The organism is Streptomyces pseudogriseolus (assembly GCA_002154585.1).
Taxonomy (GTDB): Bacteria; Actinomycetota; Actinomycetes; order Streptomycetales; family Streptomycetaceae; genus Streptomyces; species Streptomyces pseudogriseolus.
In genome coordinates this window covers 1-50040 of sequence record MUNG01000092.1, presented here as the reverse complement: position 1 = coordinate 50040, position 50040 = coordinate 1, and the positions used below count along the sequence as shown (strand labels likewise).

Sequence of the window (50040 nt, the reverse complement as noted above, 5' to 3'; positions counted from 1 at the left end):
CGAGATCATCCGCGAGTACGAGGGTCCGGACCCGGCGCGCCGGGTCCGGACCCTCGTACTCGCGGATGATCTCGTACCGTGTGTTCCGCTCCACCGGCCGGAACCCCGCGTCGCGGATGAGATCCAGCAGATCCTCTCGCGTCAGCTTGTTCGGCGTGCCGAAATTGTCCGCGTCATGCGTGATCTTGTACTCGACGACCGACCCGTCCATGTCGTCCGCCCCGTGCTGCAGCGCCAGCTGCGCCGTCTGCACGCCGTGCATGACCCAGAACACCTTCACGTGCGGCACGTTGTCGAACAACAGCCGCGACACCGCGAACGTCTTCAGCGCCTCCGCGCCGGTCGCCATCTGCGTCCGCGCCTGGAGCCGGTTGCGGACCTTGCCGTCCTTCATGTCGACGAAGTCGTGCTGGTACCGCAGCGGGATGAAGACCTGGAAACCGCCGGTCTCGTCCTGGAGTTCACGCAGCCGCAGCACGTGGTCGACCCGGTGACGAGGCTCCTCGATGTGGCCGTACAGCATGGTGCACGGGGTCTTCAGACCCTTCTCGTGCGCCAGGCGGTGGATGCGGGACCAGTCCTCCCAGTGGGTGCGGTGGTCCACGATGTGCTGCCGGACCTCCCAGTCGAAGATCTCCGCGCCGCCGCCCGTCAGGGACTCCAGCCCGGCGTCGATGAGCTCGTCGAGGATCTCGCTCGCGCTGAGTCCCGAGATCGTCTCGAAGTGGTGGATCTCGGTGGCGGTGAACGCCTTCAGCGAGACCTCCGGCAGCGCCGCCTTCAGCTCGCGCAGCGACCGCGGGTAGTAGCGCCACGGCAGGTTCGGGTGCAGGCCGTTGACGATGTGCAGCTCGGTGAGGTTCTCCGAGCGCATCTCCTCGGCGAGCTTCACCGCCTCCTCGATGCGCATCGTGTACGCGTCCTTCTCGCCCGGCTTGCGCTGGAAGGAGCAGTACGCGCACGACGCGGTGCACACGTTGGTCATGTTGAGGTGACGGTTGACGTTGAAGTGGACGACGTCGCCGTTGAGCCGCGTCCGCACCTCGTGGACGAGCCCGCCGAGCCACGCCAGGTCGTCCGACTCGTACAGCGCGATGCCGTCCTCGCGGGTCAGCCGCTCACCGGAGCGGACCTTCTCCTCCAGCTCGCGCTTGAGCCCGACGTCCATGCCGTTACCTCTTTCCCAGAAGACAGACCCGCTCCACCGTACGCCCCGGTCAGCCGACCTCTTCGGGCAGCTCACCGACGCGGTTCTCCCACTTGGTGGAGAGCACGATCGTGGTACGCGTACGGGAGACGCCCTTGGTGCCGGACAGCCGGCGGATGATCCTCTCCAGGCCGTCCACGTCGGTGGCGCGCACCTTGAGCATGAACGAGTCGTCGCCGGCGATGAACCAGCAGTCCTCGATCTCCTGGAGGTCCTTCAGCCGCTGCGCCACGTCCTCGTGGTCGGCGGCGTCGGAGAGGGAGATGCCGATGAGGGCGATGACGCCGAGGCCGAGCGAGGCGGAGTCCACCGTGGCGCGGTAGCCGGTGATGACGCCGGCCGCCTCCAGCCGGTTGATGCGGTCGGTGACGCTGGGTCCCGACAGACCGACGAGGCGCCCCAGCTCCGCGTAGGAGGCCCGGCCGTTCTCCCTCAGGGCCTGGATGAGCTGCCTGTCCACCGCGTCCATCGAATCGATGCCTTCCACTGAAGAGATCTGAAGTTCTGCACGTGCTGGAATGCGCCGAAGCGCTCAGTCGGGGCGGGATCCGCCGCCGAGTTCGCCCTTCCAGCGGCGGTAGAGCCGGTGCTCGACACCCGCCGCGTCGAGTACGCGTCCCGCGACGAAGTCCACCAGGTCCTGGATGTGCGTCGCGCCCGCGTAGAAGGCCGGCGAGGCGGGCACCACGGTCGCGCCCGCGTCGTCCAGCGTCACCAGGTGCCGCAGGGTCTGGCCGTTCAGCGGGGTCTCCCGTACGGCCACGACCAGCGTGCGCCCCTCCTTCAGGGTGACGCTCGCCGCCCGCTGCAACAGGTCCTTGGACAGCCCGAGCGCCACCCCGGCCACACAGGCCGTGGAGGCGGGCACGATCAGCATGCCCTTGCTCGGATACGACCCCGAGGACGGCCCGGCCGCGAGGTCACCGGCGGCCCAGTGCCGTACGCCGTCGAGGTCGACGGAGAAGGTGTCCGGCTTGCCGTCCGCCCCCCGGGACAGCCATTCCCGCAGGTCGTCGCGCCAGTGGGCGTCCCGGAAGGCGATGCCGGTCTCGTCCAGCAGGGTCAGCCGGGAGGCCCGGCTGACGACGAGGTCGACGCTCTCGCCCGCCGCCAGCAGCGCACGCAGCACAGCGGCTGCGTAGGGCGTCCCGGACGCCCCGGACACCCCCACGATCCAAGGCTTGCGCCGCGTTTCTCCTGCGTTCACAACTCGAGCCTACCGGCGGACGGCAGGCGTCCGCGCTCAGGACCGGCCGGAGGCCTTCGAACCCGGCGGCCGGGTGGCTAGAGTGCGGGGCGACACGGGACGAGGGGGGAACGGTGGCCAAGGTCAACATCAGTCTCGACGCCGAACTGGTGGTGGAAGTGATGGTCCTGGCGGGGGTCGGCTCGCCCCAGGACGCGATCGAGGTGGTCGTGCGGGACTACATCGCCCGCGGCCACCGCACCGAGGCCCGCACCGAACTCAAGGACCAGGGCCTTCGCGAGGTCGACGCCAAGCCGCAGGAGCCCCAGGGCTGAGCCCGCGGCCGGACCGGCGGTCGTCGCCTCCCGAGAGCCGCCTGAACGCTCCGTGGCCCGCCAGTAGCCGGCCGCTCGGCCGGGCGTCCCACATGCCTCCGGGGGCGAACACGTCACCGCCTTGGGCGTCCAGGCCGTTGCTCCCCGAGAGCGCCGTCTCCGTGCGGCGGACGGCATGTTCTCCCTTTTCCAGCGGCACGCTGCTTGGGAGACTCCCGCCGGTCCCGGTGCAACTCGGCCGGTACCCGTCGGTGCGCGGTGCTCGGCCCCGCCAGGCCAGGGCGACAGCCCGCAGCAACGTGGTCCTACCAAACCGTTCCGCCCCGCAAGCACCGTCCGGCCGGCGTGGGAACGACCTGACGTTCCGCACACGGATTCGGCCCACTCCCCGTGTCCGCGTCGCCGCGCACCGGCGCTCTTACACCGTCAGCCCGCGCACCAGCAGGTCGAGCAGCGCGCAGACGAACAGGGCGATGCCGATGAAGCCGTTGACGCTGAAGAACGCGCGGTTGAGGCGGGTCAGGTCGTTCGGGCGGACGATCGTGTGTTCGTAGACGAAGGCGGCGGCCACGATGAGCAGGCCGAGCCAGAAGAAGGCGCCGGCGTCGGTGAGGAGCGCGTACCAGGCGAACAGGGCCGTCGTGACGGCGTGGCAGGCGCGGGCGCCCCAGATCGCGGCCGGGATGCCGAAGCGGGCCGGGACGGACTTCACGCCGATCTCGCGGTCGGTCTCGACGTCCTGGCAGGCGTAGATCAGGTCGAAGCCGCCGATCCAGACGCCGACCGCGAGGCCGAGGACGACCGCCTCCCAGGACCAGGAGCCGGTGATCGCCAGCCAGCCGCCGACCGGGCCCATCGCCTGGGCGAGACCGAGGATGGCCTGCGGGAAGTCGGTGAACCGCTTGCCGTACGGATAGACCACCATCGGGATCACCGCGACGGGGGCCAGGGCCAGGCACAGAGGGTTCAGCAGGGCGGCCGCGCCGAGGAAGACGGCGAGGGCGATCAGCGCGCCGGTCCAGGCGTGCTTGACCGACATGGCGCCGGTGACCAGTTCGCGGTGCGCGGTGCGCGGGTTACGGGCGTCGATCTCGCGGTCGATGATGCGGTTGGCGGCCATCGCGAAGGTGCGCAGGCCGACCATGGCGACGGTCACCAGGAGCAGCCGGCCCCAGTGGATGTTCTCGTCCCACTCGTACATGGCCGTGAGCGCGGCGATGTAGGCGAAGGGCAGGGCGAAGACCGAGTGCTCGATCATCACCAGGCGCAGGAAGGCCTTGGTGCGTCCCGGCTGCTGCGGGAGGGCGGCGGAGGCCGAGGTCACAGTCCGTACTCCTTCCAGCGGCGGTCGACGAGCGCGGCCGTGTCCGGGTCGGACTCGACCATGTCGGGCCAGCCGCCGTCGCGCGTGTACCCCTCCTCGGGCCACTTCCGCGTCGCGTCGATGCCCGCCTTGCCGCCCCAGAACTGCTGGTAGGAGGCGTGGTCGAGGTGGTCGACGGGGCCTTCGACGACCGACAGGTCACGCGCGTAGTCGGTGTTGCCGAGGGCCCGCCAGGCGACCTCGTGCAGGTCGTGGACGTCGCAGTCGGAGTCGACGACCACGATCAGCTTGGTCAGCGACATCATGTGCGCGCCCCAGATGGCGTGCATGACCTTCTGCGCGTGCTTCGGGTACTTCTTGTCGATCGAGACGATCGCGCAGTTGTGGAAGCCGCCGGCCTCGGGGAGGTGGTAGTCCACGATGTCCGGGACGATGATCTTGAGGAGCGGGAGGAAGAAGCGTTCCGTCGCCCGGCCCAGCGGGCCGTCCTCGGTCGGCGGCCGGCCGACCACGATCGACTGGAGCAGCGGACGCTTCCGCATCGTCACGCAGTCGATCGTCAGGGCGGGGAACGGTTCCTGCGGCGTGTAGAAGCCGGTGTGGTCGCCGAACGGGCCCTCGGGGAGCATCTCGCCGGGCTCCAGCCAGCCCTCGATCACGACCTCCGCCTGCGCCGGCACCTGGAGCGGAACGGTCTTGCAGTCGACCATCTCGATCCGCTTGCCCTGGAGGAACCCGGCGAACAGGTACTCGTCGATGTCGCCCGGCAGCGGCGCGGTGGAGGCGTACGTCACGGCCGGCGGGCAGCCGAAGGCGATGGCGACCGGCAGGCGCTCACCGCGGCGGGCCGCCACCTGGTAGTGGTTGCGGCTGTCCTTGTGGATCTGCCAGTGCATGCCGATGGTGCGCCGGTCGTGGCGCTGGAGGCGGTACAGACCGAGGTTGCGGACGCCGCTGACCGGGTCCTTGGTGTGGGTGAGCCCCAGGTTGAAGAAGGAGCCGCCGTCCTTGGGCCAGGTGAACAGCGCCGGAAGCTGCTCCAGGTCCACGTCGTCGCCGGTGAGGACGACCTCGTGCACGGGCGCGTCGGAGGACTTCACCTTCTTCGGCGGCACGTGCGTCATCGCGCCGAGCTTCCCGAACGCCTCGCGCACCCCGACGAACCCGTGCGGCAGCTCCGGCTTCAGCAGCCCGCCGATCTTCTCGGAGATCTCCGCGTACGACTTCAGGCCCAGCGCCTTGAGCAGGCGGCGGTCGGTGCCGTACACGTTCATCGCGAGGGGCATGCTCGAGCCGCGCACGTTCTCGAAGAGCAGCGCCGGACCGCCGGCCTTGTTCACCCGGTCGACGATCTCACCGACCTCCAGATACGGGTCGACCTCGGCCTTGATGCGCTTGAGGTCGCCCTCGCGCTCCAGCGCCCTGAGCAGGGAGCGAAGATCGTCGTAAGCCATGGGGTCCAGTATCCCCGAGCGGCTACGCTGGACTCGTACCGCCCACCGCTTCCGCTGGAGAGGTCATGCTTCGGGTGCTGATGTTCCTCGTGCCACTGGCCCTCAGCGTCTACGCGTTCATCGACTGCATCAGCACCAAGGACGACGACATCCGGCACATGCCGAAGCCCCTGTGGGCGATCCTCGTCCTGCTCTTCCCGCTGGTCGGCTCGATCTCGTGGCTGATCGCCGGCAAGAAGCGGCAGCCCGCGGGCGGCTCCGCCTGGAGCCGGGGCGGCGGTCGGCAGCAGTGGGTCGCCCCGGACGACAACCCCGACTTCCTGAAGTCCCTCGACGAGGACACGAAGCGGGAGAAGGACCGCGACCCGGACGAGGACCCCAGGACCGACTGAGGCCGCCGGGCTCGCGACGCCGAGCTACGTCCGCGACCAGCTCTGGGACGCCGTGCCCTCGCACACCCGCTTCATGATCAGGCCGCTCGGCCTGGAGTGCTCCAGACACTGGCCGGACGCGGCGAGGATCACGGTGCCGCCGGAACCGAGACGCCATTCCTGGGCGCTGTCCGCGCCGCAGACGCCCGTGTGCATCGAGCCGTAGGCGCTCAGGCAGTTGCCGGTCTGCGTGTGGACGATCCGGTACGTCCCGCCCGAGGCGCCCTCCAGGCTCCACCGGGCCGCCGGGGAGGCGCAGTCGCCCGCGGAGACGCCGCCGTAGCCGGCGTTGCCGGACCCGACGAGACACCGTCCGCTGTAGCCGTTCCGCAGGGGCGCGCCGCCGCCTCCCGAGCCTCCGCCGCCCGGGGCGGAATCCCCGCCGCCGGATCCGCCGCCTTCGTCGCCGCCCCCGCCGGCGCCGGTGTCGCCGCCGCCCGGGCCGGGCCGCGTGTCCGCGCCGCCGTCCCCCGCGTCCGCACGGGAACCGGCGCCCGCGTTCGCGCCCCCGGAGTCCTTCTCCCCCTCCTTCGCGTCGTCCTTCGGCTCCTTCGAGGCGGACGGGCTGCCGGACGGGGACGGTTGCGCCCGCCCGGCGGTCGCGGACGGCGTGACGTCGGCGGAGACGGTCACGGACGCGGAGGGGGTGGGACCTCCCGCGGCGTCGCCCGAGTCGGTGACGTACGGGAGGAGCTGGAAGGCGAGGGTGCCGCCGGTCACGACGACCACGACCGGCACGACGACGGGCAGGATGCGCCGCCGGCGGTCCTTGCGAGCGGGCAGCTCCTTCTTCTCCCCACCGGCCTTCTCACCGGCCTTGTTGTCACCGTTCGGTTCCTCACCGGCGGGTTCCTCCCCCTCCTTCGTCTCGCCGACGGTCGGCGGGAGGTCCTGCGGATCCGGGGTGCGGGCGGCGAAGGCGGCGCGCTCGGCCAGCCGCTCACTGACGACCGACGGCCACAGGGGCGTTCCGGACGGGCCGCGTCCGGAGGCCGCCTCGACCAGTTCCGCGGCGGTGGGGCGGCCCTCGTGGTCCTTGTCGAGGCAGGACGCGACGACGTCGGCCAGCGTGGGGTCCAGCTCCCGCAGCGGGCCCAGGTCAGGCTCCTCGTGCACGATGCGGTAGAGCACGGCGTGCCCCGAGTCGTCGCCGAAGGGCGGCCGGCCGGAGGCGGCGTAGGCGATCACGGAGCCCAGCGCGAAGACGTCGACGACGCCGCTCGACGCCCGCTTGCCGGAGGCCTGTTCGGGCGACATGTAGGCGGGCGTGCCCACGACCATGCCGGTCCTGGTGAGCTGGCTCTGGTCGGCGGCGCGGGCCACGCCGAAGTCGATGAGGGTGAGGCCGTCCAGGGTCAGCATCACGTTGGACGGCTTCAGGTCGCGGTGCACCATGTCCAGCGCATGCACCGCCGCCAGCCCCGCGGCGGCTTCGCGCAGCAGCAGCCACAGCGCCTCGGGCGGCAGGGGGCCGTGCAGGTCGACGGCCTCGCGCAGGGTGATGCCGGGCACGTAGGCGGTGGCGAACCACGGCGGGCGGGCGTCCCGGTCACCGGCGAGCAGCGGGGCGGTGGCCTCGTCGGGGAGCCGGGAGAGGTTGTCCAGCTCGTGCCCGAAGCGGCGCAGGAAGTCCCGGTCCTCCCCGGCGACCGAGGGCAGCACCTGCTTGACCGCCGCGTAGCGGCCCTCGTGGACGCCGAGATACACCCGGCCCATGCCGCCGGCCCCGAGACGCCCGAGCAGCGGGATCGGCCCGATCCCGCGCGGGTCGTCGTCCTGCAACGGCTCGGCCCCGCTCCCCGTGAGGCCGGTCACGTCTTCCCCGCTCAACTCTGTCCCCGTTCCACCTGTCACCCCGACCACTCGCGGCCCGTCGTCGACCACGGACGGGACGCTACATCGTCACGCCCGGCAGCCCCAAGTGACGCTGTGTACACATATGGTGAAACACCGTCAGCCGAACGGACGGTGGTCCGCAACCGTGGAGAGGCAGCTCGCCCGGACCCCGGGCTGTGGGACGAGGACATCGGGGAGTGAACGCGGCGGAGGCCGCCCCGGGACCGGTGTCCGGGGCGGCCTCCGTGTGGTGTGTGGCGGGGGCGGTCAGAAGCCGGCCGACCGGAGCACGCCGAGGCCGACGTCGGCGTAGGAGTGCTTGCCGTTGACGAAGATGTTGACGCCGTAGTAGTTGAACAGCCAGCAGGCGAAGGCGAGCAGGGCCAGGTAGGCGGCCTTGCGGCCCTTCCAGCCGGCGGTGGCTCGGGCGTGCAGGTAGCCGGCGTAGGCGACCCAGGTGATGAAGGACCAGGTCTCCTTGGGGTCCCAGCCCCAGTAGCGGCCCCAGGCGTCGCCGGCCCAGATGGCGCCCGCGATGATCGTGAACGTCCACAGCGGGAACACGGCGGCGTTGACGCGGTAGGCGAACTTGTCCAGCGAGGCCGCCGAGGGCAGGCGCTCCAGGAAGGACGTCGCGAAGCTGCCGGGCTTGCCGCCGCCGGCCAGCTTGTTCTCGTACGAGTCCTTGAAGAGGTACATGACCGTCGTGAACGCGCCGACGTAGAACACCGCGCCGCACAGGATCGCCGTGGAGACGTGGATGTACAGCCAGTACGAGTGCAGGGCGGGAACCAGCTGGTCGCTGGCGGTGTACAGGACAGTGACGGCGAGACCGAGGTCGAGGAGGACCGACGTGGTGAGGAACAGGCCCAGCCAGCGCACGTTCTTCTTCAGCGCCAGCAGCAGGAGGTACACGCCCACCGCGGTGGTGGAGAAGGTGATGTTGAACTCGTACATGTTGCCCCACGGCGCCCGTTCCACGGACAGCGCGCGGGTCAGCACCCCGCCGAAGGACAGCGCGAACGCGAGCACGGTGAGCGAGATGGCGATACGCCCGTAGAGGTCGCCCTGCTCGTCGCCGCCGTGCGCCCCGGGCCCGTCGGGCACGTCACGCGAGCCGGACGCGGCGCGGACGGTGACCTTGGGCCGCTCCAGCACGGCGGTGCCGCCGCCCTGCCGCACGGTGACGGCGGGCGCCGTCCCCGCGGCGGCCGCCTTCGGGGTGAGCGCGGCCGCCGTGCGGGCGACCTTGCTGCGGCTGCCGAAGAGCCACTCGGCGATGTACGCGAAGAAAGCGAGGGTGTAGACCGCCATCGCGGAGTAGATCAGCACGTTGCTGATCTCCGCGAGGTTCTCGTTGGTCGCGGCGGCGAGAGTCACTGCTGCTCAGCCCCTTCGGCAGGCACGGCGTGAGGGTCGGGGTCGGTGGGGTCGGGGGTGTCGGAGGTGTCGCTGGTTCCGGGTCCGCTGGACGTTCCGGGGTCTTCGGGGGGCGTGCCCTCCGGCTTCGGTGTGCCGTCGGGCTCCGGTGCGCCGTCCGGGTCGGGCTCCGCCACGCCCGGCGCGCGCTCGTAGAGGATCCCGGCGAGGTCGCCGAGCTCCTCGGGCACCTTCGCGGACTCGCTGCGGCCGAGGCCCGCCATCTCCACGACGGTCACCCCGTCGTCACCGCGCACCGCGCGCACCCACACGCGGCGCCGCTGCACGAACAGGGAGGCGGCCAGGCCGCCGATCGCGGCGAGGGCGCCGCCGAGCGCCCAGCCGCCGCCCGGCTCCTGGACGACCTGGAAGCCGGCCCACTCCTTGACGTCCTTCTCGAAGGTGATCGAGCCGGCGCCGCCGGGGAGCTTCATGGTCTCGCCGGGGGTGAGCAGCTTCTTCAGCAGCTGTCCGTCGGCGTCCTTGAACTCCTTCATCTTCGACTTGTCCATCTGGTACACGCTCTGCGGAATGCCGGAGTCGGCCTTCAGGTCGCCGTGGTAGGCGTTGAGCGCGAGCACCGGATAGTCCAGCGCCGGGAACTGGGAGAGCATCGTGCCGCTCGCGGACCCGCCGAAGGTCGGCACGAAGAAGGCCTGGAAGCCGAGCTGCTCCTTCTTGCCCTGCGGGTTGCGGTAGCCGTCGAGGACCTTGACGACGCCGTTGGAGGTGACGTTGTTGTCCAGCGGCAGCAGCGGCACGGCGTCCCGGTAGACGATCCGGCCCTTGCCGTCGCGGACGGTCACCACGGGCGCGTAGCCGTGGCTGACGAGGTAGACCTTGGCGTCGCCGATCTCCAGCGGCTTGTTCACCTTGATGACGGTCCGCTTCTCCTCGCCGTCCGCGCCCTCGGTGTAGGTCACCTCGGTCTCGTACGTGCGGGGGGTGCCCCGGTTGGGGCCGGAGCGCTCGTAGGTGCCGGTGAACTCCTTGACGTCGAAGCTGAACGGCACCAGGTCGTCGTTGGTGAAGAGGTTGCCGGACTTGAAGTCGTCGTACTGGGTGAGCGTGTTGGAGAAGCCGTCGCCCTCGACGACGATCTTGTTGCCCTCGGACTTGAACAGCTGGCCCCAGGCGAACGCGATCAGCATCACGATCAGCGCGAGATGGAACGCCAGGTTGCCGAGCTCGCGCAGGTAGCCCTTCTCGGCGGCGACGGCGTTCCCGACGACATGGGCGCGGAAGCGGCGCTTCTTCAGCAGCGCGAGGGCGGCCTCGCGGACCTCCTCGGGGCCGGCCGAGGTGCGCCAGGTGGTGTGCGCGGGCAGCCGGGTCAGCCGGCGGGGCGCGCCCGGCGGGCGGCCGCGCAGCTGGCCGACGAACTGCCAGGTGCGGGGCACGATGCAGCCGATGAGGGAGACGAACAGCAGGATGTAGATCGCGGAGAACCACACCGAGCTGTACACGTGGAACAGCCCGAGCTTGTCGTAGACGGGCGCGAGGACGTCGTGCCGTTCGCGGAAGTCGGCGACCCGCGTCTCGTCGACGCCGGTCTGCGGGATGAGCGAGCCGGGGATCGCGGCGAGCGACAGCAGCAGCAGGAGCAGCAGCGCCACCCGCATGGAGGTGAGCTGCCGCCAGAACCAGCGGGCCCAGCCGATCACGCCGAGGGCGGGCAGGTTCGCCGTGGGGGCGTCCTCCACGGGGGCGGTGGACAGCTGGGAGCCGGCCGCGCCGAGGTCCTGGTCGTCGCCGGTCTTGGTGGTGTCGTCCGTCGTGGTGTCGCTCATCGGGTCAGATCCCCACCGTGAAGCCGTTGGACCAGGTCTGCATCTCCGCCACGAGGGTGTCCCACGCGCCGGTCAGCAGGAGCACGCCGGTCACGATCATCATCGTGCCGCCGATGCGCATCACCCAGGCGTAGTGCCGCTTGACCCAGCCGAAGGCGCCGAGCGCCTTGCGGAAGGCCACGGCGGCGAGCACGAAGGGCACGCCCAGTCCCAGACAGTACGCGACGGTCAGCACGGCGCCCCGTCCGGCGCTCTCCTGCTGCGCGGACAGGGTGAGGACGGAGGCGAGGGTGGGCCCGATGCAGGGGGTCCAGCCGATGCCGAAGAGGGCGCCGAGCACGGGCGCGCCGATCAGACCGGTCGCCGGCCGCTTGTGGAAGCGGAACTCCCGCTGGGTGAGCCAGGGCATCAGGCCCATGAAGAAGACGCCCATGAGGATCATGAAGACGCCGAGCACCTTCGACAGCACGCCCGACTGCTCCTGGAGCGTCTGCCCGAAGTAGCCGAAGAAGGCGCCGCCCGAGACGAACACGACGGTGAAACCGAGGACGAACAGGGAGGCGCCGGCGACCATGCGGCCGCGCCGGGCCTCGGCCAGGTCGGTGCCGGAGACGCCGGTGACGTAGGAGAGGTAGCCGGGGACGAGCGGCAGGACGCAGGGCGAGAAGAAGGAGACCAGCCCGCCGAGCACGGCGATGGGCAGGGCCACCAGCAGGGCGCCGTTGAGCACCGTGCCGTTGTAGCCCGTCTCCGCGGCGAGCGTGTGCAGGGCCGTCACGTCACTTCTCCGCGACGACCGGTTCGAGCATCTTGCGCAGCCGTTCCTCGTCGAGGGCGGTCAGCGAGCGGGCGGCGACCCGGCCCTCCCGGTCCAGCACCAGGGTGGAGGGGATGGCCTGCGGGTTGAGCGTGCCCTTCTCGAAGCGGAGCATCAGCTTGCCCGTGGGGTCGTACAGGCTCGGGTAGGTGATGCCGAAGTCCTTCTCGAAGGCGAGCGCGGCGGTGGTGCTGCCGTCGCGGGTGTTGATGCCGACGAACTGAACGTCCTTGCCCGCGTACTCCTGGGACACCTTGGCGAAGTACTTGGCCTCCGCGCGGCACGGGTTGCACCAGGAGCCCCAGACGTTGAGGACGACGACCTTGCCCTTGAAGTCGCCGACGTCGAGCTGCTCGCCCTCGAGGGTCTCGCCGGACAGGTCGGGCGCGGCGACGCGCTTGCCCGCGGGGACCGTGGAGATGCCGTCGGTGCCGGTGACGAAGCCGGTGTCGCCGCCACCGCCGGAGGTGCCCCCGGAACCGCACGCGGTCAGGAGCAGTGCGGCCGCGGCGGCGCCGGCGGCCAGGGCGGCACGGCGGCGGGCGCGCACGGCACGGGCGGCGCGGTACGGGCTCTGCGCGGCTCGGTTCGAGCGCTGGGGGGCGCGGCTGGCGGCACTCATGTGAAAAGTTTCGCATGCCCGTTCTGGGGATCTTGCGCACCCCCCCGTGGGCTCCGGCGCGGCCGGAGAACCGCATCTCAGGCGGGGTCGGCGGCCCCCGTGGGCGTGGCGCCGGCGAGGTCGCGGGTGAACGCCTGCCAGCCGCCGGTGGGTTCCTGGCCGACGTCCAGGGTGCGCAGCCGGTCGAGCATCTCGGGCTTCTGCACGTCGAGCCAGTCGCAGAACTGCCGGAAGGAGACGATCCTCACGTCCCCGCCCTTCTCCTTCTCGCGCGCGATGTGTGTGAGGGCCTGCTCCACGGCGTCCATGTAGATGCCGCCGTTCCACTGCTCGAAGTGGTTGCCGACGAAGAAGGGCGCCCGGTTCGTCTCGTATGCCCGCTGGAAGCCGGATATATATGCCTGTGCCGACTGCCGTCGCCAGCCCGGGTAGTTGTGCGCCGGGGCGTTGGTGGAGTTGACCGACTGGTTGGCGAGCATGTTGTAGTCCATCGAGAGGACCTCGAAGGAGTGTCCGGGGAACGGTATCTGCTGGAGCGGAAGGTCCCATATGCCCTGCTTCTTGGAGGGCCAGACCTGGCGCCCGCCGGGCGAGGACGCGTCGTAGCGCCAGCCCAGCTCACGGGCGGCCGGCAGCAGCTGGTCCTGCCCCAGCAGACAGGGCGTACGGCCGCCGGTCAGCTCCTTGTCGTAGTCGAACGGCAGGGACTCCACGTCGGTCCACCCGGAGTTGGTCCGCCACTCCTTCACGAACGACTTGGCCTGCTCGATCTCGCTGCGCCACTGCCGTGACGTCCAGTTGCCGACGCTGCCCGAACCGGCGCAGAAGTGCCCGTTGAAGTGGGTGCCGATCTCGTGGCCCTCGAGCCAGGCGCGGCGCAGGTTCTTCAGCGTGTCCTTGATGTGCGCGTCGGTGAGGTAGCCGATGTCGGAGGCGCCGCGCGGGTTGCCCGGCGGGTCGTAGAGCCGCTTCTTCGACTCCGGGAGCAGGTAGATGCCCGAGAGGAAGAACGTCATGGACGCGCCGTGCTCCTTGGCGAGGTCCAGGAAGCGCGGGAACAGCCCGTTGCCGACCTCGCCGGCGCCGTCCCAGGAGAACACCACGAACTGCGGGGGCGTCTGACCCGGCTCCAGCGGCACGGGACGCTCGGGCTGGTGGGGCTGCCGGCCGGTGAAGGAGGTGGAGCCGTCGCCGATCGGCCGGACCGTCGCGCTCGGCTTCGGCTCGGGCGACCCGGGACGGTCGCCGGCCCCGGGGCGGGAACCGCCGGAGGGGGTCGATCCGTCCGAGCCTGTGTGGCCGCCGCAGCCGGCCAGGGAGACTGCGGCCGCGGCCCCCGCGCCGAGCCCGAGCATTCCCCTGCGGGAGAGAGCGCGCATGGCGTCCCCCTTCGTCATGTCCCTGAGTGGTCACCCAGTCAGAGGACATGACGAAGCAGGAGGTTCCCGTTGAATGCGGAGGTTTCGCAAGGAATTTCGATGAGGGCGGCGCACCGCCCTCACGCGGGCGTCACGCGCCGTAGGCCTTGCCGCCGCCCTTCGCCGGCTTGGCGCCCGCCCGCAGATGCGCGGGCACCAGGTCGAGGGCGGGCTCGCTGTAGCCCACGGAGACGATGCTGTCGCCGCGGAACGTGAACGTGGTCAGCGAGGCCAGGGTGCACTGGCGGCGGCGCGGGTCGTGCCACAGCCGGCGCTTCTCCACGTACGACCGCACGATCCAGATCGGCAGCTGGTGGCTGACCAGCACCGCCTCGTGCCCGCGCGCCGCGTCCTTCGCCGCCTCCAGCGCGCCCATCATGCGCACCACCTGGTCGACGTACGGCTCGCCCCAGGACGGCTTGAACGGGTTGACGACGTGCTTCCAGTTGGCCGGGCGGCGCAGCGCGCCGTCGCCGATGCCGAAGGTCTTGCCCTGGAAGACGTTCTCCGCCTCGACGAGCCGCCGGTCGGTGGCGATGTCCAGGCCGTGCGCCTTGGCGATCGGCTCGGCCGTCTCCTGCGCCCGCTCCAGCGGGGAGGCGCCGACGTGCACGACGTCCCGGGACGCCAGGTGCTCGGCGACCCGGTCGGCCATACGGCGGCCCAGCTCGGAGAGGTGGTAGCCGGGGAGGCGGCCGTAGAGGACGCCGTCCGGGTTCTCCACCTCGCCGTGCCGCATCAGGTGGACGACGGTGACGTCCTCGGGGCTCCTGTCGTGCCCGGGCTTGTTCTCGACGCTCACGCGGTGGCCTCCGCCGCTGCTCGGGCCGCCGCCGGGAGGGCGTCGGCGATGCGCTGGACGGCCCGCTCGTCGTGGGCCGTGGACACGAACCAGGACTCGAAGGACGACGGCGGCAGGTAGACGCCGTTCGCCAGCATCGAGTGGAAGAACGCGGTGAAGCGGAAGGACTCCTGCTTCTTGGCGTCCTCGTAGTCACGCACCGGGTTCTCCGTGAAGAAGACGGAGAACATGTTGGAGGCGTTCTGCAGCGTGTGCGCGACGCCCTCCTTGGTCAGCGCCTCGGTGACGAGCGACCGGATCTGCGCGGAGACCGCGTCCACCGTCTCGTACGCGGCGTCGTCGAGCAGCCGCAGCTGGGCGAGCCCGGCGGCGGTGGCGACCGGGTTCCCGGAGAGGGTGCCCGCCTGGTAGACGGGGCCGGCCGGGGCGAGGTGCGCCATGACGTCGGCGCGCCCGCCGAACGCCGCGGCCGGGAAGCCGCCGCCCATCACCTTGCCGAAGGTCATCAGGTCGGGCCGGACGCCGTCGACGCCGTACCAGCCGGCGCGGCTCGTACGGAAGCCGGTCATCACCTCGTCGGAGATGTACAGCGCGCCGTTCGCCGCGCACGCGTCCTTCAGGCCCTGGTTGAAGCCGGGCAGCGGCGGGACGACGCCCATGTTGCCCGGGGACGCCTCGGTGATCACGCAGGCGATCTCGCCCGGGTGCGCGGCGAACGCGGCGTGCACGGCGTCCAGGTCGTTGTACGGCAGCACGATGGTGTCGCCGGCCTGCGCGCCGGTCACACCGGGGGTGTCCGGCAGCGCGAATGTGGCGACACCGGAGCCGGCGGAGGCGAGCAGCGAGTCGACGTGGCCGTGGTAGCAGCCGGCGAACTTGACCACCTTGGTGCGCTGCGTGAAGCCGCGGGCGAGCCGGATCGCCGACATGGTGGCCTCGGTGCCGCTGGACACCAGCCGCACCTGCTCCAGCGGCTCGATCCGGGCGGTCATCTCCTCGGCGAGCGCGACCTCGCCCTCACCGGGCGTGCCGAAGGAGGTGCCGCGCGCGACGGCCTCCTGCACGGCGGCGATCACCTCGGGGTGCGCGTGCCCGAGGATCATCGGCCCCCAGGAGCACACCAGGTCGACGTACTCGCGCCCGTCGGAGTCGGTCAGGTAGGGCCCGCTGCCGGAGACCATGAACCGGGGCGTGCCGCCGACGGCGCGGAAGGCACGCACCGGTGAGTTCACACCACCGGGAGTGACGGCCGCGGCACGATCGAACAGCGCCTGCGAGGCTGGGGCTTCGTACGAATATGGCAGTTCGCTCATGACCTGCGACTTCTCCGACCTTTTCCGACGTCCCGGGTTTTCTCGCCGGGCTGCGGCTGCTGTGACTCGTTTCAGGGTAGGCCAGGGGCGCGCCGCGGCATCCCCGCCCCGATCAGGGCCGTGATCCGGGTCCCGGAGCGGCCGTGATCTGCGAAACTGACCCGTGGTGCACACATCCCGTACGGCCGGGGCGGCCGCGGGCCGCGAAGATGTCGCGGACGGATGTTTCACCGCACGTTTCGGCGGGCGGCCGTGGGGGAGGTCACTGTCACGATGATCGGGTTGCGCGGCGGGGGCCACGCGTCCTAGAAAAGCAGTCGGGTGGAGATATGCATCGCGGTGGCGGACTGGGCGAGGGGACCGATGACCTGGGTCCTCGACGTGCCCGGCGGGGAAGGCACCGACGCGAAGCGGAGGAATCGGATCAGATACGTCGTGCGCACGGCGAGCCGGAGCGGATCGGCCCGCTGAGCGGGGCGGGGAGCAGGAATGGTGGTCGGGTGGGGGTGACGTACAAGTACTTCGGTGCGCCGGACGGCGCCACCGCGGCCCGCGTCCCGATCTCCATGCGCCCCGAGGAGCTCGGCGGGGACGAGCTGGGCATGGGCGGCATGTTCACCAAGATCAAGCCCGAGACCATGGCCGCGATGGTCCTCACGGGCATCGAGGGCGTGCCCCTGCACAAGGTCCCGCCGCTCGAACTGGTCGTCCTGCACCCGGACTACGCGGTCGTGAAGCTGCCCATGACGGTGGTGGATCCGCTCCGCGACATAGGCGAGGAGGCGGTCGGCGCGGCGGCCTTCATCTGGTCGACGGTCCCGGACCGCGGCGGCCCGCGCGACGCGTTCAACGTGTACCAACTGCTGCACGAGTGGCAGGACTTCTCGCACCGGCTGCATGAGGCGGGGCATCAGCCGTATTGCTTGGTGTGGCCCTGAGCTGGGGTTTTGTAGGAGTCGGGCGGGGTCTTCGGGCCTCGCCCTTCTGCGTGCCGGGGAGTGGCCGTCAGGCGGCCAGGGCACATTGAGGGCACATTGGTTTTGCTGGGGGTGGTGATGTGCCCTGGGGCTCTCCGGTTTCCGACGGCTCCGCGCCGGTGAAGGCGTCGTCTATCGCCTTGCGGGTCCGGCTCTCGCTGGACGGCAGCAGGTGTGTGTACGTCCGCAGCGTGAAGCCCGGGTCCGAGTGGCCAAGGTACTCGGAGAGCGCCTTGATGCTCTCCCCCGCGTCCAAGAGCACGGAGGCATACGCGTGACGGAGGGCGTGCATGCCGTCCTCAGGAGCCGCCTGAAGGTACCTAGCCCCGCGCTCGCGGGGAGGGATCACGCCGGCGGCGACCAGGGCTCGCTTCCAGGCGCCCATGTTGAAGACGCTGCGGTTGTACGCTCGGCCCTTCTCGTCGACGAAAAGCAGCCGGAAGCTCTTGGGCTCGCCGTCGGGCTTCGCCCAGGGCAGCGTGACCGCCGTGGGCGGGAATCGCCTCATGTGGCCCTTGAGGGCAGTGGCCAGCTGCGCCGACAGCGGCACTGACCGGATCCGGTTGCCCTTGGGCAGAGCGAAAACCGGCTTCGTGCCGACGAGCCGCACCTGGCGGTTGACGTGGATCCAGCCGCCCCTGAAGTCGATGTCCTCGACGGCGCATCCGAAGACCTCCCCCTGGCGCAGGCCGCACCCGAAGGCGAGCTTGCCGCCTGCCTGGAAGCGCTCGGGCAGCCCGGCGATGACGGCACGCACACGCTCCAGGGACCAAGGGACGATCTTCTTCTTGGTCGCGGTCGGCAGCTTGACCGACTTCGACTTGCACGGGTTCTTCGGCAGCAGCCCGTCCTCCACGGCCATGCCCAGGATGCTGGAGAGGATGTCGAAGATGCCCTCGATCGTCGACACCTCGAAGCCGCCGTCCTGCAGCGCGCGAATCCAGCCCTGAATGACCGAAGGCTTGTTCAAGGACCGCAGCTCGCGCCGGCCGAGGTGGGCGACGATGTGGTTGCGGACGGTGGCCTCGTAGCGGAGGGCCGTGGTCGGGCCTACCGAGTTCGCGTCGAGCCACTTCTGGGCGTAGGCGCCGAGCGTCTGCTTCGTCTCTGCGGGAACGACGTAGCTGCCGGACTCCTGTCCAGGCTGAGGAAGGGGTGGGGCGGGGCGTGCGGTGAGGGAGGCGGCGGCCTGTACCGGCCGCCACGAGCCGGCGTGTCCGTCAGGCGTTGAGGACGCCCGTGGACAGGAGGCCGAACAGGAGGACGCCGATGATAATCCGGTAGAGGACGAAGGCGTTGAAGGAGTGCTTGGCGACGAACTTCAGAAGCCAGGCGATCGAGGCGTAGGCGACGACGAACGAGACGACGGTGCCGACGAGCAGCGGCGCGGTGGCCACGCCGGCACCGAGGGCGTCCTTGAGCTCGTACAGCCCCGCACCGGTCAGGGCGGGGATGCCGAGGAAGAACGAGAGCCGGGTGGCGGCCACACGGTCGAGATCGAGGATGAGCCCGGTGGACATGGTCGCGCCGGAGCGGGAGAAGCCGGGAAAGAGCAGGGCCAGGATCTGCGAGGAGCCCACCAGCATGGCGTCCTTGAAACCGGTGTCGTCCATACCACGCTTGTGACGGCCCATCTGGTCGGCCGCCCACATCAGCCCACTGCCGACGATCAGTGATCCGGCCACCACCCACAAGGAGGCCAGCGGCCCCTCGATCAACGGCTTCGCCGCGAGACCCACCACCACGATGGGGACGGTGGCGCAGATGACCCACCAGGCGAACTTGTAATCATGGTGGTAGCGCTCCTCCCGGTCGGCCAGCCCCCGGAACCAGGCGGAGACGATCCGCACGATGTCCTTGAAGAAGTAGACGAGGACTGCGGCGATGGCTCCGACCTGAATGACCGCGGTGAAGGCGACGACGGACTTGTCGTCCACCTCGATGCCCATCAGCCCCTCGGTGATCTTGAGATGGCCGGTGGAGGAAACCGGCAGGAACTCGGTCACCCCTTCCACCACGCCCAGGATCGCGGCCTGTCCCACACTGATCGCACTCACGTACTGTCACCTTCACTTGCTTGGATTGCGCCGGCCTCCCGGCGGCGGCAAAGGACGAGGAACACCCCGGCGAGCCCGGCCCACGCGGCGGCGAGCAGCCACCCGGCCAGCACGTCCGTGGGCCAGTGCATGCCGAGACAGACACGGCTGAGACCCACCGCCACCGCCCACACCACCGGCACCGCCGACAGCACGGGACGCCACCGGCCCGGGGCGCCACGGCGCACGGCGACGGTGAGCAGGACGGCGACGGCCATCGACGTGGTGGTGTGGCCGGAGGGCATCGCGTACCCGCTCGCCGACCACGCCCAGTCCCTGGCCGGCGGCCTCGGCCGCGCCACCAGTTCGGCCAGAAGGATGCGCGGCAGCTGCGCCGACACCAGCGCCAGCGTCCCGAACAGCGCCCCGCGCCACCGGCCGGGGCCGAACGCCCAAGCCCCGGCCAGCGCCGCCAGGGCGTAGGCCGGCACCCCGCTGCCGGCCACGGTGACACCCACCGCCACATGAACCGCCCACGGCGGGCGGCTGCCCAGCGCCCAGTCGTGCATGGCCCAATCCACGCCGACCGGCGCCCCGTGCGCCGAGGCGGTGACCGCGACGAGCGCCACGAGCAGCGCCGTACACATCAGCGCCACCCCGGCGGCCGGCCACCACGGCGGATCCGTGGTGCGGGCGTCCATCGCACCGGGAGAAGACATGAGGCATCCTGTCTGCACAGGCCACCGCGGCAACCCTGCCAAGGGTCATGGGACGATGGACGGACACTGTATCTTCTATTCGCGAATAGAAGATACAGTGTCGACTGTAGAGGACGCGCAAGGAAGGACGTCCGTGGGCGCTGACGAACGAGTGCCGGGCCTCGGCGGAAAGCGACGGGCCAACGGAGTCCTGGAGGCTGAGATCCTCGCCCTGCTGCAAACCTCCGGATCGGCCCTCACCCCGGGTGAGGTGGCCGAACGCCTGGCCGCATCCCTGGCCCACACCACGGTGGCCACCACCCTTGCCCGGCTCCACGGCCGCGGCGTGCTGGAACGCACCCCCCGGGGCCGCAGCTACGCGTACACGCCCGTCACGGACGAGCCCGGACTCACCGCCAGGCACATGCACCAGGTCCTGGAGGGCGGCAGCGACCGTAAGTCGGTGCTGACCCGCTTCGTGAACGAGCTGTCCGACGACGACGAGGACCTGCTGCGCCGTCTGCTGGACTCCGACGAGTAGAAGGCCGGTCCCAGCGATGCATCTGGCCGTCTACCTGCCGCTGCTCTTCCCCGTCCTGGCCGGCCTGAGCGCGGGCCCGCTGGCCCGCCGCCTGGAGCCGAGGCTGGCGACCTGGCTGCTCACCACCGCAGGACTCGTCCTGGCCGCCTCCAGCACCGTCGTGCTGGGGCTGCTTGCTCTGGCAGGACTGGTCCGCATCCCGCTCGTCGTCTCCCTCAAGGGCTACTCACCCGACGTGATCGCCCGCCAGGATCCAGCAGCGTGGCCGGCCGCCCTCGCCGGTGCCGTCCTACTCGCCCTCGCGGTCGTCGCCGCCGTCCGGCTGGCCACACGCAGAGCCGGAGCCCTGTGGGCCGCGGCCCTGGAAGCCGCCTGCCTGCCCGGACCCGACCCCGTCGTCATCACCGACGACCCGGGCGCCGACGCCTACGCGATGCCGGGCCTGCCCGGCCGCATTGTCATCTCGCACGGCATGCTCGACGCCCTCGACCCCACCGGGCACGACATCCTCCTCGCCCACGAACACGCCCACCTGCGTCACCACCACTACGCGTTCGTCTTCCTCGCCCAGCTCTCCGCCGCCGCCAACCCCCTGCTGCGCCCCCTGGCCACCGCCGTCGCCTACTGCGTCGAACGCTGGGCCGACGAACACGCCGCCGCCCGCACCGGCAACCGACGCGCCGTCGCCGAAACCGTCGCCAAAGCCGCCGTCGCCGCCAAACGCAGCCGTACCCGGCGCCGCACCCCCACCGCCGCACTCGGCATCCTGAACCGGCGCACCAGCCCCGGCATCGTGCCCCGCCGCGTGGCCGCCCTCCTCGCACCGCCACCCCAGAGCCCGCCCCTGCTGCTCATCGCCGCCACCGCACTCCTCGCGGCCACCAGCCTCTGCGCACTGGAAGCTGCCCACGACCTCCACGAGTTCCTCGAACTCGCCCACCGTCACTGACACCCCAGACGCAAGCGGCCCCGTCCGGGGCACATGGTCGCAGGGGATCTGACCGTGATCATCGCGGACCTTCTGGTCTTGCCAGCTCGACGGCGTGCCGTACTTCACGACAGCAGCGGGCCCTCGGCAACGGTGAGAACGGCTTGGCCGGCAATGCCGAGCGTGAGGGAGAGGACGCCTGCCAGGTGAGCGGTGACGGCAGACCAGCCTCCCCAGCCCTCAGGCGAGTCGACGGCTGCCGTGTCGGTGGTGAGGAACAGCGGGCCGAGCCAGCGCAGGTAGTAGAAGAGCGACGCTACGGTGTTGGCGACCGCCAGGGCGGCGAGCCAGGTGTAGCCGCCGTCGATGGTCGCGCTGAAGATCTCCAGCTTGCCGAGGAAGACGCCGGTGGGCGGCGTGCCGACCAGGCCCAGCAGACAGACGACTAGCACGGCCGCGAGGCCGGGGTGGCGGCGGGCGAGGCCACGGTAGTCATCCAGAGCGCGGGCCTGAGGGAGTGCCGTGACTACGGCGAAGGCGCCGAGGTTGGTGAGGGAGTAGGCGGCCAGGTAGAGCAGCAGACTCCGCTGGGCGAGGTCGCTGCGGGTGGTGACGGCCAACGCCATCAGGAGGTACCCGACCTGGCTGATCGTGGAGTAGGCGAGCAGGCGTTTGACCGAGGTCTGGAAGAACGCCCCGAGGTTCCCCAAGGTCATGGTGACCGCGGCAAGGATCGCGATCAGTAGCGACCAGTTGACGTCGCTGTCGGCGAGTGCCTGGTGCAGCAGTCGGTAACCGGCGATCAGACCGCCGACTTTGGGCAGCGTGGTGACGTACGCGGCGACGGGTGCCGGAGCTCCGTCGGTGACGTCGGGCACCCAGAAGTGGGCCGGCACCCCGCCGATCTTGAAGAGTAGGCCGGCCAGGACACCGACGAGTCCGACGGCTACGAGTCCGTAGGGGGCGGAGGGCAGGGTCGTGGCGAGCCTGCCGTAGTGGGTGGCGTGACCGGCGGCGTACAGGAGCCCGGTGCCGGCGAGCATGGTGATGCCCAGCAGGGCGCCCATCAGGTAGTACTTCAGGGCCGCTTCGGTGCCGAGGGCGTCCTTCGCAAAACCGGCGAGTGCGTAGGCAGGAACGCTGGCCAGTAGGTAGGCGGCGAACAGCATCAGCAGGTCGTTCGCGCCGACGAGGGCGAGTGTGCCCGCGCCGGTCATCAGGAGCAGTACCCAGTACTCGGCCTCGCGTGCGTGATTCCTCACGGTTTCCACGGACATGCCGATGACCAGCAGCAGGGCTGTGAGGACGATGAGCCGGCCGACGCCGGTCGCGGTGTCGACGGCGAACGCGGCGGAGAAGACGGTCTGTTCCCGGTCCGTCGCCATGGTGACAGCGGTGGCCACCAGTCCCGTCGCACAAGCTACGGCTGCGAGGGCGGCGACGATCCACTGACGGCGTCGGGGGAGCCATGAGCCGGCGAGAAGGCCGATGACGGCGGCGCCGAGGAGAGCGAGTTCGGGGACGAGTGCGGCCAGGTTCTCGTTCACCGTGCCACCAGGCCGGTCAGGGTGCGCCCGGCCGGCTCGATCACGTCCAGCAGCCAGCGCGGTGCGACACCGATCACCAGGGCGACCGCCAGCAGCGGCACCGTGGACAGCGCCTCGGTGGTTCTGAGGTCCCGGATGCCGCCGGCGGGAATGGTCTCGGGCAGGCGCGCGGGGCCGAGGAACATGCGCCGCAGTGCGATCAGGAAGAGGGCCGCGGTGATCAGGATGCCGGTCACGGCGAGGGCGGTGGCGACGGCCTGGGAGGCCAGGCTGCCGGTGAAGATCTGGAACTCGGCGATGAAGCCGGAGAAGCCGGGAATGCCGAGACTGGCGAACGCGGCGACAGCGGTGACTGCCGCGAACCGCGGAGTGTGGGCCGCCAGACCGGAGTAGGCGTCCATCTCGTACGTCCGGCCTCGGTCGTAGAGCACGCCGCTGAGCAGGAACAGGGCTCCGGTGATCAGGCCATGGCTGACCATCTGGGTGACCGCTCCGGTCACCGCGAGGGAGCGGGCCTGGGCGTCGGTACCGGCGAGCGTCCCGGCGGCGCCGACCGCGAGGACGATGTACCCCATGTGGTTGACCGACGTGTAGGCGATCATGCGTTTGAAGTCCGTCTGCGCCAGCGCCACCAGCGCTCCGTAGACGACGGACACGGCGCCGACGACCACGATGACGAGGGCGTAGTGGCGCCAACTGCCGGGCAACAGCGGCATGGCGATGCGTACGAAACCGTATGTGCCCATCTTCAGCAGGACTCCGGCGAGGATCGCCGAGCCGGCGGCCGGTGCGTCGGTGTGCGCGGGCGGCAGCCAGGTGTGGAACGGCACGGTCGGGGTCTTGACCGCCAGTCCTACCCCAATGGCCAGGAGTACCAGACCGGCGTACAACCCGTGTCCGGCCAGTGGGTTGACACGGGTGAGGTCGACGATGTCGAAGGTGTGCGGTTCGGCTGCCAGGCAGAGCCCGATGAAGCCGAGCAGGAGGGCGAGGGAGCCGATGAAGGTGTAGAGGAAGAACCTCAGCGCCGCGGCGCGGGCGCGTTCGCCGTGTCCCCAGCCCGCGATGACGAAGAACATGCCGACGATGGAGAGGTCGAAGAAGACGAAGAAGAGGATGAGGTCAAGGGCGACGAACAGGCCGATGCTGACGGACTGGAGGAAAAGAAAGAGACAGACGTAGGAGCGCACCCGCCGCTTCTCGCGCAGGGAGTGGACGGCGACGGCCAGGAAGAGCAGGCAGGTCAGGGCGACCAGGGGGAGGGACAGGCCGTCGACGCCCACGTGATAGCCGACGCCGGCACTCGGGATCCAGCGCGCCCGCTGCTCGTACTGCATCCCGCCACGGGTGTCGTAACCGACCCACAGGGCGATGACCAGGGCAAGGTCGGCGGCGGACGTGGCGATCCACAGCCAGACGTACGCCCGGTCGGGGAGCGTGCGCGGCAGGAGCGGAAGCACCGCGCACGCCAGCAGCGGCAAGAACGTGACGACGCTCAGCACAGGGGTTACCTCACCAACAGGATGATCAGGACGAACACGAGGAAGCCGACGACGGCCTGGGCGTAGTACTGATGCAGCAGTCCGGTCTGCGGGCGGCGCGCCCAGTGGCCCAGGCGCCGCGCACTCGCGGCGACCGCCCGGACGGCGCCGTCGATTCCGCCGTCGTCCAGGCGGCGCGCGAGCCGGGCCGTCACAAGGCCGCCGCGGGCGGTCTGCCGTACGGCGCCGTCGACGACGCGGTCGTCGAAGGCGGCCAGCGTCCGGGCCAGGCCCAGCACCGGACGCGCCACGACGGTTCGCGCGGCCTGCTCCAGGTACAGCCACCCGTGAGCCGCACGTGCGGCGGCGCGCGGTACGGGCGCCGGGCGGGACGCGCACCACCAGGCCAGGCCGGCGGAGGCGAACGCCACGCCGGCGGACAGCCCGAGCTCCCACGGGGCGGGGGATGGCTCGCCCCGGGCGCCGACCAGCCCCCTCAGCCAGGACGCCGGTCCCGGCAGGGCCAGCACGCCCAGCACCGCCGCGGCAAGGGTGAGGGCGAGGAGGGGAGCCGATGCCGTACGGGCGACGCCGCGGGTGCCGCGCTGCTCGGTGTCATATCGGGCCTGCGGACTCTCCGGGAGGGGACGGGTGACGTACCAGACGGCTTTGATGCTGTAGACGGCGGCGACGGCGGCTGCCGCGAGGCCCACCGCGTACAGCCCGGTTCCCCCGGTGCGGGCGGCGGCAAGGACCTCGTCCTTGGCCGCCCACAGGGACAGGGGCGGCAGCCCGGCCAGAGTGAGCGCGCCAGCAGTGAAGGCCGCACCGACCAGCCGGTGAGTGCGGGCCGCACCGCGCAGCGCCGGGAGTTGTTTGGTGCCCAGCGCTGTCAGCCACGCCCCGGCGGCGAGGAACAGACCCGACTTGGTGGCGGCGTGTGCGACCAGTTGCGTGGTGCCCGCGGCGACGCCGCCGCTGCCCGCGGCCAGCACCATGAAGCCGATCTGAGCAGAGGTGGAGGCCGCGAGGAGCTGCTTGAGGTCGGTCTGGGCGACCGCGACCAGGCCCAGGGCCAGGGCGGTGACCGCGCCGGCCCAGGCGACCACCGGACCGGCCCATTCCGTGGTGTCCAGCAGCGGGACCAGCCGCAGCAGCAGGTAGGCGCCGGCTGCGACCATGGTCGCCGAGTGGAGCAGTGCGGACACCGGGCTCGGGCCCTGCATGGCACGCGAAAGCCAGAAGGAGAAAGGAAGTTGTGCGGATTTCCCCAGGGCGGCCACGACGATGCCCGCGGATACGACGTGCAGCCACGGCGACGCGGCGTGCGGCAGGGCGTCGAGGCGCAGGGAGCCGACCCCGCCGGCCACGGCGGCGCCGGCCGCCAGGTACAGGCCGAGGTCGGCGGCGCGGGTGGTGAGGAACGCGACGTCGGCGGCTTCCGCACGTTCGGGCCGCTGCCACCAGTAGCCGATCAGGGCCCAGCTGGCGGCGCCCATCACCTCCCAGGCCATCAGCAGGAGCGGCAGGGTGGTCGCGGTGACGGTCACGAGCACGGCGCCGGCAAAGAGCAGCATCAGCCCGAAGAACCGTCCCCGGTTCTCGTCTGCGGCGAACTCTCCCGTCGCGAAGACCAGGACGGCGAGGGTGACCGCGGCGACGGTCACCACCATCACGGCGGACAGGCCGTCCACCGCCAGCCCCGCCTCCATCCCGGCGAACAGCGGCGCGCTCGCGGCCGGACGGGTCACCGCGGCGGCGATCGCGGCACCGAGCGTGACCGCGGCGACCGTAGCAGCGCCGGCGGGGACCAGTCGGTTGCGGCGGGGTCCCGTCAGGGCGAGCACCGCTCCCGCCCCGATGGGGAGAGCGATCAGCAGCCAGAGCACCGTGCTCATCCCTTCAGGTCCTCGGCCATGTCGGTCATGTCGACCTGCCGGGCGCGGTAGATCGCGGTGGTGACGGCGAAGCCCATGGCCATCTCCACGGCCATCGCCACCACAGCCGTCACGATCACCACCTGGCCACTGCCGGCAGCGGGGGCGAGGAAGTACCAGAAGTCGGCGGCGGCGACGATGACCCCGCCGATCATCAGCTCGACGCCCATCATGATCATCACGATGGACTGCTGGGAGAGGGCACCGAACAGGCCGGTGGAGAACAGACCGGCGGCGAGGACCAGGAGGAGTTCGAACGTCATCGGCCCACTCCCCCGTCGGCCGGGTCGTTCGCGGGCCGCTGGTCGAGGTCGTCGCCGAAGCGGTCGTACCGTCCGCGGTGGGTGGCGAGGACGGTGGCGCCCACCATGGTGGCCAGGAGAACGAATCCAAGGGTGACCATGGTCAGCATCTGGTCGCCCATCAACGACATGCCGACCTGGAACGTGGTGTCCCTGGGCCGCGCTCCCGTGCGATCGGGCCACGGAACCAGGAAGATCCCTGCGACCAGAGCGGCGAACACGAGACCGCTGACGACCAGTGAGCCGCGTTTGTTGTGCAGCATCGACATCGGCATCAGACCGGCCGGGTTCATCATGTACGCGATCATGAACACCGCCATGATCACCATCTCCATGACCATCATCAGCACGATCACCACGCCGAGATACGGCAGCCGTAGCACGGCCACGACCCCGCCGACGCACACCAGGGAGCCCAGGAGCGCGAAGGTGACCCGGGCCATGGAGTTCAGGGTGAACACCAGGACACCGCCGACGAGGGCAAGCACGCCCAGTACCCACAGCAGCACCATGCCCGTCGTGTCCATGCCGCGCTCCTTTCCTAGAGGCTGAGATCGGTCAAGGCCGGGACCAGGGTCTGAAGGACGGACAGGGGGAGGAGCACCACCCAGGCCAGTTCCACGTACCGGTCGGCGCGCACCATGGGCAGCCGCCGCAGCGTCCACACCAGAGCCGCCAGTACGAGCAGCGTCTTGACCAATGACCACGCCCACGGCGGCAGCCCCGGCCCGGCGCCGCCGCCCAGGAACAGCGGCACCGCCATCGCCGCCCCCGCCGCCAGCCACAGCCACCGTCCGGCCTCCAGCAGCAGCCGGTCCACCCCGCTCGTCTCCCCCAGTACGCCCTCGGCGACGTCGCGTCCGGCCGGATACGCGAACGGGCCCAGAAAGCTGAAGGCCAGCACGCCCGCCAGATAGACGACGAAGGCGAACGGCATCCACACCGCGTACCACAGGCCGTGCTGGGCGCCGGCGATGTCGGTCACCCGCAGGGACTGGGCGCCCGTGGCCGCCGAGATCAGCGCGAACATCAGCGGCAGCTCGTAGGCCAGGCCCTGGGCGAGGAAGCGGTAGCCGCCGACCAGGGAGAACGCGGCGTTCGGACCCCAGCCGGCCAACCACAGCCCGGCCCAGGTCAGCACCTCCATGGCGTTGAACCACACCACTCCGACCGACAGGTCGGCGACAACGTGGTCCCCGAAGGGGATGACCAGCGTGGACAGCACCGCGGCCACCGGCACGGTGATCACGCCCGCCCGCCACAGCAACCGGTCCGACGCAGGCAACCGCCGGGGCTGCGCCAACACCGCACGCGGCACGGCGAGAAACGGCCGAACGACGGTGCTGACGGTGATCGGGCGGCCCGCGTTCCGGGCATCCAGTGCCGCGTCGGCTGCCAAGGCCGCCGCCGCGAAGCCGAGCAGCATCGCCGGCGCGACCAGCAGCGCCCACCACGTCCCCGTCTCAGCCACCGGCCGCCTCCAGCCGGCCGACGGCGAGTTCGTCCGGGTCCGGGTCGAGGCTGGCGACGACGAGACGGGCCGCGCCCAACTCGGCTCCCACCAGCAGGCGGGGAAGCAGCGTCGCCAGGGCGGCCGACGGCGGGCGTTCGGCGTCCCACCGGCCGCGCGGGCTCTCCTGCGCCACCGGATCGAGGCGGGCAGTCGCGTTCATCCGCCGTACGTCGCCCACGGCATCGGTGAGCCACTGTCGGTAGCGGGCCGGTACGTCTCCGCCTGCCGCCCGTACGGCGGGGCCGGTGACACCGGCGGCCCGGGCGTCGACCGCGCTGAGCGGGCCGATGCCTCGCGTCAGCCAGTACAGGGTCCGTGACCGACCGACCCGCCGGGCGAAGCGCTCCACGCGTGGCAGGACCGCGGAGGCGGGCGCCCCGTCCAGCAGATCGTCGCGCAGTCGCCGGGCCGTCACCGCCTCGGCGGGCCAGCCCGCCACCGACAGCAGTCGGCCCAGACTGTCCAGGTGCGCCGCCGCCCGCAGCCGAGCGGCCTCCCCCACGCCCACCGGCTCACCCGAGGCGGCTCGGATCCACGGCCGGCTCCAGAAGGGGTCGCCCGGCCTGCCGACCGCCGGCTCGTCGAGGTCGGCCCGTTGGATGACGTCGCCCTGAAGCACCACACGGATGGTCAGCCCGGCGGGCCAGTCGGCCAGAAACGGGCCCAACGCCACGTGCAGGCGGTCCAGCGTCAGACCGTCGCGGTCCTCCCCCGGCTCAGCCATGGCCAGTCCGCCCGGCATCTCCATGTCGCCATGACCGTGACCGGGATGACCGTCATGGTCGTGCTCGCCTTCCTCGTGACCCGTGACGCCGCGAACGTCGTGCTCTCCCTCTGTCTGCTCCTCCCGATGGGCCCGCGCGGGTTCTCCGTCCGGCCTTCCCGCTGACTCTGGCTCAGCGGATCCGTGCCCGTTCATCCCCACGCTGCCGTCGGGCTCGCCGGGCTCTCCGCCCGGTGCACCGAGCCGGGTGCGACCGGCGTCGAGAACCGGCGCCACTTCGTCCGCCGTCACCGCCCGCACGCGCACACACGGCCGGGGCATGTCCTGCCACAGCCTGTCCAGCGCCGGGCCGAGCCGGGAGCAGTCCGGACCTGCCACCAGCATCAGGTCGGCTCCAGCCGGGGTCGGCGCCGACGGCCAGTCCCGCGACCGCAGCTCCGTCTCGGCGGCGAGGCGCACCCCGGTACCGCCCGGCATGGTCACCAGCAGGACCCGTGGCCGCAGGGCCGCCGCGCGGATCAGTACGGCGGTCAGGCCCACCGCAGCGCTCCTTCCCGCCATGCGTAGACCACACCGGTGAGCAGGACGGCAAGGAAGACGAACATCTCGATCACCGCGCTGGGCCCCATCGCGGAGATCACGAGCGTCCACGGGTACATGAAGACCATCTCCATGTCGAAGGCGAGGAAGAGCATCGTCACCGTGTACCAGCGCACGTGGAAACGGCTGACCGCGTGTTCCGCCGGCTCCAGTCCCGACCCGAACGGCTGAGCGGGCAGCGGATCGGAGGAGATCCGCAGCGCCCAGGCCGCTCCGTACGCTCCGGCCACCGCCAGAAGAGCCAGGCCCAGCAAGGACAGTGCGGCAGTGAAGCCGCTCACCGGATGCCACCACCCGGGAGGCCCGTCTCACGCCCCGTCATCCGCGCGCCGGGACGCCCGTTGGCAGGCGCTCTCCCGCGCGCACTCGGCGTCGTACACATCTGCCGCTCCGTTCCCGCCCGTGCCGGAAGCGTGGGGGTACCCCGGGGAGGCATACGCAGTCCCGAGGGGCACGAGTCGCAACAGGGCGTAGACCCGGAGACGGCAGTCGGCACGCCCAGTCACCCGGTGTCGAGTGCTACAGCCACGGTGCCCGACGCGCGCACGCCCCGCGAGGCGACCGAGTCCATCGGTGCCCCGCGGGTGTGCCGGCGCGTCATGCGGGGGCAAGCGGCGCCTCCGCTGTCCGCGCGATCAGGCGCCCGCTACGTTCCAGGGCGGCGACGGACGCCGCGCAGGCCAGTCCGGTCGCGGCCAGGAAACACCACGTCAGCCAGAAGGCGTCCGCGCGGGCGGCGAAGTCCCACAAGACTCCGGTGACGAGGTTGCCGAGGGTGATGCCGAGGCCCGAAACGGTGTTGTACAGCCCGTAGTGGGTTGCCACGAGCCGGTTGCCCGAGAGCGTGACGACGGTGTCCATTTCGAACGGATAAACGATGACGCCGCCGACGGCCAGGAGAGCCACGGCCAGGACCAGTGCGGTGAGTACGGCGGCGGGAGCTTCGGGTGGTGCGAGTGCGAGCGGCACGAAGGCCATTCCCATGGCGGTGAGTCCGCGGACGAGGGCCTGAGCGGGGGTCCAGCGTCGCTTCGCCCAGCCAGTGAGCCGGAGTTGCCCGATCACGGCGACCGCGGCGGAGATGACGAAGAGTCCGCTGGTCGCCCAGGTGCCCTGCGCACCGAGGACGTCGGCCGCAGCCAGAGGCAGCGCCAGGTAGACCTGGAAGGTGAGGACGTAGGAGCCGATCATCGCGAGGGCGAAGAGGAGAAAGGGCCGGTTGGCCACGACCGTGCGCCACTGCGTCAGGACGTTGCCCGGCGTGGCGCCGGGGACGTCGCCACGGCGGGCGGGCAGGGCACACCACTGCAGGACGGTCAGCAGGGTGAAGATCGCGGCTGCGACCGTGCAGACGAGCCGGAAGTCGGCGGCCAGCAGAGCCAGGCCCACCAGGGGGCCGAGAAGCATGCCGGCCTGGTAGTAGACGTTGAAGGTCGCGAAGGCGTCCACCCGCCGCTCGCCGGCCTCGGCCGCGAGGTAGGCGCGTACGGCGGGATTGAACAGGGCACCTGCGAAGCCGGTGGCCGCCGAAGCAGCGAAAAGGGCGGGCAGGTTGTCGACCCAGCCGAGCATGCCGAAGCCGACGGTGCGGAGCAGGCAGCCCGCCATGATCGGGGCCTTGTAGCCGTAACGGTCGGCGATCGTGCCTCCGATGAGGAACATGCCCTGCTGGGAGAAGTTGCGGACGCCCAGGACGAGTCCGACGGCCCAGGCCGCCAGCCCGAGCCCGCCGGCCAGGTGAGCCGCCAGGTAGGGCATCAGCATGTAGAAGGCGAGGTTGATGGCGAACTGGTTGGCCATCAAGAGCCGGATCGGGGCGGGGAACGAGCGGGACTGCTGCCACAGGTGCTTCATCGCGCGACTCCTACCGTCCTGTCTCCCACATCCTGTGCGCCGGCGGGAGCCAGGGGATCGGTGACGTGGGTGCAGCGCGTCCAGCGGGTCACCACCCGGTCCTCCGGACGGACGACTTCCTCGGGTTCGCCGGCGGATGGGTCGTCGAGCAGGCCGTGCTCACGGCAGTAGGCGTCGTCGAAGACCGTGCCGACGTAGCGCTGCGGGCCGTCGGGGAAGATCGCGACGATCCGGTTCTCGGCCGGCAGGGTGTGCGCCGCCCACCGGGCGACGAGCGCGACCGCGCCGACGCTCCAGCCCCCGGTGGCGTAGTGGTCACGGGCCAGCCTGCGTGCCGACCACACCGCTTCCGGCGCGGCGACCCAGTGGACCTCGTCGAACAGGTCGTAGGCGACGTTGCGCGGATGGATGCTGCTGCCCAGACCCCGCATCAGACGGGGTGCCGCGGGCTGTCCGAAGATGGTCGAGCCGCAGGTGTCCACCCCCACGACCCGCAGGCGGGGGAAGAACCCACGCAGTACGGAGGCGATCCCGGCGGAGTGGCCGCCCGTGCCGACGGACACGACAAGCGTGTCGATCCGGGCGAGCTGGGCGACGAGTTCGTGGGCGAGCGGAGCATACGCGGCCACGTTCTCCGGGTTGTTGTACTGATCAGGGCACCAGGCGTCGGGATGGACAGCGAGGAGTTCTTCGACGCGCTGACGACGTGCGCCCTGCCAGCCTCCACAGGCGAGCGGGGTGTCGACGACGTCCACGACGGCCCCGTATGCCGTGAGGAGTCCCGTCATCAAGGGCTCCATGCCCGGATCGGTGACGACGGTGACCGGATGACCGTAGGTCGCGCCGGCGAGAGCCAGGCCGAGACCGAGCGTGCCGGAGGAGGACTCGACGATGCGGGCGCCGGGCAGGAGCTGTCCGCGCTCGCGGGCGGCTCGCACCATGTGCAGTGCGGTGCGGTCCTTGATGCCGCCCGGGTTGTGGCCCTCGATCTTGGCCCAGAAGCCGCGCCCCGGGGTGGTGAAGGGAGCTCCGATGTGGAGGACGGGTGTGTTGCCGACCAGGCCGGCGGGAGTGTACGTCGGGCGCTTGGCTTCGGGGAGCGGCTGCGTCGGCGCAGCCAGGACAGACGTGCAGGTCAGGTGTTTCATGGCGTGGTTCTCCGGCGGCCGGCGCCGTGAATAGCGACAGGCCGCTTGTAGAGGGAGGTGGAGGTGATCGACTGGTGGGCCGCAGCCGGGCGAAGGGCCGCGGGACTTGGTCGATCAGGTCCGCCACACGCCGAGACGGGACCGCGTATGCCCCGTGGACGAGCTACTTGGCCGGCGGGCCGATGGGTGCTCGCCGGCCCGTGGGGCCGACGGCTGGGTGCAGGGGTGTTCAACGCGGAGGACATGGAGGGCTGGGCCATCGGCAAGGGGAATGTCGCGCGAGGGCTGCACCGTGGGTTCGTCCAGATCACAACACTGCGGCTGGTGATCATGCGTCGGCGCGCTCTGCAGCAGTGCGGTCTCCGCGTCGGCCGGTTCCGGTGCGTGCCCACGGAACGCTCCTGCGCTGTGAGCGGTTTCTGCCCGTGCCATCCCGGTCGTGGCCGGTCCATGCGCGCAGGCCAGCAGATGCACCAGCACAGCAAGCAGCACGACCAGCGGCGCCGCGGTGCGCGCCACGGGCCGAGTACACGGCAGTACCGACCAGACAGACATCAATACGGAATGTAACGGCTTGTGTGCGTGCGGTCGTTGCATGCCGACCGGCCACACTGAGGTCCTGGTGACGCGCTCTCCAGGTCTGGCGCGGCTGGGACGTCTGCATATGTGGCTCAAGGCGGCCTCGGCTTCACGGCACATACGAGTGCTGCCGATCACCGGATCGGGTGAGTCCCCTCGCCACCTGGGCGAGGGGCGTGCCCGGAGACGCCGGCAGGGACAGCCCCCCGATCGCGCCGTCACACCTGCCGCTTACACGAGGGGCCCGTACGATGGGTGCCGTGACCAGGAGCCCCCAATCAAGCAGCCGCCCTGCCGGGCGGCTGTTCGTGCTGCTGGTGATGGCGGTGCTGGCCGGCGTGCTGGGCATGCATGGCCTCGCCCCCGGGGCGGCGTCGGCTGCGCAGAAGGGCGCAGGCCACGACATGGTGATGGCCGCGGCGGACGGCGTTCCGCACGCGGACGGGGGATGTACGCACAGGGATGGCGGGTCGAGCCATCTCGATCACGCCGACGGGACATGTGCGGCTGCCGGCACGGGTTCGGCGTACACGCCGCCCGCTCTGACCGGCGCCCTGCCGGACGCGGCGCCCGCCCCTGCGCCCGCTGCGACGTTCTCCAGGTCACCGCATGACGGCCGGGCCCCACCCGATCTTTCCGAACTGCAACTCCTGCGGATATAGAGCGGCTCGCTCGGTACTCCTGTAGCCGGTGTCTTCCGGTGACGGGTGCCGTGCTTCAGCACGCCCTGACATCTCTTCCCACCGCGCGCCGACGACGGCGCGCCAAGGAGTTGCACCACCATGATCCGCAAGCGTTCCCTCGTCCGCCGTACCGCCGCCGTTGCTGCCGCGGGTGCGGCAGCACTCGTCCTGGCCGCCTGCGGCGGCAACGGCGACGGCGACAGCCCGGCCGGACACAACGGCCACAACGCCACCACCTCCTCGTCCGCCCCGGCGTCGGCATCGTCGTCGCAGGGGCAGCACAACGCCGCCGACGTCGCCTTCGCGAAGGGGATGATCCCCCACCACCGCCAGGCCGTCGAAATGGCCGACCTCGCGCCCGACCGCGCGCAGTCGGCCGAGGTGAAAAAGCTCGCCGCAGACATCAAGAAGGCCCAGGACCCGGAGATCAAGACGCTCTCCGGGTGGCTGACCTCCTGGGGCGAGGAAGTGCCCGCCGAGGGTGCCATGGACCACTCCATGCATGACATGGGCGGCATGATGACGGCCGAGGAGATGACCGAACTCGAGAACACCTCGGGCAAGGCGTTCGACACCGCCTTCATGCAGATGATGATCAAGCATCACGAGGGCGCGGTCGAGATGGCGAAGACCGAGCAGGCCGATGGCGCCTACGGACCGGCCACCAAGATGGCCGGCGAGATCATCAGTTCACAGAGCGCGGAGATCGAGCAGATGAACGGACTGCTCGGCAAGGGCTGATCGCTCACGTCGGTGCGGGGCGGACGCCGAGGCGTCCACCCGCACCGCCCCCCACCCTCACGTCCTTCCGGCCTCACCGGCCGGCCGTACAGGCGGGCGTTGGCCTGATCACCAGTGACGGCAGTGGGTGCCGCGGGGACCTTGCCCGGTCGGGGTTGTCCCTTCTGTAAGATACCCAAGGGGGTATCTCGAAGGAGTGTGGGTTGTGGAACTGGCGATGGCGGCTGAGGAACTGAAGACGGTGGTCAACCGGCTGCGCCGGGCACAGGGCCAGATCGCCGGTGTGATCAAGATGATCGAGGAGGGACGGGACTGCGAGGACGTCGTCACCCAGCTCGCCGCGGCGTCCCGGGCTCTGGACAAGGCCGGTTTCGCGATCATCGCCACCGGTCTGCAGCACTGCCTGACCGACGCGGACATGGCCGCTTCCGGCGATCGGGAGCAGATGCGTACCCGACTGGAGAAGTTGTTCCTCTCTCTGGCCTGAGCTTGGGTAGCGCGGCATCCGGCTCACCCGCCTGAGTCTCCGCCCGCCCGGCCCGGCGAGGGTACGGAGCCGTGCGGGTGTCCTATGGTGGCTGAGTCTCCGAGCGGACGCGGGATCGATGATGAAGCGAGCAGTGGCACCGAGGCCGACACACGTCGGCTTCCGCGGTGTGCTGGCTCTGCTCGTAGCCGTGGTGGCGCTGTTGTGCGTCTTTGGACACGCGGAGCGTGGCGGGCCCGGCACGCCCCCGTCCGCCGCGCAGCATGTGCATGCACCTACCGCCTCTGAGGGGTCCGGCGGGACGGCGGCGCCATGCGGCAAGAAGGTGCTCGTCGATCACAGCGCGCAGCGAGCAGAAAGTGTGGCGCCGACGGTTTCGTGCCCCGGTCCCGCAGCCCTTCATACTGCCTCTACGCCATCCCATTCACAGCTCTCCGGGATGCTGTCGGGCGGCCCGGCTCCACCGCCGCCAACGACACTTCACTCCGTTCTGCGGATTTAGACCGGCCTGTTGGTCGTGTCCCTGAATCCTTGGAAACGGAGCTTTTCAGCATGCCTTCTTCCCCGCGCTCATGGAGTCGGGCGGGTGCAGCACTGCGTGGTTGGCGGACCCGGCAGTGGACTGTGGCGGGCCTCGGTGCCCTGGCCACAGCGATCCTGGTCGGCGCCCCCACCGACGTGGTGCCCAATCCGCTGTTCGGCCGGTCGGTCCCCGTGCAGTGGTGGAACTACCCGGCTCTCGCCGTCACGGCCGTACTGGCAGGCATCGTCCTGACCACCTATGTGCGTCAACCCGCTGCCCCCTCGGGGCCCAAGACCCACAACGGCGGCCGTCTGGGAGTGGTCGGCGGCGCGCTGTCCTTCTTCGCCGTCGGCTGCCCGGTCTGCAACAAGCTTGTCCTCTTGCTCCTCGGAGCTTCCGGAGCCTTGAGCTACTGGGCTCCCCTGCAGCCACTGCTGGCTGTCGTGTCGGCGGGACTGCTGGCGGAAGCCGCGCTGCGCCGCCTGTCCTCCCAGACCGCGTGCCCGGTCACGGCTTCTGCCTGATCTGCGGCCCGGTTCTGCCCCTTCTCCCTCACATCTGAGGTGTTCCATGACTGCATCCACACCGTCTTCGTCCCGCCGCACCCGCAGGCGCGCCATCGCGGCCGCCGCGGTCCTCGCCACCGCCGCGGTGGCCGGGGCCTTCGCCCTCACGCTGGACGGCTCCGGGGGCCGCAACGAGGCAGCGGGCGAATCCGCCGTCGTCAGCGAGTCCGCCGCCCCGGCGCCCGCCGACGAGAGCCTGCACGCTCTTGCTCGCCGCGATCCCTCCGATGCCATGGCCGTCGGACGGGCGGACGCCCCGGTGGTGATGATCGAGTACTCCGACTTCCAGTGCCCGTTCTGTGGCCGGTTCGCCCGCAAGACCGAACCCGAACTGCTGCGCTCGTACGTCGACAAGGGCGTCCTGCGCATCGAATGGCGCAACTTTCCCGTCTTCGGCGAGGAGTCGGAACAGGCCGCGCTCGCCGGCTGGGCGGCCGGGCAGCAGAAGAAGTTCTGGGAGTTCCACGACGTCGCCTACAGCAAGCCGCGCGAACGCAACGCCGGTGAGTTCAGCGCCGAGAACCTCATCGACATGGCCCGTGAGGCCGGAATCACCGACATCGAACGGTTCCAGGCGGACATGGCATCCGGCAAGGCCCGCAGCGCCGTGCAGAAGGACCAGGAGGAGGGCTACAACCTCGGTGTGACCAGCACTCCGGCGTTTCTGGTCAACGGCCGGCCGATCCTGGGGGCCCAGCCCACGGCCACCTTCAAGGAAGCCGTCGAGGCCGCGGCGAAGGCGGCCGGGCGATGAGCGAGGCCGGACTGGCGGTGGCGTTCCTCGGCGGTCTGCTCGCTCTGCTCAGCCCGTGCAGCGCACTGTTGCTGCCTGCCTTCTTCGCCTACTCCTTCACCAGTCGCACCCGACTGGTGGCGTGCACCGGCCTTTTCTACCTCGGTCTGTGCACGACACTCGTGCCGCTCGGCGTGGCCGGCTCGTTCGCCAGCCGGCTCTTCTATGGACATCGGGACACCCTGGTGACAGCGGGCGGATGGACGGTCATTGCGCTGGGCGTGGCCCAGATCGCCGGGTTGGGCTTCGGCTCCCGCCGGATGGCGCAGGCCGCGGGCGGACGCCGTTCGGGCTCGGTGCTGTCGGTGTTCGCGCTGGGCGCGGTGTACGGGCTGGCGGGGTTCTGTGCGGGGCCGATCCTCGGAGGCATCCTGACCGTGGCGGCCGTGGACGGCGACCCTCTGCACGGCGGGATGCTGCTCGCCGTCTACGCCTTGGGGATGGCGGTTCCGATGTTCGTGCTGGCGTTGTTGTGGGACCGTTTCGATCTGGGCCGCAAGCGCTGGCTGCGAGGGCGGGTCTTCCGGGTGGGTCCGGTGGCCCTGCACAGCACCTCGGTCGTCGGCGGCGTGCTGTTCATCGCGCTCGGTGCGGCTTTCCTCGCCTTCGACGGCACGTCCGCGCTGCCGTCGGTGTTGAGCACCGATACCGAGTTCGCCCTGGAAGAGCGGTTGTCCGACCTCGGCGCAGCGGTGTCCGACCGGCTGATTGTGCTGATCACGGCCGCTGTGGCGGCGCTGGCGGCACTGGTGGTGCTGCTTCGCACGTTGAGAAGGGGGGATCCGCAGCCGTCACCGGAAGAGGAGACGTCCGCGCACGGGTAGCGCGCTTTGGCCGCATGCCTGGCAGGCAAAAAGGGAGGGGTCCGGTTCAGGATCCCTCCCCTTTCTCGCGTGGCTCATCGGTTGCGCAGTGCGGCCAGCGTGTTGTCGAGGTCGGCGGCGCGGGGACGGTTGTGGGGCAGCTTGGCGAGCAGGGCGGCCATGCCGCAGGTGTTGGTCAGGGCGGAGAAGACCAGACCGCCCGCGATGCCGGCGGAGAGCAGCTGGAAGGCGGGGTGGACGACGAGCCCGAGCAGCAGGCCGAGCAGCACGATCGCTCCTGCCGTGAGCCTCACCTGCCGTTCCATGCCCCAGGTGGCACGTGAGGCGCCCTGCGGGCGGTGCAGCTCGTGGCCGTCGGCCGCCCAGGCGCCGGTGCCTCCTGACAAGGTGGCGGCCCGGACGCCGTTCTCGGCGAGGATCCTGCCGGCGTTCTCGGAGCGGGCGCCCGAGGCGCAGACGACCAGGACGTCACCGCGGTCGGCGGCGTGCCGGATGTCGGGCAGCGCGCGCTGGATCTGGTCGAGGGGGATGTTGAGCGCGCCGGGGAGGTGACCGCCGGCGTATTCGCCGGGGGTACGCACGTCGATGACGGTCAGTTCGTGCAGTCGGGTGCGCGCCTCGTCGGTGGCGAGGGCCGTGGGTGTGGTCATGGCAGATGTCCTTACGGGTGCGGAAGTTGTGGTGGAGCTTGATCTGACGGGAGCCGGGCCGCAGGCGGTCCTGAGATGCGCGCCGACCGGAGAAGCCCTCCCGGTCCCTGCTTCTGGGCTGTTGACGGCCTTCGTGTTCAGACGATCACGTCGACGAGCATGAATGCCGCCACCGCCAGCAGTACGCCGGCGAAGATTTTCTGAAGGGTGGTGCCGGAGATCTTCGTCGCGAGGCGTTTGCCGTCCCAGGCGCCGAGGATCGCGGCTCCGGTGAAGGGCCCGATGATCTCCCAGTGGAGCCCGCCACCGGTGCCGGTGCGAGCGGCGAGCGCGGCGAGTGAGTTGACCGTGATGACGAGCAGGCTGGTGCCCACCGCCCGCCGCATGGCCAGTCCCAGGACGCTCACCAGGGCGGGCACGGCGAGGAATCCCCCGCCGACTCCCAGGAAGCCCGTCACGGCACCGAGTCCGGCACCGGCGCCGGCCGCCTTGCCGGGACGGATCCGGTCCAGCGGCTCGGACGCGGACGGGCGCAGCATGCGCAGGGCCGCCAGCGCGGCGATGACCGCGAACGCCGACGTCAGTACCGCTTCGGGCAGGCTCCCGGCGACGGCCCCCGCGAGGAAGGCGGGGACGATGCCCGCCGCGGCGAACAGCGCCCCTGTCTTCCATGCCACGTTCCCGTCGCGGGTGTGGGCGTACAGGGCCGTGACGGAGGTGGCGGTGACGATGATCAGACTGGCGGTGGTGGCGGCGGCCGGTGTGAAGCCGAGCAGGTAGATCAGCGCCGGCACGGCAAGAACGCTGCCGCCACCGCCGAGGGCTCCAAGGGCCAGGCCGACGACGGCCCCGGCGATGAGGGCGAGAACAAGTACGGTCACGCTATCCGGCCGCTGTTCCCGCGTTCGTCGACGACCGGGTGCCCGGCAGCGGCCCACGCGTTCATGCCGCCTTCAACGTCCACCGCCTGCGCTCCGCGTTCGGCGAGGAGCTTGGCCGCCTGCTGGGAGCGGTGCCCGCTGCGGCAGATCACCACCAGCGGTCGCCCCTGCGCCTGGGCGGGCAGGGTGGCGCCTGCGATCAGTTTCGTCAACGGTACGTGCACGGCGCCCGGAGCGTGGCCCGCGGTCCATTCGGGCTTCTCACGCACGTCCAGCAGGACGGCGTCGGGCTGATCGCCGCTGGTGCGGCTGCGCGCCTCGTCGACCGTGACGCGTGCCCCGGCTCGGCGAAAGAGGAACATCACGCGCTTCCTTCCTTGCTAGGGAACGGTCTGTATCAGCCGGAGACCAGGCACAGCCCGACATCCGTCGCCGCGTCGAAGCCGTCGTCGACGGCGACCACCTCGCGTCCGACGGCATCCAGCAGGGAGGCGGCGATCGCCGCGCGCATCCCGCCGGCGCAGTGCACCCACACCGTCCCCTCCGGCACCTCGCCGATACGGCCGTGCAGCTCGTGGATCGGGATGTGGACCGAGCCCTCGATGTAGCCGCCCGCACACTCCGAGTCCCGGCGCACGTCCAGCACGACCACCTCGTCGCCGCGCTCACGGACCTCGGCGAGATCGGCGAAACGGGCACGCGGGAAGGAAGCGAGCTGCTCACCCTCACGGACCCAGCCGGCCGGGTCGCCGGTGGCGGCGGCGGCCGGACGGTCGATGCCCACCCGCGCAAGCTCCCGCTGCGCATCGGCGATCTGCTCCGGGCTCTCGGCCAGCAGGCTGACCGGCTTGCCCCACGGGATCAGCCAGGCCAGGTAGGTGGCGAGCTTGCCCGCACCCTCGAAGTTGAACGACCCGGCCACGTGCCCCTCGGCGAAGGCCATACGGCTGCGCAGGTCCACCACCCACTCGCCCGCCGCCAGCCGGGAGGCGATCTCCTCCGCGTCCGCACGCGCGGGCGGGGTGAGGTCGACCGGTGCGGGGCCCGCGGCGTTGGCCGGGCCCATGTGCGCGTAGTAGGCGGGTACGTCGTCCAGGCCGTCGAGCATCCGGGCGACAAAGGTGTCCACGTCCAGGGTCAGCGCGTCGTTCGTCTCGCGCTCCTTGCCGATCGTGGTCGCGTCCCCTTCGGCCTGGGATGAGGAACAGAAGCTGCCGAACCCGTGGGTGGGCAGCACCGGCACCTCGTCGTCCAGCTCGTCGGCCAGGCGGTGGGCGGAGGCGTACTGGGCTCGGGCCAGTCGCTCGGTCAGTCGCGGCTCGACCAGATCGGGGCGACCGACGGTGCCGATGAGCAGCGACCCTCCGGTGAACGCCGCCACACCGCGTCCGTCCTCGGTGAGGGCGTAGGAGGTGTGGTGCGGGGTGTGCCCGGGAGTGGCGATCGCCCTCAGCACCAAGCCCTCGTCCACCGTCACGGTGTCGCCGTCGGCAACAGGGGTGCGGTCGAAGGACACCTGTGCCCCGGCCGGAACCAGGTACTGGGCGCCGGTGACGCGGGCCAGCTCCAGGCCGCCGGTGACGTAGTCGTTGTGTACGTGGGTCTCGGCCACGAAGGCGATACGCACCCCGCGGTGGGCCGCCGCGGCGATGACCTGGTCGATGTCGCGCGGCGGGTCGACGACCACCGCGGCATGGGGCCCCCCGGCCAGGTAGCTCCGGTTGCCCAGACCCTCGAACTCCAGGGTGTCAACGAAGAACACGGCTCACGACTCCTCTCAGACGGTTTACCCCGGGGGGTATCTGACGCTCACCATAACAGCTATACCTGGGGGGGTATTTCATGCATGGAAACCACCCCGCTCAAGGCGTCGTCTCGCGCCCGGCGGGTACCCGCCGGGGTATAGAGGAATCAATCGTTCCGCACCATCCGGGAGTGTCCGTGTCCTACGACCGCACCGTCCGCCTGGCCGCCACCGACTTCGACACCGCCGTCACTGCCGTACGCAAGGCCCTGGCCGACCAGGGATTCGGCATCCTCACGGAGATCGACGTGGCGGCCACCCTCAAGGCGAAGCTCGACCACGACATGGAGGACTACCTGATCCTGGGCGCCTGCAACCCGCCGCTCGCGCACCGGGCCCTGGAGGCCGACCGCTCCATCGGCCTACTGCTTCCCTGCAACGTGGTCGTACGCCGCGACGGTGACCAGATGCTCGTCCAGGCTCTCGACCCGGGCACCATGGTCACCCTCACCGGTCTGGACACCCTCAAGCCCGTCGCCGACGAAGCCACTGCCCGACTCGACGCCGCACTCAACGCCCTGGCCGCCCTCTGACCTCTCCCTGTCCGGCGGCCGGGAGGCGGTCCGATCGGCGTTCGTGCCGGGCAGCACGTCGTGTCGGCGCAGCAGCCGGTGCACCAGGATCCCGTCGACGCAGCCATCCAGCCCCACGAGGTCGTCGGGGACCTCGATCCGCGGCGAGCACACGGGCCAGCCGGTCCAGCCCGAGGGCACATCCAGGGCACATGAGCCTGGGAAACGGCGTTGACCCGTGAGAAGTGCCGAAGGCAGTTTTCGCAGGTCAACGCACACTTTCCCCAGAAGTGCCAGGTCAGCGCACCGCCGCGTTCAATCGCTGCACGAGTGGCAGGACTTCTCGCACCGGCTGCATGAGGCGGGGCATCAGCCGTACTGCTTGGTGTGGCCGTGAGCTGAGGTTCCCTGAGCGGGGCGGGGTCTCAGGGCCTCGCCCTTCTCCCTCCCACCACCAACTCCCCTACGCCTCCGCGGAAATCCGGTCGTTCCGCTCCTGCGTCTCCGCCCAGGTGGTCGCCCATGCGTCGAGCGGTTGCAGGGCGTCGCGGAGTGCCGCGCCCAGGGGCGTGAGCTCGTAGCCGTCGGCCGAGGCGGCGATGATCCCGTTGGCCGTGAGTTCGCGGAGCCGCTGGTAGAGGACGCTGGAGGACAGTCCTTCGCACCGGGCCAGCAGGGCGCGGGCACCGAGCGGTCCGGAACGCAGCTCCCAGAGAATGCGCAGCGCCCACCGGCGGCCGAAGAGGTCCATCGCGGCCATGATCGGACGGCCGGTCGTCGATCCACGGACCGGTGTTCCTGGGCGCGGTGTCGGCATGACCCTCCTTGTGTTTCGTTATCCGAAACACTAGCATCCGGCATGCGCGTTTCGTTTTCCGAAACAACCTCGACGGGAGCTCCGATGCCGCGCATAGCTCTGCTCCAACCGCCGTACACCGACGAGGCCCGCACGCTCCTCGCGCGCATGATGCCCGGGGACGCGCCGCCGATCGGTCTGTTCCGGATGTTCGCCAGGAACCTCCCGATGGCCGGCGCGATGCACGGGTGGGGGCGCTACGAGCTGGGCCGCCGGCTGACCCTGTCCCTGAGGGAGCGCGAGATCGTCATCGACCGGACGTGCGCGCTGTGCGGCTGCGAGTACGAGTGGGGTGTGCACATGATGACGTTCGCGGAGCGGGTCGAGCTCACGCGCGAGCAGGCGGCGTCCCTGGTGCACGGCGGCCCCGCCGACGCGTGCTGGACGGCCGAGCGGGAGCGGCTGCTCATCCTCGCCGTGGACGCGCTGCACGAGCGTTCCGACATCGACGACGCGCTGTGGACACGACTCGCGTCGGTCTTCGACGAGCTCCAGCTGCTCGATCTGCTGCTGCTGTGCGGCTGGTACCACGCCGTCAGCTTCGCCGCGCGCGCCACGCGCCTGCCGTACGAGCCCGGCGCGCCTCGCTTCGCCGGCCTCCTTCCCGCGACGACCACGACCGACCGGTGAGCAGCGCCCGGGAGCGCTCCGAGGCGCGGCTGCTGGTCCCCTCGCTGATGTGCATCGCTCTGGTCGTGGCGGCGGTCGGCAGCATCGGGGCACCGCTCATCACCAGCGTGGCGACCACGTTCCACGTCTCGCTGGGCAGCGCGCAGTGGACACTGACCGTCGCGCTGCTCAGCGGTGCCGTCGCCACGCCGGTCCTGGGCCGGCTCGGCGCCGGCCCCCACCGGCGGGCCACGATCCTCGTCACGCTGGCGGTCGTCGTCGCGGGCAGCGCGCTCACCGTGCTGCCGCTGCCGTTCGCGTGGCTGCTTGCCGGCAGGGCGGCCCAGGGCGTCGGGCTGGGACTGACGGCGCTGATGATGGGCGTGGCCCGGGACCATCTCCCCGAGGAGCGCGGCGCGGCCGTGATCGCCCTGATCTCGGTGGTCTCCATCATGGGGGTCGGCGTCGGTTACCCACTGGCCGCACTGCTCGCCGAACTCGGCGGGGTACGGGCCGCGTACGGCCTCGGCCTGGTCGTCACCGCCGCCGCCCTCCTGACCGCGTGGCGCTCCATACCCGAAGCTCCCGAAGGCCGCTCCGCCCGCGTGGACGTGGCAGGCGCGGCCGTCCTGGCCGCCGCGCTGTTCCTGGTGCTGTTCCTCGCCGGCGAACGGAGTCTGTGGAGCCGGCACCTCGCCGTGGCGGCGGGCCTGGCCGTCGTCGCGGGGGTACTGCTCCGCGTCTGGGCCGTGGTCGAGCTGCGCAGCACGACGCCCCTGGTGGACGTACGGGCGGTGCGGCACCCGGCGGTCGCCGGGGCGAACCTCGCCACGTTCGTCGGCGGTGTCGGCATGTACCTCCTGCTCACGCTCATCACCCGGTACGCGCAGACGCCGCAGGGCGCCGGCTACGGCTTCGGGCTGACGACCTTCGTCGCCGGGCTGGTCCTCATCCCCTTCTCGGTGCTCGGGTTCGTCGCCGGCAAGCTCACACCCCGGGTTCGGAAACGGATCGCCGACCCCCTGCTCCTCGCCGGCAGCGCGGTCGTGGTCGGCGGCGGGTTCGCCCTGTTCGCGGCGGCCCGGTCGGACCTGGCCGAACTGTTCGTGGCGATGGGCGTGCTCGGCTTCGGCGTCGGCGGCTTCTCGGCCGCGATGCCCGGCGTCATCCTGGCCGTCACACCCAAGAGCGAGACCTCGAGCGCCATGAGCTTCAACTTCGTCGTCCGCAGCGTCGGTTACTCCCTGGGCAGCGCCACCGGCGGCCTGACCCTCGCCGCGGGCACCGGCCCCGGCCGCCTCGTCCCGGACGACAGCGCCTACACCACCGCGGCGCTGGCCGGCATCGGCGCCATGGCGATCACGGCGCTGACCAGCCTCGCTCTCGCCCGCCGCCGCCCGTCCAGGACCAACCCGTAAGTCGGATCCACTCATTGCCACACTGGAGGTTCCATGCCCAAGGGCTACTGGGTCAGCGTCTACCGCACCATCGCGGACCCCGAGAAGCTGGCCGCCTACAACGAACTGGCCCGTTCGGCCCTCCGCCCCTGGGGCGCCCGGACCCTCGTCCGCGGCGGCCGGGTGAAGGCGTACGACGCCGGCATCGCCGAACGCACGGTCCTCGTCGAGTTCGACAGCTTCGAGCAGGCCGTCGCGGCACGCGAGAGCGCGGCCTACCAGGAGGCGCTGGCCGCCCTCGCCGACGGCGTGGAGCGCGACTTCCGCATCGTCGAGGGCCTCGACTGACGCAACCCCACACAGGAGTCGCCGATGACAACCGCGAGCCTCGTCGACCTGATCGCCGTACGGGGCCCGTCGAGAACGCCCGGTGTGGCCGTGAGCCGAGGGTGTTGAGGTGGGCCTGATTCAGCCGTACCGGGTGAACAAGGCGTCCAGGTAGTCCTCCAGGCGGCTGGTGAGGACCTCCGGGGTCAGGTCGGTGCGGCCGAGGGCGCGCCAGGGGGCCGCGACCTTCTCCGCGTCGCCGTAGCCCAGGGTGTCCAGGCAGCGCCAGTAGAGGTGGGACCGGGGGTCCGGGGTGAGGGTGCCGCCGGCGGTGGTGTAGCGGTCGGCGAAGTCCATGCCGACGGGGGCGCCGTGCAGCAGGGCGAGGGCGGTCGCGCAGTGGGCGACGTCCAGGTCGGCCGGTCCCCAGGACGTCTCCACCCAGTCGACGACACCGCTGACCCGCGGGGCGTCGTCGGGGCCGGTGAGGAGGACGTTGCCCGGGTGGAAGTCCCGGTGCAGGAAGCGGCCCTCGTAGGGCGGAGGTTCACGGCGGATCACGTCGGCGGCCCTGCGCCACAGTTCGGGGCGACGGGTGGTCGCGGGCGGCGTCACGTGGTCCGGGGAGGCCCACGCCTGGTACCGGCGCGGACGGCGAGGCGCGGGCACCCGGAGGCGGTGGACGCTGACGAGGAGGCGGGCCAGCTCGTCGGCCCGGATCCCCGCGCCCTCGTCGTGCAGGCGGACGGCTCCCGGGAGCCGGGTCATCAGCAGGGACGGGTGGTCGCAGTGCCGGGCGGTCGCGTCCACCGCGACGAGCGTGGCCGCCGGGACGTCCGTGGCGGCGAGCAGGCGCAGGATGTCCGCCTCGCGGTTCAGCAGGCCCTCGGCGTGCCGTACGAAGAACGGCTTCACGAAGGAGCGCAGTACCAGGGAGCGGGGACCGTCCGGGCCGGTGATGTGCAGGCCGCGCATCGCGGAGGTCCAGCCGCCGCGCAGGCGGTCCACCCGCTCGATGCGTTCCCCCGCGGACAGGGTCTTCTCCACCCAGGCGCGGGTCGCGGACCAGGAGTGTTCGGTCGCGTCCTCGGTCGTGGCCCCCATGCGGGGCAGCATACGGGCGCGAGGTGACGGTCAGCCGAGGAAACGGAGCAGGTGGTCGTTCAACTTCTCCGGCTCGGCGAGCGGGAGCGAGTGGTGGGTGGCTTCGGGGAGGATCGTCACCTCGGCCCGCGGCAGGGACCGGCGGGCCTTCGCGGCGACCTTGGCCGCGTCGTGCGTGCGGCTGTGCCCGGCGAGCAGGACCAGCACCGGCATGCGGAGTTCGGCGGCCCGGGGGCGTCCGCCGACGACCAGCTTGCGGCCGGGGACAGTGGTGGCGAGGGCGTAGAGGCGCTGCCAGGTCTCGTCCAGGGGGCGGTCTCCCGTCTCCCAGGACAGGAAGGCGCGGGCGCGGGACTCGCTCGGGCGGAGCACGGAGGGCAGCGCCCGCAGGAGGTAGCCGGGGCGGAAACCCGCGAACACCTGGGTGGGGTCCACCAGGGCCAGCCGGTCGATCCGCTGCGGTGCGTGCAGGGCGTACCGGGTGGCCAGCCAGGCGCCGTAGGAGTGGCCGCACAGGTGCGTACGGGTCAGCCCGAGTCCGTCGAGCAACGCGTCCAGCCAGGCCGTGAGGTCGTCGGCGCCCTTCAGCGGGGTGCCCCGGCGTTCGGTGCGGCCGGCGTCGCCCAGCAGGTCCACCGCGTGCACCCGGAACCGCCGGCCGAGCGCCGGGGCGTTGGCGAACCACACCAGGCCGGTCGCGGAGCCGCCCGGCAGCAGCACGAGAGGGCTGCCGTCCGCCGGGCCGTGCACATGCACCCGGGTGGGCCCGTACGGAGTGGCCACGTCACGCTCCTCCGTGAACTCGGGCCATCGGGCGCGGAGTTCCTCGTAGGCACGGTCGAAGGCCGAAGGCGGTGCGGACACGGAGACATCCTGTCGGCCGGGTCCGCCGCGTGCAACGGCCCGCGTGCCGCCGGAGGCGGGGTCACCGCGTGTCCGCGCACCTCTCCGCCTCCTCCAGGTACGTCGCCACCGGGCCCAGGGTCAGCAGGCCGGAGGCGGCGCCCGCATGTTCGGTGCGCGCGTCGCGGAGGGCCGTCGCGGCGCGGGCCGCGGTGTCCTGGTCGCCCAGGCGAACGGCGGCGCGGGCGGTCAGGCACCACAGCGCCTCCTGGGTGTGGTCGGGCGGTGGTGCGGGGGCCGCGGTGAGCGCGGTGCGGGCCTGGGCCTCGCGGCCCTGGTCGAGCAGGAGGAGGGGTTCCGTCCAGGGGCGGTACGGGCCCCAGTCCAGGCGGGGGTCGGCGGGCGCGGGCCGGCCGTGCAGCAGACGCAGGCCCAGCAGCGCGAGCGGGAGCAGTCCGCGGTGCAGGCCCGGCATGCCCGCCGTGCGGAGGGCCTCGTCGGCGGTGCGGTAGTGCGCGGCGACCGTGGCGGGGGACGGTCCGCCCGGCTCGGTGCTGCGGGCCGCCGCGACCCGGGCCCGGAACCACGCCGTGAGGAGGGGCACGAGGGGCGCCTCGGTGGCGGCGGCGAGCCGTTCGGCGGCCTCCGCGTGCGCGGACGCCGTGTCCAGGTCGCCGAGGGCGGAGGCGGACTGGAGGCGTACGAGACGGCCCAGCACGGCGAAGGCGGGCAGGTCGTGCGCGGTGGCCAGGTCGAGGATCTCGGCGCCGGTGCGGTCGCGTGCCGCCGCGAGCCCGGGGCGCGTGAAGGACTGCAGGAACACCCCGTTGAGGGCGAACGCCAGCAGGGCGGGATCGCCCAGGTCCCGGGCCAGCGCCTCCGCTTGGCGAGCCGCGTCCCGGGCCCGGTCACGCTCCGGCGGGGTGAGTCCTGCGCTGCGGCTCTCGACCGCGACCGTCGCCAGCAGGCGCACGGTCAGGTCGGCGGGGGCGTGGGGACCGAGCGCGGCGAGGGTACGGACGGCGGCCTCGACGACCGCCCGGGACTGCGCGGGGTCGTCGGCCCGGCTCCACAGGGCCGGCACGTCGTACGCGCCGATGATCCGGGCGGTGAGGGCGAGGTCACCGGTGCGTTCCGCCGCCGTGATCGCGGCGAGGCGGTCGCTGCGGGAGCGGACCAGCGCGTCGCCGCCCGCCAGGGCGAGGGTGCGGGCCAGGTCCACGGTGGTGCGCGGGCCCAGCGGGACGCCGGGGCCGGTCCAGGTGGCGGCCGGGGCGGCGGACAGGGCCGCCCCGCCCAGGATGTCGGTCTCCAGGCGCAGCAGGTCGGCGCCCGGGTCGAGTCCGAGCTGGTCGGCCAGGGCCGTACGGGCGCGGCGGAGGGTTTCCAGCGCGTCGGCGCGACGGCCCGCGTGGTGCAGGGCGCGGGCGAGGAGCGTCCAGGCGGGCTCGCGCCACGGGTGCCCGGCGACGTGCTCGCGCAGGTCGGTGACCAGGCCGGAGCCCTCGCCCCGGTCGAGGAGGAGGCGGGCGCGCAGCTCGACGGCCTCCGCCCGCAGCTCCTCCAGCCGGACCCGCTCGCGTTCCGCCCAGGCGGAGCCGGTCACGTCGGCGTAGGCGGGGCCACGCCAGGCCGCGAGCGCCTCACCGAGCGCGGTCACCTCGCCGGGGGTGCGCCGGGCGCGGGCCAGGACGTCCTGGAAGCGGTGCACGTCGACGTCCTCGCGCGGCACGCGCAGGGCGTAGCCGGGACCCTCGGTGACCAGGACGCCGGACGGGGTGCGGGGCGGCCGGCCGGGTTCGAGGGCACGGCGCAGCGCGGCGACGAACGTGCGCAGGGCGCCGACGGCGCGGGCCGGCGGCTGATCGGCCCACAGGTCGTCGACGAGCGTCTCGGTGGTGACCATCCGCCCCTCGGCGGCGACGAGACGCCCGAGGACCTCACGGTGGCGGGGCCCGCCGAGGGGGACGGGACTGCCGTCGTCGCGGAAGGCCCGGACGGCGCCGAGGACGTCGATGCGCATGGTGTCCATCCTGCGGGTGCGCGCCCCCACTCCGGCGTACCGAGCCGGGCGTACCGAGCCCCCGGTCGGGCGTACTGATCCGTTGCTCATCGACGTGCCCCACGCTGCTCCGGTATCCACCACCCCCGAAGAAAAGGGCGCACCACCCCATGACACCCACCCTTCCCGGCTTCGAGTACCTCCGGCTGCCCGGCGTGGACGGCGTCGAGCTGGCGGCGGCCGTCGGCGGGCACGGCAGCCCCGTCGTGCTGCTGCACGGGTTCCCGCAGACCCACCTCATGTGGCGGCACGTCGCCGAGCGGCTCGCCGAGCGGCACACCGTGATCTGCCCCGACCTGCGCGGTTACGGCGCCAGCGACAAGCCGGCCGCCGACAGCTCCGGCGTCTACGCCAAGCGCACCATGGCGGCCGACGTCGTGGCGCTGGCCGCCGCGCTCGGTCACGACCGTTTCGCCTTCGTCGGGCACGACCGGGGAGCCCTCGTCGCCTTCCGGGCCGGGCTCGACCACCCGGGGACCGTCACCCACCTCGGCATCCTCGACGTCGTGCCGACGCTGGACATGTGGGACGTGCTGCACGGCGTCTCCGCGGCGGTCGCCTTCCACCTGTATCTGATGGCGCAGCCGCCCGGGCTTCCGGAGACGATGATCGCGGGGAGCGCGGACGCCTTCTTCGGGTCGTTCCTCGACGCCTGGGCGGGCGGACCGGACACGCTGCCGCCGGACGTGCGGGCCGCGTACCTGCGGGCGAGCAGCGCGGCGGTGCCGTCGATCGTCGCCGACTACCGGGCCTCCGCGACCGTCGACATCGAGCACGACCGGGCCGACCTGGACGCGGGTACCCGGCTCACCATGTCGGTGACGGTCCTCCAGCAGGACTGGGGCGCCCGGCTGGGCTACGACGCCTCGGCGGTGTGGCGGGCCTGGGCGCCGGACCTGGACCACCGGCTGACCGAGGCCGGGCACTTCATGGCCGAGGAGGCGCCCGAGGAGGTGACGGCGGCGATCCGGGACCTGTTGGCCCGGTGACGAGCCCGACGGAGAGGAATCACACCTGACGGGAATACCCCAGGGGGGTATATGGTTCCGGGTGTGCGTGGGGACGGCACCGTCCCCGTGACGCAGCGAAGGGGGATGAGGTTCATGGACCACGCCACACATCACCACCACACCGGCGCCGGGCACGGCGCGCCGCCCGGCGCGACCTGGTCGACGGCGGTCCGGGCGACGCTGCACTGCCTGCTCGGCTGTGCCGTCGGCGAGATCCTCGGCATGGCCATCGGCACGTCCCTGGCGTGGGGCAACGTCCCGACCATGGTCCTGGCCATCGGGCTCGCGTTCGTCTTCGGCTACTCCTTCACCCTCTTCGCCGTCGTGCGCGCCGAGGTGTCCTTGAAGGCCGCCGTGACGATCGCGCTGGCCGCCGACACCGTCTCCATCGCGGTGATGGAGCTGGTCGACAACGCCGTCATCGCGCTCACCCCGGGGGCGATGGACGCCCAGCTGTCCGAGGGGCTGTTCTGGTACGCCCTGCTCGGCGGTTTCGCCGTCGCCCTGCTGGTCACCACGCCGGTCAACAAGTGGATGATCGGCCGGGGC

51 protein-coding genes and 1 pseudogene are annotated in these 50040 nt (G+C 71.4%); 18 read left to right on the top strand and 34 right to left on the bottom strand.

The genetic code is table 11. The features are described 5' to 3' along the window. The 3 genes from mqnE to CCN29_RS09880 all read right to left on the bottom strand — a co-directional run. Window positions 1–1168: aminofutalosine synthase MqnE (gene mqnE, locus CCN29_RS09890; protein WP_086681060.1), on the bottom strand; the 1168-nt coding region annotated here is incomplete at its 3' end. 49 nt (window positions 1169–1217) lie between these two features. Beyond that, window positions 1218–1676 carry an Lrp/AsnC family transcriptional regulator gene (locus CCN29_RS09885; protein WP_006133218.1) on the bottom strand — a complete coding sequence of 153 codons (459 nt, stop codon included), beginning with the start codon at window positions 1674–1676 and terminating at the stop codon, window positions 1218–1220. 63 nt (window positions 1677–1739) lie between these two features. Then, window positions 1740–2414 (bottom strand): UbiX family flavin prenyltransferase, encoded by a 675-nt coding sequence (locus tag CCN29_RS09880; RefSeq protein WP_078883011.1) that lies wholly within the window; start codon window positions 2412–2414, stop codon window positions 1740–1742. Window positions 2415–2527: 113 nt separating this feature from the next. Between CCN29_RS09880 and CCN29_RS09875 the strand changes: the two genes are divergently transcribed. Next, window positions 2528–2728 carry a type II toxin-antitoxin system VapB family antitoxin gene (locus CCN29_RS09875; RefSeq protein ID WP_086681058.1) on the top strand — a complete coding sequence of 67 codons (201 nt, stop codon included), beginning with the start codon at window positions 2528–2530 and terminating at the stop codon, window positions 2726–2728. A 418-nt stretch (window positions 2729–3146) separates the two neighbouring features. Here the strand turns inward: CCN29_RS09875 and mqnP are convergent, their stop codons facing one another. After that, the gene (mqnP, locus tag CCN29_RS09870; RefSeq protein ID WP_006133223.1) at window positions 3147–4052 is read right to left on the bottom strand and encodes a menaquinone biosynthesis prenyltransferase MqnP; all 906 of its coding nucleotides are present in this window, start codon (window positions 4050–4052) and stop codon (window positions 3147–3149) included. Continuing rightward, window positions 4049–5506 (bottom strand): menaquinone biosynthesis decarboxylase, encoded by a 1458-nt coding sequence (locus tag CCN29_RS09865; protein WP_006133225.1) that lies wholly within the window; start codon window positions 5504–5506, stop codon window positions 4049–4051. The genes mqnP and CCN29_RS09865 overlap by 4 nt, the downstream gene beginning before the upstream one ends. 65 nt (window positions 5507–5571) lie before the next feature. On the opposite strand from CCN29_RS09865, the gene CCN29_RS09860 reads away from it, so the two are divergent. Beyond that, window positions 5572–5898: a PLD nuclease N-terminal domain-containing protein gene (locus CCN29_RS09860; protein WP_006133226.1), complete on the top strand. Its 327-nt coding sequence runs from the start codon at window positions 5572–5574 to the stop codon at window positions 5896–5898. 24 nt (window positions 5899–5922) lie between these two features. Here CCN29_RS09860 and CCN29_RS09855 read toward each other — a convergent pair whose 3' ends face one another. The 8 genes from CCN29_RS09855 to hemL all read right to left on the bottom strand — a co-directional run bounded on the left by CCN29_RS09855 (window position 5923) and on the right by hemL (window position 15954). Continuing rightward, entirely contained in the window at window positions 5923–7752 is a 1830-nt protein-coding gene (locus CCN29_RS09855) for a serine/threonine-protein kinase (RefSeq protein WP_086681056.1), read from the bottom strand. 288 nt (window positions 7753–8040) lie between these two features. Beyond that, window positions 8041–9153, bottom strand: coding sequence for a c-type cytochrome biogenesis protein CcsB (ccsB, locus tag CCN29_RS09850; protein ID WP_086681054.1), 1113 nt, complete (start codon window positions 9151–9153; stop codon window positions 8041–8043). Then, window positions 9150–10982 carry a cytochrome c biogenesis ResB family protein gene (locus CCN29_RS09845; RefSeq protein ID WP_086681052.1) on the bottom strand — a complete coding sequence of 611 codons (1833 nt, stop codon included), beginning with the start codon at window positions 10980–10982 and terminating at the stop codon, window positions 9150–9152. The genes ccsB and CCN29_RS09845 overlap by 4 nt, the downstream gene beginning before the upstream one ends. Before the next feature lie 4 nt (window positions 10983–10986). Further along, entirely contained in the window at window positions 10987–11760 is a 774-nt protein-coding gene (locus CCN29_RS09840) for a cytochrome c biogenesis CcdA family protein (RefSeq protein ID WP_031022583.1), read from the bottom strand. Window position 11761: 1 nt separating this feature from the next. After that, on the bottom strand, window positions 11762–12421 hold the full coding sequence (locus CCN29_RS09835) for a TlpA family protein disulfide reductase (RefSeq protein WP_031063014.1): 660 nt from the start codon (window positions 12419–12421) through the stop codon (window positions 11762–11764). Between the two features lie 77 nt (window positions 12422–12498). Then, complete coding sequence (locus CCN29_RS09830; protein WP_006133239.1) at window positions 12499–13776, bottom strand: polysaccharide deacetylase family protein; 1278 nt, start codon at window positions 13774–13776, stop codon at window positions 12499–12501. 154 nt (window positions 13777–13930) lie between these two features. Beyond that, window positions 13931–14578 carry a histidine phosphatase family protein gene (locus CCN29_RS09825; RefSeq protein ID WP_037817550.1) on the bottom strand — a complete coding sequence of 216 codons (648 nt, stop codon included), beginning with the start codon at window positions 14576–14578 and terminating at the stop codon, window positions 13931–13933. A 59-nt stretch (window positions 14579–14637) separates the two neighbouring features. After that, window positions 14638–15954 (bottom strand): glutamate-1-semialdehyde 2,1-aminomutase, encoded by a 1317-nt coding sequence (gene hemL, locus CCN29_RS09820; RefSeq protein WP_031022580.1) that lies wholly within the window; start codon window positions 15952–15954, stop codon window positions 14638–14640. Between the two features lie 329 nt (window positions 15955–16283). Here hemL and CCN29_RS09815 point away from each other — a divergent pair, with 329 nt between their 5' ends. Then, window positions 16284–16892: a hypothetical protein gene (locus CCN29_RS09815; RefSeq protein ID WP_189409268.1), complete on the top strand. Its 609-nt coding sequence runs from the start codon at window positions 16284–16286 to the stop codon at window positions 16890–16892. Window positions 16893–16959: 67 nt separating this feature from the next. Here CCN29_RS09815 and CCN29_RS09810 read toward each other — a convergent pair. The 3 genes and pseudogenes from CCN29_RS09810 to CCN29_RS09800 all read right to left on the bottom strand — a co-directional run. Then, window positions 16960–18060, bottom strand: a pseudogene (locus CCN29_RS09810) (tyrosine-type recombinase/integrase); the annotation flags it as partial. A 91-nt stretch (window positions 18061–18151) separates the two neighbouring features. Then, window positions 18152–18988, bottom strand: a complete 837-nt coding sequence (locus CCN29_RS09805; RefSeq protein WP_086681050.1) for an undecaprenyl-diphosphate phosphatase — start codon at window positions 18986–18988, stop codon at window positions 18152–18154. Further along, entirely contained in the window at window positions 18985–19686 is a 702-nt protein-coding gene (locus CCN29_RS09800) for a phosphatase PAP2 family protein (protein WP_086681048.1), read from the bottom strand. The genes CCN29_RS09805 and CCN29_RS09800 overlap by 4 nt, the downstream gene beginning before the upstream one ends. 133 nt (window positions 19687–19819) lie before the next feature. Between CCN29_RS09800 and CCN29_RS09795 the strand changes: the two genes are divergently transcribed. Together CCN29_RS09795 and CCN29_RS09790 are read left to right on the top strand one after the other, a co-directional pair. After that, window positions 19820–20206: a BlaI/MecI/CopY family transcriptional regulator gene (locus CCN29_RS09795; RefSeq protein ID WP_442538297.1), complete on the top strand. Its 387-nt coding sequence runs from the start codon at window positions 19820–19822 to the stop codon at window positions 20204–20206. 16 nt (window positions 20207–20222) lie between these two features. After that, entirely contained in the window at window positions 20223–21155 is a 933-nt protein-coding gene (locus CCN29_RS09790) for a M48 family metalloprotease (protein WP_086681043.1), read from the top strand. Between the two features lie 104 nt (window positions 21156–21259). Here CCN29_RS09790 and CCN29_RS09785 read toward each other — a convergent pair whose 3' ends face one another. The 7 genes from CCN29_RS09785 to CCN29_RS35725 are packed head-to-tail and all read right to left on the bottom strand — an operon-like array spanning window position 21260 to window position 28638. Next, a complete protein-coding gene (locus tag CCN29_RS09785) occupies window positions 21260–22681 on the bottom strand; it encodes an NADH-quinone oxidoreductase subunit N (protein ID WP_086681041.1) in 1422 nt (473 codons plus the stop codon). Continuing rightward, complete coding sequence (locus tag CCN29_RS09780) at window positions 22678–24183, bottom strand: complex I subunit 4 family protein (protein ID WP_086681039.1); 1506 nt, start codon at window positions 24181–24183, stop codon at window positions 22678–22680. The genes CCN29_RS09785 and CCN29_RS09780 overlap by 4 nt, the downstream gene beginning before the upstream one ends. A 5-nt stretch (window positions 24184–24188) precedes the next feature. After that, window positions 24189–26060, bottom strand: coding sequence for an NADH-quinone oxidoreductase subunit 5 family protein (locus CCN29_RS09775; protein ID WP_086681037.1), 1872 nt, complete (start codon window positions 26058–26060; stop codon window positions 24189–24191). Next, on the bottom strand, window positions 26057–26362 hold the full coding sequence (locus CCN29_RS09770; RefSeq protein WP_086681035.1) for an NADH-quinone oxidoreductase subunit NuoK: 306 nt from the start codon (window positions 26360–26362) through the stop codon (window positions 26057–26059). Before CCN29_RS09770 ends, CCN29_RS09775 begins: the two co-directional genes overlap by 4 nt. After that, window positions 26359–26928 carry an NADH-quinone oxidoreductase subunit J gene (locus tag CCN29_RS09765; RefSeq protein WP_086681033.1) on the bottom strand — a complete coding sequence of 190 codons (570 nt, stop codon included), beginning with the start codon at window positions 26926–26928 and terminating at the stop codon, window positions 26359–26361. Before CCN29_RS09765 ends, CCN29_RS09770 begins: the two co-directional genes overlap by 4 nt. Window positions 26929–26942: 14 nt before the next feature. Continuing rightward, complete coding sequence (locus CCN29_RS09760; RefSeq protein WP_442538296.1) at window positions 26943–27872, bottom strand: NADH-quinone oxidoreductase subunit H; 930 nt, start codon at window positions 27870–27872, stop codon at window positions 26943–26945. Beyond that, window positions 27865–28638, bottom strand: a complete 774-nt coding sequence (locus tag CCN29_RS35725; protein ID WP_442538295.1) for a hypothetical protein — start codon at window positions 28636–28638, stop codon at window positions 27865–27867. The genes CCN29_RS09760 and CCN29_RS35725 overlap by 8 nt, the downstream gene beginning before the upstream one ends. 30 nt (window positions 28639–28668) lie before the next feature. Here CCN29_RS35725 and CCN29_RS35720 point away from each other — a divergent pair, with 30 nt between their 5' ends. Then, complete coding sequence (locus tag CCN29_RS35720; RefSeq protein ID WP_442538294.1) at window positions 28669–28803, top strand: hypothetical protein; 135 nt, start codon at window positions 28669–28671, stop codon at window positions 28801–28803. A gap of 365 nt (window positions 28804–29168) precedes the next feature. Here CCN29_RS35720 and CCN29_RS09750 read toward each other — a convergent pair whose 3' ends face one another. The 3 genes from CCN29_RS09750 to CCN29_RS09740 form a co-directional block, all read right to left on the bottom strand. Further along, on the bottom strand, window positions 29169–29519 hold the full coding sequence (locus tag CCN29_RS09750; protein WP_030871951.1) for an NADH-quinone oxidoreductase subunit A: 351 nt from the start codon (window positions 29517–29519) through the stop codon (window positions 29169–29171). A 316-nt stretch (window positions 29520–29835) separates the two neighbouring features. Next, window positions 29836–31092: an MFS transporter gene (locus CCN29_RS09745; protein ID WP_086681029.1), complete on the bottom strand. Its 1257-nt coding sequence runs from the start codon at window positions 31090–31092 to the stop codon at window positions 29836–29838. Continuing rightward, window positions 31089–32240 (bottom strand): PLP-dependent cysteine synthase family protein, encoded by a 1152-nt coding sequence (locus CCN29_RS09740; protein WP_086681027.1) that lies wholly within the window; start codon window positions 32238–32240, stop codon window positions 31089–31091. The genes CCN29_RS09745 and CCN29_RS09740 overlap by 4 nt, the downstream gene beginning before the upstream one ends. Window positions 32241–33079: 839 nt before the next feature. Here CCN29_RS09740 and CCN29_RS09735 point away from each other — a divergent pair. From CCN29_RS09735 to CCN29_RS09705, 6 genes are all read left to right on the top strand, one after another. After that, window positions 33080–33481 carry a DUF6153 family protein gene (locus CCN29_RS09735; RefSeq protein ID WP_086681069.1) on the top strand — a complete coding sequence of 134 codons (402 nt, stop codon included), beginning with the start codon at window positions 33080–33082 and terminating at the stop codon, window positions 33479–33481. A gap of 120 nt (window positions 33482–33601) precedes the next feature. Then, window positions 33602–34243 carry a DUF305 domain-containing protein gene (locus CCN29_RS09730; protein ID WP_086681025.1) on the top strand — a complete coding sequence of 214 codons (642 nt, stop codon included), beginning with the start codon at window positions 33602–33604 and terminating at the stop codon, window positions 34241–34243. A gap of 205 nt (window positions 34244–34448) precedes the next feature. Further along, on the top strand, window positions 34449–34730 hold the full coding sequence (locus CCN29_RS09725; RefSeq protein WP_010358257.1) for a metal-sensitive transcriptional regulator: 282 nt from the start codon (window positions 34449–34451) through the stop codon (window positions 34728–34730). Between the two features lie 552 nt (window positions 34731–35282). Then, complete coding sequence (locus CCN29_RS09715) at window positions 35283–35777, top strand: hypothetical protein (RefSeq protein WP_086681023.1); 495 nt, start codon at window positions 35283–35285, stop codon at window positions 35775–35777. A 46-nt stretch (window positions 35778–35823) separates the two neighbouring features. Next, complete coding sequence (locus CCN29_RS09710; protein ID WP_086681021.1) at window positions 35824–36573, top strand: DsbA family protein; 750 nt, start codon at window positions 35824–35826, stop codon at window positions 36571–36573. Then, window positions 36570–37436, top strand: a complete 867-nt coding sequence (locus CCN29_RS09705) for a cytochrome c biogenesis CcdA family protein (protein ID WP_086681019.1) — start codon at window positions 36570–36572, stop codon at window positions 37434–37436. The genes CCN29_RS09710 and CCN29_RS09705 overlap by 4 nt, the downstream gene beginning before the upstream one ends. Window positions 37437–37510: 74 nt before the next feature. Here the strand turns inward: CCN29_RS09705 and CCN29_RS09700 are convergent, their stop codons facing one another. From CCN29_RS09700 to CCN29_RS09685, 4 genes are all read right to left on the bottom strand, one after another. Beyond that, a complete protein-coding gene (locus CCN29_RS09700; protein ID WP_086681017.1) occupies window positions 37511–38086 on the bottom strand; it encodes a rhodanese-like domain-containing protein in 576 nt (191 codons plus the stop codon). 137 nt (window positions 38087–38223) lie between these two features. Further along, window positions 38224–38967, bottom strand: coding sequence for a sulfite exporter TauE/SafE family protein (locus CCN29_RS09695; protein WP_086681015.1), 744 nt, complete (start codon window positions 38965–38967; stop codon window positions 38224–38226). Continuing rightward, window positions 38964–39329, bottom strand: coding sequence for a rhodanese-like domain-containing protein (locus CCN29_RS09690; protein ID WP_442538293.1), 366 nt, complete (start codon window positions 39327–39329; stop codon window positions 38964–38966). The genes CCN29_RS09695 and CCN29_RS09690 overlap by 4 nt, the downstream gene beginning before the upstream one ends. Before the next feature lie 35 nt (window positions 39330–39364). Beyond that, window positions 39365–40729: an MBL fold metallo-hydrolase gene (locus CCN29_RS09685; protein ID WP_086681010.1), complete on the bottom strand. Its 1365-nt coding sequence runs from the start codon at window positions 40727–40729 to the stop codon at window positions 39365–39367. 179 nt (window positions 40730–40908) lie between these two features. Between CCN29_RS09685 and CCN29_RS09680 the strand changes: the two genes are divergently transcribed. After that, on the top strand, window positions 40909–41304 hold the full coding sequence (locus CCN29_RS09680) for a DUF302 domain-containing protein (protein WP_086681066.1): 396 nt from the start codon (window positions 40909–40911) through the stop codon (window positions 41302–41304). Window positions 41305–41746: 442 nt separating this feature from the next. On the opposite strand, the gene CCN29_RS09670 is transcribed toward CCN29_RS09680, so the two are convergent. Further along, window positions 41747–42043 carry a winged helix-turn-helix transcriptional regulator gene (locus tag CCN29_RS09670; protein ID WP_006133243.1) on the bottom strand — a complete coding sequence of 99 codons (297 nt, stop codon included), beginning with the start codon at window positions 42041–42043 and terminating at the stop codon, window positions 41747–41749. Between the two features lie 141 nt (window positions 42044–42184). On the opposite strand from CCN29_RS09670, the gene CCN29_RS09665 reads away from it, so the two are divergent. Genes CCN29_RS09665 through CCN29_RS09655 form a run of 3 tightly spaced genes read left to right on the top strand, consistent with a single transcriptional unit; the run spans window position 42185 to window position 44493 of the window. Beyond that, window positions 42185–42769 carry a carboxymuconolactone decarboxylase family protein gene (locus CCN29_RS09665; RefSeq protein ID WP_442538292.1) on the top strand — a complete coding sequence of 195 codons (585 nt, stop codon included), beginning with the start codon at window positions 42185–42187 and terminating at the stop codon, window positions 42767–42769. A gap of 47 nt (window positions 42770–42816) precedes the next feature. Further along, entirely contained in the window at window positions 42817–44166 is a 1350-nt protein-coding gene (locus CCN29_RS09660) for an MFS transporter (RefSeq protein WP_442538298.1), read from the top strand. Between the two features lie 33 nt (window positions 44167–44199). Next, window positions 44200–44493 (top strand): DUF1330 domain-containing protein, encoded by a 294-nt coding sequence (locus CCN29_RS09655; protein WP_006133246.1) that lies wholly within the window; start codon window positions 44200–44202, stop codon window positions 44491–44493. Between the two features lie 120 nt (window positions 44494–44613). Here the strand turns inward: CCN29_RS09655 and CCN29_RS09650 are convergent, their stop codons facing one another. The 3 genes from CCN29_RS09650 to CCN29_RS09640 form a co-directional block, all read right to left on the bottom strand. Beyond that, entirely contained in the window at window positions 44614–45576 is a 963-nt protein-coding gene (locus tag CCN29_RS09650; protein ID WP_442538291.1) for a phosphotransferase family protein, read from the bottom strand. Between the two features lie 30 nt (window positions 45577–45606). Next, window positions 45607–46440, bottom strand: coding sequence for an alpha/beta fold hydrolase (locus CCN29_RS09645; protein WP_086681004.1), 834 nt, complete (start codon window positions 46438–46440; stop codon window positions 45607–45609). 61 nt (window positions 46441–46501) lie between these two features. Further along, the gene (locus CCN29_RS09640) at window positions 46502–48442 is read right to left on the bottom strand and encodes an AfsR/SARP family transcriptional regulator (protein WP_086681062.1); all 1941 of its coding nucleotides are present in this window, start codon (window positions 48440–48442) and stop codon (window positions 46502–46504) included. A gap of 149 nt (window positions 48443–48591) precedes the next feature. On the opposite strand from CCN29_RS09640, the gene CCN29_RS09635 reads away from it, so the two are divergent. Then, entirely contained in the window at window positions 48592–49470 is an 879-nt protein-coding gene (locus CCN29_RS09635) for an alpha/beta fold hydrolase (RefSeq protein WP_086681002.1), read from the top strand. A 114-nt stretch (window positions 49471–49584) separates the two neighbouring features. Continuing rightward, a partial coding sequence (locus CCN29_RS09630) for a DUF4396 domain-containing protein (protein ID WP_086681000.1) occupies window positions 49585–50040 on the top strand: 456 nt, incomplete at its 3' end.

Bases quoted from the DNA above. Each gene is read 5' to 3' on its own strand.
- CCN29_RS09885 (WP_006133218.1), bottom strand. From the start codon at position 1,676: ATGGACGCGGTGGACAGGCAGCTCATCCAGGCCCTGAGGGAGAACGGC.
- CCN29_RS09865 (WP_006133225.1), bottom strand. From the start codon at position 5,506: ATGGCTTACGACGATCTTCGCTCCCTGCTCAGGGCGCTGGAGCGCGAG.
- CCN29_RS09860 (WP_006133226.1), top strand. From the start codon at position 5,572: ATGCTTCGGGTGCTGATGTTCCTCGTGCCACTGGCCCTCAGCGTCTAC.
- CCN29_RS09845 (WP_086681052.1), bottom strand. From the start codon at position 10,982: ATGAGCGACACCACGACGGACGACACCACCAAGACCGGCGACGACCAG.
- CCN29_RS09835 (WP_031063014.1), bottom strand. From the start codon at position 12,421: ATGAGTGCCGCCAGCCGCGCCCCCCAGCGCTCGAACCGAGCCGCGCAG.
- CCN29_RS09830 (WP_006133239.1), bottom strand. From the start codon at position 13,776: ATGCTCGGGCTCGGCGCGGGGGCCGCGGCCGCAGTCTCCCTGGCCGGC.
- CCN29_RS09825 (WP_037817550.1), bottom strand. From the start codon at position 14,578: ATGCGGCACGGCGAGGTGGAGAACCCGGACGGCGTCCTCTACGGCCGC.
- hemL (WP_031022580.1), bottom strand. From the start codon at position 15,954: ATGAGCGAACTGCCATATTCGTACGAAGCCCCAGCCTCGCAGGCGCTG.
- CCN29_RS09815 (WP_189409268.1), top strand. From the start codon at position 16,284: ATGCATCGCGGTGGCGGACTGGGCGAGGGGACCGATGACCTGGGTCCT.
- CCN29_RS09800 (WP_086681048.1), bottom strand. From the start codon at position 19,686: ATGTCTTCTCCCGGTGCGATGGACGCCCGCACCACGGATCCGCCGTGG.
- CCN29_RS09790 (WP_086681043.1), top strand. From the start codon at position 20,223: ATGCATCTGGCCGTCTACCTGCCGCTGCTCTTCCCCGTCCTGGCCGGC.
- CCN29_RS09775 (WP_086681037.1), bottom strand. From the start codon at position 26,060: ATGAGCACGGTGCTCTGGCTGCTGATCGCTCTCCCCATCGGGGCGGGA.
- CCN29_RS09770 (WP_086681035.1), bottom strand. From the start codon at position 26,362: ATGACGTTCGAACTCCTCCTGGTCCTCGCCGCCGGTCTGTTCTCCACC.
- CCN29_RS09765 (WP_086681033.1), bottom strand. From the start codon at position 26,928: ATGGACACGACGGGCATGGTGCTGCTGTGGGTACTGGGCGTGCTTGCC.
- CCN29_RS35725 (WP_442538295.1), bottom strand. From the start codon at position 28,638: ATGGCTGAGCCGGGGGAGGACCGCGACGGTCTGACGCTGGACCGCCTG.
- CCN29_RS35720 (WP_442538294.1), top strand. From the start codon at position 28,669: ATGACCGTGACCGGGATGACCGTCATGGTCGTGCTCGCCTTCCTCGTG.
- CCN29_RS09745 (WP_086681029.1), bottom strand. From the start codon at position 31,092: ATGAAGCACCTGTGGCAGCAGTCCCGCTCGTTCCCCGCCCCGATCCGG.
- CCN29_RS09740 (WP_086681027.1), bottom strand. From the start codon at position 32,240: ATGAAACACCTGACCTGCACGTCTGTCCTGGCTGCGCCGACGCAGCCG.
- CCN29_RS09730 (WP_086681025.1), top strand. From the start codon at position 33,602: ATGATCCGCAAGCGTTCCCTCGTCCGCCGTACCGCCGCCGTTGCTGCC.
- CCN29_RS09715 (WP_086681023.1), top strand. From the start codon at position 35,283: ATGCCTTCTTCCCCGCGCTCATGGAGTCGGGCGGGTGCAGCACTGCGT.
- CCN29_RS09710 (WP_086681021.1), top strand. From the start codon at position 35,824: ATGACTGCATCCACACCGTCTTCGTCCCGCCGCACCCGCAGGCGCGCC.
- CCN29_RS09705 (WP_086681019.1), top strand. From the start codon at position 36,570: ATGAGCGAGGCCGGACTGGCGGTGGCGTTCCTCGGCGGTCTGCTCGCT.
- CCN29_RS09700 (WP_086681017.1), bottom strand. From the start codon at position 38,086: ATGACCACACCCACGGCCCTCGCCACCGACGAGGCGCGCACCCGACTG.
- CCN29_RS09690 (WP_442538293.1), bottom strand. From the start codon at position 39,329: ATGTTCCTCTTTCGCCGAGCCGGGGCACGCGTCACGGTCGACGAGGCG.
- CCN29_RS09670 (WP_006133243.1), bottom strand. From the start codon at position 42,043: ATGGCCGCGATGGACCTCTTCGGCCGCCGGTGGGCGCTGCGCATTCTC.
- CCN29_RS09665 (WP_442538292.1), top strand. From the start codon at position 42,185: ATGCCGCGCATAGCTCTGCTCCAACCGCCGTACACCGACGAGGCCCGC.
- CCN29_RS09660 (WP_442538298.1), top strand. From the start codon at position 42,817: ATGTGCATCGCTCTGGTCGTGGCGGCGGTCGGCAGCATCGGGGCACCG.
- CCN29_RS09655 (WP_006133246.1), top strand. From the start codon at position 44,200: ATGCCCAAGGGCTACTGGGTCAGCGTCTACCGCACCATCGCGGACCCC.
- CCN29_RS09650 (WP_442538291.1), bottom strand. From the start codon at position 45,576: ATGGGGGCCACGACCGAGGACGCGACCGAACACTCCTGGTCCGCGACC.
- CCN29_RS09640 (WP_086681062.1), bottom strand. From the start codon at position 48,442: ATGCGCATCGACGTCCTCGGCGCCGTCCGGGCCTTCCGCGACGACGGC.
- CCN29_RS09635 (WP_086681002.1), top strand. From the start codon at position 48,592: ATGACACCCACCCTTCCCGGCTTCGAGTACCTCCGGCTGCCCGGCGTG.